This window comes from Rhodobacter sp. P2_H5 (assembly GCF_056403335.1).
In genome coordinates, this window is record NZ_JBFUFS010000003.1 from 168,668 (window position 1) to 225,750 (window position 57,083).

The 57,083-nt window shown below is 64.8% G+C and carries 48 protein-coding genes, 1 tRNA gene, 1 pseudogene and 1 riboswitch (2 of these 51 running past the window's edge); of the genes and pseudogenes, 12 read left to right on the forward strand and 38 right to left on the reverse strand.

The genetic code is table 11. The features are described 5' to 3' along the window. The 8 genes and pseudogenes from AC1DVR_RS05045 to AC1DVR_RS05080 all read right to left on the reverse strand — a co-directional run. A protein-coding gene (locus AC1DVR_RS05045) for a DUF5337 domain-containing protein (RefSeq protein WP_477999443.1) crosses the window boundary here: on the reverse strand, nucleotides 1-194 show its 5' portion. The gene continues 19 nt to the left of window position 1, outside the view; only the first 194 of its 213 coding nucleotides appear in the window; its start codon is at nucleotides 192-194; the stop codon falls past the left edge of the window. A gap of 6 nt (nucleotides 195-200) precedes the next feature. Then, complete coding sequence (locus AC1DVR_RS05050) at nucleotides 201-455, reverse strand: hypothetical protein (protein WP_477999444.1); 255 nt, start codon at nucleotides 453-455, stop codon at nucleotides 201-203. 31 nt (nucleotides 456-486) lie between these two features. Beyond that, nucleotides 487-1,188: pseudogene (gene nuoE / locus AC1DVR_RS05055) on the reverse strand (NADH-quinone oxidoreductase subunit NuoE); the annotation flags it as partial. Beyond that, complete coding sequence (locus tag AC1DVR_RS05060) at nucleotides 1,189-1,512, reverse strand: hypothetical protein (protein WP_477999445.1); 324 nt, start codon at nucleotides 1,510-1,512, stop codon at nucleotides 1,189-1,191. Nucleotides 1,513-1,574: 62 nt separating this feature from the next. Beyond that, nucleotides 1,575-2,816, reverse strand: coding sequence for an NADH-quinone oxidoreductase subunit D (locus AC1DVR_RS05065; RefSeq protein WP_477999446.1), 1,242 nt, complete (start codon nucleotides 2,814-2,816; stop codon nucleotides 1,575-1,577). Nucleotides 2,817-2,819: 3 nt separating this feature from the next. Next, nucleotides 2,820-3,413 (reverse strand): NADH-quinone oxidoreductase subunit C, encoded by a 594-nt coding sequence (locus AC1DVR_RS05070; RefSeq protein ID WP_477999447.1) that lies wholly within the window; start codon nucleotides 3,411-3,413, stop codon nucleotides 2,820-2,822. A gap of 9 nt (nucleotides 3,414-3,422) precedes the next feature. Continuing rightward, on the reverse strand, nucleotides 3,423-4,043 hold the full coding sequence (locus tag AC1DVR_RS05075; protein WP_477999448.1) for a NuoB/complex I 20 kDa subunit family protein: 621 nt from the start codon (nucleotides 4,041-4,043) through the stop codon (nucleotides 3,423-3,425). Further along, nucleotides 4,034-4,399 carry an NADH-quinone oxidoreductase subunit A gene (locus AC1DVR_RS05080; RefSeq protein WP_477999449.1) on the reverse strand — a complete coding sequence of 122 codons (366 nt, stop codon included), beginning with the start codon at nucleotides 4,397-4,399 and terminating at the stop codon, nucleotides 4,034-4,036. The genes AC1DVR_RS05075 and AC1DVR_RS05080 overlap by 10 nt, the downstream gene beginning before the upstream one ends. A gap of 255 nt (nucleotides 4,400-4,654) precedes the next feature. Here AC1DVR_RS05080 and AC1DVR_RS05085 point away from each other — a divergent pair, with 255 nt between their 5' ends. Continuing rightward, complete coding sequence (locus tag AC1DVR_RS05085; RefSeq protein WP_477999450.1) at nucleotides 4,655-5,110, forward strand: CreA family protein; 456 nt, start codon at nucleotides 4,655-4,657, stop codon at nucleotides 5,108-5,110. Nucleotides 5,111-5,217: 107 nt separating this feature from the next. Here the strand turns inward: AC1DVR_RS05085 and AC1DVR_RS05090 are convergent, their stop codons facing one another. From AC1DVR_RS05090 to argC, 10 genes are all read right to left on the reverse strand, one after another. Then, nucleotides 5,218-5,424: a hypothetical protein gene (locus AC1DVR_RS05090; protein ID WP_477999451.1), complete on the reverse strand. Its 207-nt coding sequence runs from the start codon at nucleotides 5,422-5,424 to the stop codon at nucleotides 5,218-5,220. A 3-nt stretch (nucleotides 5,425-5,427) separates the two neighbouring features. Continuing rightward, the gene (gene scpB, locus AC1DVR_RS05095; protein ID WP_477999452.1) at nucleotides 5,428-6,093 is read right to left on the reverse strand and encodes an SMC-Scp complex subunit ScpB; all 666 of its coding nucleotides are present in this window, start codon (nucleotides 6,091-6,093) and stop codon (nucleotides 5,428-5,430) included. Then, nucleotides 6,090-6,899 carry a segregation and condensation protein A gene (locus AC1DVR_RS05100; RefSeq protein WP_477999453.1) on the reverse strand — a complete coding sequence of 270 codons (810 nt, stop codon included), beginning with the start codon at nucleotides 6,897-6,899 and terminating at the stop codon, nucleotides 6,090-6,092. Before AC1DVR_RS05100 ends, scpB begins: the two co-directional genes overlap by 4 nt. Beyond that, the gene (locus tag AC1DVR_RS05105; RefSeq protein ID WP_477999454.1) at nucleotides 6,886-7,905 is read right to left on the reverse strand and encodes a glycoside hydrolase family 3 N-terminal domain-containing protein; all 1,020 of its coding nucleotides are present in this window, start codon (nucleotides 7,903-7,905) and stop codon (nucleotides 6,886-6,888) included. Before AC1DVR_RS05105 ends, AC1DVR_RS05100 begins: the two co-directional genes overlap by 14 nt. After that, nucleotides 7,902-8,804, reverse strand: coding sequence for an SPOR domain-containing protein (locus AC1DVR_RS05110; RefSeq protein ID WP_477999455.1), 903 nt, complete (start codon nucleotides 8,802-8,804; stop codon nucleotides 7,902-7,904). Before AC1DVR_RS05110 ends, AC1DVR_RS05105 begins: the two co-directional genes overlap by 4 nt. A 67-nt stretch (nucleotides 8,805-8,871) precedes the next feature. Continuing rightward, complete coding sequence (argS, locus tag AC1DVR_RS05115; protein WP_477999456.1) at nucleotides 8,872-10,617, reverse strand: arginine--tRNA ligase; 1,746 nt, start codon at nucleotides 10,615-10,617, stop codon at nucleotides 8,872-8,874. Nucleotides 10,618-10,756: 139 nt separating this feature from the next. Beyond that, nucleotides 10,757-11,101 (reverse strand): 3TM-type holin, encoded by a 345-nt coding sequence (locus AC1DVR_RS05120; RefSeq protein ID WP_477999457.1) that lies wholly within the window; start codon nucleotides 11,099-11,101, stop codon nucleotides 10,757-10,759. A gap of 13 nt (nucleotides 11,102-11,114) precedes the next feature. Then, nucleotides 11,115-11,726: a holin-associated N-acetylmuramidase gene (locus AC1DVR_RS05125; protein ID WP_477999458.1), complete on the reverse strand. Its 612-nt coding sequence runs from the start codon at nucleotides 11,724-11,726 to the stop codon at nucleotides 11,115-11,117. 72 nt (nucleotides 11,727-11,798) lie between these two features. Then, entirely contained in the window at nucleotides 11,799-12,257 is a 459-nt protein-coding gene (gene ccmE, locus AC1DVR_RS05130; protein ID WP_477999459.1) for a cytochrome c maturation protein CcmE, read from the reverse strand. Nucleotides 12,258-12,264: 7 nt separating this feature from the next. After that, a complete protein-coding gene (gene argC, locus AC1DVR_RS05135) occupies nucleotides 12,265-13,293 on the reverse strand; it encodes an N-acetyl-gamma-glutamyl-phosphate reductase (protein ID WP_477999460.1) in 1,029 nt (342 codons plus the stop codon). Between the two features lie 416 nt (nucleotides 13,294-13,709). On the opposite strand from argC, the gene AC1DVR_RS05140 reads away from it, so the two are divergent. After that, complete coding sequence (locus AC1DVR_RS05140) at nucleotides 13,710-14,681, forward strand: response regulator (protein ID WP_477999461.1); 972 nt, start codon at nucleotides 13,710-13,712, stop codon at nucleotides 14,679-14,681. A 60-nt stretch (nucleotides 14,682-14,741) separates the two neighbouring features. On the opposite strand, the gene AC1DVR_RS05145 is transcribed toward AC1DVR_RS05140, so the two are convergent. Next, the gene (locus AC1DVR_RS05145; protein WP_477999462.1) at nucleotides 14,742-16,571 is read right to left on the reverse strand and encodes a sensor histidine kinase; all 1,830 of its coding nucleotides are present in this window, start codon (nucleotides 16,569-16,571) and stop codon (nucleotides 14,742-14,744) included. A 726-nt stretch (nucleotides 16,572-17,297) separates the two neighbouring features. Between AC1DVR_RS05145 and AC1DVR_RS05150 the strand changes: the two genes are divergently transcribed. Both AC1DVR_RS05150 and AC1DVR_RS05155 read left to right on the forward strand, forming a co-directional pair. Then, nucleotides 17,298-18,233, forward strand: a complete 936-nt coding sequence (locus AC1DVR_RS05150; RefSeq protein WP_477999463.1) for a response regulator — start codon at nucleotides 17,298-17,300, stop codon at nucleotides 18,231-18,233. A gap of 262 nt (nucleotides 18,234-18,495) precedes the next feature. After that, the gene (locus AC1DVR_RS05155; protein WP_477999464.1) at nucleotides 18,496-19,506 is read left to right on the forward strand and encodes a response regulator; all 1,011 of its coding nucleotides are present in this window, start codon (nucleotides 18,496-18,498) and stop codon (nucleotides 19,504-19,506) included. A gap of 68 nt (nucleotides 19,507-19,574) precedes the next feature. On the opposite strand, the gene AC1DVR_RS05160 is transcribed toward AC1DVR_RS05155, so the two are convergent. From AC1DVR_RS05160 to AC1DVR_RS05220, 13 genes are all read right to left on the reverse strand, one after another. Next, nucleotides 19,575-19,979 (reverse strand): response regulator, encoded by a 405-nt coding sequence (locus AC1DVR_RS05160; RefSeq protein WP_477999465.1) that lies wholly within the window; start codon nucleotides 19,977-19,979, stop codon nucleotides 19,575-19,577. Between the two features lie 128 nt (nucleotides 19,980-20,107). Next, nucleotides 20,108-21,559, reverse strand: a complete 1,452-nt coding sequence (locus AC1DVR_RS05165; RefSeq protein WP_477999466.1) for an ATP-binding protein — start codon at nucleotides 21,557-21,559, stop codon at nucleotides 20,108-20,110. 456 nt (nucleotides 21,560-22,015) lie between these two features. Then, nucleotides 22,016-25,519, reverse strand: coding sequence for a CHASE domain-containing protein (locus AC1DVR_RS05170; protein ID WP_477999467.1), 3,504 nt, complete (start codon nucleotides 25,517-25,519; stop codon nucleotides 22,016-22,018). 177 nt (nucleotides 25,520-25,696) lie between these two features. After that, nucleotides 25,697-26,035, reverse strand: coding sequence for an Hpt domain-containing protein (locus AC1DVR_RS05175; RefSeq protein ID WP_477999468.1), 339 nt, complete (start codon nucleotides 26,033-26,035; stop codon nucleotides 25,697-25,699). A 22-nt stretch (nucleotides 26,036-26,057) separates the two neighbouring features. After that, nucleotides 26,058-27,062: a response regulator gene (locus tag AC1DVR_RS05180; RefSeq protein WP_477999469.1), complete on the reverse strand. Its 1,005-nt coding sequence runs from the start codon at nucleotides 27,060-27,062 to the stop codon at nucleotides 26,058-26,060. 238 nt (nucleotides 27,063-27,300) lie between these two features. Next, nucleotides 27,301-27,376: transfer RNA gene (locus tag AC1DVR_RS05185), tRNA-Val, on the reverse strand. 89 nt (nucleotides 27,377-27,465) lie between these two features. Beyond that, on the reverse strand, nucleotides 27,466-30,963 hold the full coding sequence (locus AC1DVR_RS05190; protein ID WP_477999470.1) for a 5-oxoprolinase/urea amidolyase family protein: 3,498 nt from the start codon (nucleotides 30,961-30,963) through the stop codon (nucleotides 27,466-27,468). A 4-nt stretch (nucleotides 30,964-30,967) separates the two neighbouring features. Continuing rightward, nucleotides 30,968-31,573, reverse strand: coding sequence for an urea amidolyase associated protein UAAP2 (locus AC1DVR_RS05195; RefSeq protein WP_477999471.1), 606 nt, complete (start codon nucleotides 31,571-31,573; stop codon nucleotides 30,968-30,970). Nucleotides 31,574-31,582: 9 nt separating this feature from the next. Continuing rightward, complete coding sequence (locus AC1DVR_RS05200) at nucleotides 31,583-32,362, reverse strand: urea amidolyase associated protein UAAP1 (protein ID WP_477999472.1); 780 nt, start codon at nucleotides 32,360-32,362, stop codon at nucleotides 31,583-31,585. Nucleotides 32,363-32,371: 9 nt separating this feature from the next. Further along, nucleotides 32,372-33,193: an ABC transporter ATP-binding protein gene (locus tag AC1DVR_RS05205; protein WP_477999473.1), complete on the reverse strand. Its 822-nt coding sequence runs from the start codon at nucleotides 33,191-33,193 to the stop codon at nucleotides 32,372-32,374. Further along, nucleotides 33,190-34,008, reverse strand: a complete 819-nt coding sequence (locus AC1DVR_RS05210) for an ABC transporter permease (protein ID WP_477999474.1) — start codon at nucleotides 34,006-34,008, stop codon at nucleotides 33,190-33,192. The genes AC1DVR_RS05205 and AC1DVR_RS05210 overlap by 4 nt, the downstream gene beginning before the upstream one ends. A gap of 8 nt (nucleotides 34,009-34,016) precedes the next feature. Then, nucleotides 34,017-35,087: a putative urea ABC transporter substrate-binding protein gene (locus AC1DVR_RS05215; RefSeq protein WP_477999475.1), complete on the reverse strand. Its 1,071-nt coding sequence runs from the start codon at nucleotides 35,085-35,087 to the stop codon at nucleotides 34,017-34,019. Between the two features lie 69 nt (nucleotides 35,088-35,156). Continuing rightward, nucleotides 35,157-35,267, reverse strand: a riboswitch (guanidine-I (ykkC/yxkD leader). Nucleotides 35,268-35,590: 323 nt separating this feature from the next. Beyond that, nucleotides 35,591-37,057 carry a caspase family protein gene (locus AC1DVR_RS05220; RefSeq protein ID WP_477999476.1) on the reverse strand — a complete coding sequence of 489 codons (1,467 nt, stop codon included), beginning with the start codon at nucleotides 37,055-37,057 and terminating at the stop codon, nucleotides 35,591-35,593. Between the two features lie 220 nt (nucleotides 37,058-37,277). Between AC1DVR_RS05220 and AC1DVR_RS05225 the strand changes: the two genes are divergently transcribed. The 5 genes from AC1DVR_RS05225 (at nucleotide 37,278) to AC1DVR_RS05245 (ending at nucleotide 42,861) form a co-directional block, all read left to right on the forward strand. Next, a complete protein-coding gene (locus tag AC1DVR_RS05225; protein WP_477999477.1) occupies nucleotides 37,278-38,342 on the forward strand; it encodes an OmpA family protein in 1,065 nt (354 codons plus the stop codon). Between the two features lie 68 nt (nucleotides 38,343-38,410). Then, nucleotides 38,411-39,922: a caspase family protein gene (locus AC1DVR_RS05230; protein ID WP_477999478.1), complete on the forward strand. Its 1,512-nt coding sequence runs from the start codon at nucleotides 38,411-38,413 to the stop codon at nucleotides 39,920-39,922. Nucleotides 39,923-40,089: 167 nt separating this feature from the next. After that, nucleotides 40,090-41,169: a ligand-gated ion channel gene (locus AC1DVR_RS05235; RefSeq protein WP_477999479.1), complete on the forward strand. Its 1,080-nt coding sequence runs from the start codon at nucleotides 40,090-40,092 to the stop codon at nucleotides 41,167-41,169. Between the two features lies 1 nt (nucleotide 41,170). Then, on the forward strand, nucleotides 41,171-42,067 hold the full coding sequence (locus AC1DVR_RS05240; RefSeq protein ID WP_477999480.1) for an ROK family protein: 897 nt from the start codon (nucleotides 41,171-41,173) through the stop codon (nucleotides 42,065-42,067). A 14-nt stretch (nucleotides 42,068-42,081) separates the two neighbouring features. Next, entirely contained in the window at nucleotides 42,082-42,861 is a 780-nt protein-coding gene (locus AC1DVR_RS05245; RefSeq protein WP_477999481.1) for an inositol monophosphatase family protein, read from the forward strand. Nucleotides 42,862-43,192: 331 nt separating this feature from the next. Here AC1DVR_RS05245 and AC1DVR_RS05250 read toward each other — a convergent pair whose 3' ends face one another. After that, nucleotides 43,193-44,413 carry an acyl-CoA dehydrogenase gene (locus AC1DVR_RS05250; protein ID WP_477999482.1) on the reverse strand — a complete coding sequence of 407 codons (1,221 nt, stop codon included), beginning with the start codon at nucleotides 44,411-44,413 and terminating at the stop codon, nucleotides 43,193-43,195. 90 nt (nucleotides 44,414-44,503) lie between these two features. Here AC1DVR_RS05250 and AC1DVR_RS05255 point away from each other — a divergent pair, with 90 nt between their 5' ends. Both AC1DVR_RS05255 and AC1DVR_RS05260 read left to right on the forward strand, forming a co-directional pair. After that, nucleotides 44,504-45,376 (forward strand): LysR family transcriptional regulator, encoded by an 873-nt coding sequence (locus AC1DVR_RS05255; protein ID WP_477999483.1) that lies wholly within the window; start codon nucleotides 44,504-44,506, stop codon nucleotides 45,374-45,376. Between the two features lie 145 nt (nucleotides 45,377-45,521). Further along, entirely contained in the window at nucleotides 45,522-46,898 is a 1,377-nt protein-coding gene (locus tag AC1DVR_RS05260) for an NAD(P)/FAD-dependent oxidoreductase (protein ID WP_477999484.1), read from the forward strand. A 23-nt stretch (nucleotides 46,899-46,921) separates the two neighbouring features. Here AC1DVR_RS05260 and AC1DVR_RS05265 read toward each other — a convergent pair whose 3' ends face one another. Then, nucleotides 46,922-47,374, reverse strand: a complete 453-nt coding sequence (locus AC1DVR_RS05265; protein WP_477999485.1) for an RrF2 family transcriptional regulator — start codon at nucleotides 47,372-47,374, stop codon at nucleotides 46,922-46,924. 288 nt (nucleotides 47,375-47,662) lie between these two features. Between AC1DVR_RS05265 and AC1DVR_RS05270 the strand changes: the two genes are divergently transcribed. Next, the gene (locus AC1DVR_RS05270) at nucleotides 47,663-53,899 is read left to right on the forward strand and encodes a hypothetical protein (protein ID WP_477999486.1); all 6,237 of its coding nucleotides are present in this window, start codon (nucleotides 47,663-47,665) and stop codon (nucleotides 53,897-53,899) included. Between the two features lie 87 nt (nucleotides 53,900-53,986). On the opposite strand, the gene rbsK is transcribed toward AC1DVR_RS05270, so the two are convergent. The 4 genes from rbsK to AC1DVR_RS05290 all read right to left on the reverse strand — a co-directional run. Next, on the reverse strand, nucleotides 53,987-54,904 hold the full coding sequence (gene rbsK, locus AC1DVR_RS05275) for a ribokinase (RefSeq protein ID WP_477999487.1): 918 nt from the start codon (nucleotides 54,902-54,904) through the stop codon (nucleotides 53,987-53,989). Next, nucleotides 54,904-55,371: an RbsD/FucU family protein gene (locus AC1DVR_RS05280; protein WP_477999488.1), complete on the reverse strand. Its 468-nt coding sequence runs from the start codon at nucleotides 55,369-55,371 to the stop codon at nucleotides 54,904-54,906. Before AC1DVR_RS05280 ends, rbsK begins: the two co-directional genes overlap by 1 nt. A 98-nt stretch (nucleotides 55,372-55,469) precedes the next feature. Beyond that, a complete protein-coding gene (locus AC1DVR_RS05285; RefSeq protein WP_477999489.1) occupies nucleotides 55,470-56,114 on the reverse strand; it encodes an SGNH/GDSL hydrolase family protein in 645 nt (214 codons plus the stop codon). Then, nucleotides 56,111-57,083, reverse strand: partial view of an ABC transporter ATP-binding protein gene (locus AC1DVR_RS05290; protein WP_477999490.1) — the 3' portion only. 80 nt of this gene lie beyond the right edge of the window; the window shows 973 of its 1,053 coding nt (coding positions 81-1,053); its start codon lies off the right edge, out of view — the gene reads right to left on this strand; it ends in the stop codon at nucleotides 56,111-56,113. Before AC1DVR_RS05290 ends, AC1DVR_RS05285 begins: the two co-directional genes overlap by 4 nt.

The window sequence follows — 57,083 nt, forward strand, 5'->3', positions numbered from 1 at the left end:
CAAAGCCTGTAAGTTGCAACCATCGTCCAGACGAACGCGGCCCCGGCGGACAGGTCCGCCAGCAAGATGAACTTCGGCGGCCAGCCATATTGGTCGCCCACCGACAGGACCATCAGCCAAAGCCCCATCGCAAGCACCAGCACCACGGCAATCAACTTTGCCTGCGCCGCGTCGCTGTGATCAGAGCTTGCCATGCTGCCTCAATGCCCGTGCGCGTGGTCGTGGCCATGGTCGCCGTGACCATGATCTTCCGGCCCGCGCGGCGGCTCTTCCCAGAACTGGGCCAGCAGCACCGCATAGACGACAAAGACCGCCAGCCCGCCGAGGATCGCCGCCTGCATCGGGATATCGCTGATCCAGCGCGCCACGATCGCGGTGATCACGGCCGCCACCAAAGCCCAGACCCAGTTCGAGGCCATCGGCCCTTCGGATTCCATCGCGTGATGATCGCTCATTGCCGCCCCCTTAAACCGTTGCCCGGCCCTTGAGCCAGGGCGTCAGGATCGGAACCTCGGTCCCGTCGATCCGCTTGACCGTATCGCCAAGATCCACCGCCGCCTGGGCCGAAGCGTTAAACTGCTTCTTGCCGGATTCGAAATCCTTGAGGCTGGTCAGACCCGACAACGGCTCCGCCGCATAGCGCCCGTTTTGCGGGCCCGGCACCGGAACCTCGCCGTTCGAGAAGCGGGCGATCAGCTCGCGCAGCTTCTCGGCGGTCAGATCCTCGTAGTAATCCTTGCCGATCTGGGCCATCGGCGCATTGGCGCAGGCGCCCAGACACTCGACCTCTTCCCAGGAGAACTTGCCATCGGCCGAAACCGCATGGGCATTGGGCGAGATCAGCTCCTTGCAGACCGCAACCAGCTCTTCCGCGCCACAGATCATGCAGGAGGTGGTGCCGCAGATCTGGATATGGGCAATAGAACCAACGGGTTGCAGCTGGAACATGAAATAGAAGGTCGCCACTTCAAGCGCACGGATATAGGCCATGCCCAGCATGTTCGCCACGACTTCGATGGCCGGACGCGAAAGCCAGCCCTCTTGCTCCTGCGCGCGCCACAGCAGCGGAATGATGGCCGAGGCCTGACGGCCCTCGGGGTATTTCGAGATCTGCCCCTTGGCCCATTCGAGGTTCTTCTCGGTAAAGGCGAAAGAGGCAGGCTGTTCTTTGTGAAGGCGGCGCAGCATTCAGTTTACCCTTTTCCAAGGCGATCGCGGATCAAACAGCCCGCCAAAATAGGTACAATTCGAAGGGTCGTCGGACGCAACTCTGACATCGTCTTCAGGAAAAGATTCGCCAAATGGCTTTCCTTTGCCGTCCAGATTCACCTTGCAGAAGCCGTGGACGTCCTCGCAGATGCCAAGATCATTGACCTTGGACCAAACGACGCTTTCATAGCGCCCAGGCTGCAAGTCTCTGCGCATCGCATCGGATCTGCAGCGGTCCCAGAAGTCATCTTCCGCAAGCATGCCGGGCCGCATCTTCCAGTACGCATAGTCTGCATAGCCCATTCCCACAGCCGCGGCCCCGACAACGGAGCCGATCAGGGGAACCCACAGTCTCAACGATCCACTCAACGATCCACCTCACCAAACACGATGTCCATGGTGCCGATGATGGCGGCGACGTCGGCCAGTTGGTGGCCTTTGCACATGAAATCAAGCGCTTGCAGGTGCAGGAAGCCCGGCGCGCGCAGCTTGGCGCGGTAGGGTTTGTTGGTGCCGTCGGCGACCATATAGACGCCGAACTCGCCCTTGGGCGCTTCGACGGCGGCATAGACCTCGCCGGCGGGGACGTGGAAACCCTCGGTGTACAGCTTGAAGTGGTGGATGAGCGCCTCCATCGAGGTCTTCATCTCGGCCCGCTTCGGCGGCGTCAGCTTGCCGCGCGCCAGAATGTCGGTCTGGGCGGCGGGCTCGCGCAGTTTGGCCACGCATTGCTTGATGATCTTGGTCGACTCGGCCATTTCGGCCATCCGCACCAGATAGCGGTCAAAGCAGTCGCCGTTCTTGCCGACGGCGACCTTGAAGTCGAACTCGTCATAGCATTCGTAAGGCTGGCTGCGGCGCAAATCCCAGGCCAGACCCGAACCGCGCGCCATGACGCCCGAGAAGCCCCAGTCCTGCACGTCCTTTTCGGTGATGATCCCGATATCGGCGTTACGCTGCTTGAAGATGCGGTTTTCGGTCAGAAGCCCGTGCAGATCGTCCAGCACGCGCGGGAAGCCGTCGCACCAGTCGTCGATCCCGTCCAGCGTCTGCGGCGTCAGGTCCTGGTGCACGCCACCGGGCCGGAAATAGGCAGCGTGGAAACGGGCGCCCGAGGCCTGCTCGTAAAAGCCCATCAGCTTTTCACGCTCTTCAAAGGCCCAGAGCGGCGGCGTCAGCGCGCCGACGTCCATGGCTTGCGTCGTGGTGTTCAGGATGTGGTTCAGCACCCGGCCGATCTCGCAGAACAGCACGCGGATCAGGCTGGCGCGGCGCGGAATTACCGTGCCGGTCAGCTTCTCGATGGCCAGACACCAGGCATGTTCCTGGTTCATCGGGGCGACGTAATCCAGCCGGTCCAGATAGGGCAGGTTCTGCAGGTAGGTGCGGCTTTCCATCAGCTTTTCGGTGCCGCGGTGCAGAAGGCCGATATGGGGGTCGCAGCGTTCGACAATCTCGCCGTCAAGCTCCAGCACCAGACGCAAAACGCCATGCGCTGCAGGGTGTTGCGGGCCGAAGTTGATGTTGAAGTTGCGGATGCGCTGCTCGCCCGTTTCCAGGTCGACCGAGCCGTCGTCGTAAGCGTTCTGCCGGATATCGCCGTCCATGTCTCAAGCCTTCTTTTCGTCGCCGGGAAGGATGTATTGCGCACCCTCCCACGGGCTCATGAAATCGAACTGACGGTATTCCTGGGTCAGCTTGACCGGTTCGTAGACGACGCGCTTTTGCACCTCGTCATAGCGGACCTCGGTATAGCCGGTGGTCGGGAAATCCTTGCGCAGGGGATGGCCGCGGAAACCATAGTCGGTCAGGATCCGGCGCAGGTCGGGGTGGCCGGAGAAGAGGATGCCGAACAGGTCAAACACCTCGCGCTCGAACCAGTTGGCCGCCGGATAGACCGGGATCAGCGAAGGGACCATGCCCAGTTCCGAAACCTCGGCCTTCACGCGGATCCGGCCGTTGGTGTACATCGACAGCAGGTGGTAAACCACGTCAAAGCGGTTCACCCGCTCGGGGTGGTCGACGGCGGTGATATCGACGAGCGAGGTCATCCGGGTCGCCGGATCGACCTTCAGGCTGTGCATCACGTCCAGCAGCGCATCCAGCGTCACCGTCAGGGTCAGCTCGCCAAAGGTCTCGACAGCCGAGACGACGCCCGGGCGGGCGGTCATCGCGGCACTCAGTTCGGTCAGGTTCAATGCCATGATGCCCCCTTAACGGACCAGAGTGCCGGTGCGGCGGATTTTGCGCTGCAGCTGCAGGATGCCGTACAGCAAAGCCTCGGCGGTGGGCGGGCAGCCGGGGATGTAGATGTCGACGGGCACGATCCGGTCACAGCCGCGCACCACCGAATAGCTGTAGTGGTAATAGCCGCCGCCATTGGCGCAGGAGCCCATCGAGATCACATAGCGCGGCTCGGGCATCTGGTCATAGACCTTGCGCAGGGCGGGGGCCATCTTGTTGGTCAGCGTCCCCGCCACGATCATCAGGTCGGACTGGCGCGGCGAAGCGCGGGGTGCTGTGCCGAAGCGTTCAAGGTCATAGCGCGGCATCGAGACGTGGATCATCTCGACCGCACAGCAGGCCAGACCGAAGGTCATCCACATCAGCGAGCCGTTGCGCGCCCAGTTGATCACGTCTTCGGTCGAGGTCAGCAGGAAACCCTTGTCCTGCAGCTCGGCATTCAGGGCCTGGGTTGCGACCTCGCGGTCAGCACCGGCCGTATTGACGCCGGTCTGGTAGCCGGAAGACTGGAAGCCCCCGCCGATCTGCCCGATCCGCTCGATCCCGCCAGAGGTGCCATCCAGCGGCGTTGCCTTGTCCGTCACGCCCATTCCAAGGCCCCCTTCTTCCATTCATAGGCAAAGCCCACCGTCAGCACGCCGAGGAAAATCATCATCGACCAGAAGCCCACCATCGAGATCTGCCCGAAGGCCACGGCCCAGGGGAACAGGAAAGCCACCTCAAGGTCGAAGATGATGAACAGGATCGAGACGAGGTAGAAGCGCACGTCGAACTTCATCCGGGCGTCGTCAAAGGCATTGAAGCCGCATTCGTAAGCCGAAAGCTTCTCCGGGTCGGGGTTGCGAACGGCCAGCACGGCGGCGGCCAGCATCAGAACGATTCCAAGCCCGATCGCCACCGCCAAAAGCACGAGAATGGGCAGATATTCACGCAGAAGAGTGTCCACGAAGGGCTCCTTCAACCGATGTCCGGGGGTTTGCCTGCTGCAAACACCCCTGTCTGAGGCTCCGTTTATCGCCAGCCCAAGGCGGGGTCAACCAAAGCCGGGGGAATTTCGGGGCCTTGCAAGGGATTTGCCCCATTTCGGGCGTGCGGAGCCCGGTGGGATTTCGGGCGGTACACCGCCGCCCCGGTTCTGGCCTCTCTTGTCTGGCGCCCCTCCGGCTACAATATCAACAGAGACCCAATTGAAAGTTGCCCCATGCGCCGTCTTGCCGCCCTCGCCCTCTGCCTCCTCCCGCTCTCCGCCCAGGCCGAGGAAGTCGGCCGTGTCGGCGTCGACTGGACCGGCAACGACATCGTGATCGAGGCGATCCCCGATCCCAAGGTGCAGGGTGTGACCTGCCATGTCGCCTATTTCGACCGCTCGGTTCTGGACCGGCTGTCGAACGGCAACTGGTTCGAGGACCCGTCGAATTCCTCGATCGCCTGCCGCCAGACCGGGCCGATCACGGTCGGAAACATCAACACCTCGCCCAAGGGGGAAGAGGTCTTTAGCCGCTCGACCTCGCTCATCTTCAAATCGCTGAACGTGACACGGATCTACGATCAGAAGAACCAGGTCCTGATCTACCTCACCCACGCCAACGACCTGAGCCAGGGCAGCGCCAAGATGTCGATCTCCACCGTCCCGCTCTACGGCGCCGTGAAGAACTGAGCCCCCCGCGAAAACTCCTCCCCGGGCCCCCTCTTCATTGGTCCATAAATATCCCACGGGGGTCTGGGGGTGTGAAACCCCCAGCCGGGTCCGCCGAGCGCCCCCCCCTAACGCATCATCCGCCGCGCCAGATTGGCCGCCTGACGCGCCCGTTTGGCTGTCGCCTTGGCCTCCTGCGCCTGGGCGCGTTCTTCGGGGGTCATGTCCTCGGGTCTGCGGCCCTTGCTCGCGACGTGGTTGATCCCGGCATTGATGCCCCGGTTGATCAGCTGCCCCATGAGGCGGTTGACGATCATCATGATAATGCGGTCCATCGCTCAATCCTCGAAAAGTTCGCTCTGGCCGGTCTCGGGGCCCTCATCTTCCTCATCTGGGGAGGATCCTGGCATTGGCAAGGGGCGGCTGTCCAGAAGTCCTGCCGCGCGCAGTTCTTTCAGCCCCGGCAGGTCGCGGGCGGATTCGAGGCCAAAGTGGTCGAGGAAGGTCTCAGTCACCACGAAAGTCACCGGACGACCCGGGGTCATCCGGCGGCGGCCAAAGCGGATCCAGTCCAGTTCGATCAGCTGATCCACCGTGCCCCGGCTGACAGCGACACCGCGGATCTCTTCGATCTCGGCGCGCGTCACCGGCTGGTGATAGGCCACGATGGCGAGCGTCTCGATCGCGGCGCGGGAGAGTTTGCGGCTTTCGACACTTTCCTTGCGCATGAGATACCCAAGGTCGGGGGCGGTACGGAAGGCATAGGCGTCGCCGACCTTTACGAGGTTCACCCCCCTGCCCTCGTAGCGGCGGCGCAGGTGGGCCAGGGCCTCGGCGGGGTCGCAGCCCTCGGGCAGGCGCTTGACCAGTTCGGCCAGGGTCACCGGGTCGGTCGCGGCGAAGAGGACGGCTTCGACCATCCGCTCCTGCTCGCCCATCGGCGGCGCCTCGAACAGGCTGCGCTCGATCGGTTCGGGGCGGGCGTCGGGGTGCAGCGGGCTCATGCCTCACCCTTCCGGCGCAGCAGGAGCGGGGCGAAGATCTCGCCCTGGCGGATCTCGATCTGGCCGCGCTTGGCCATTTCCAGAATGGCGGCGAAATGGGCTGCGGTGGCAGATTTGCGCCGCTCAGGGGCGGCGCCCCAGCCCTCGGGCAGGAAAGAGGTGAGGTCGGCCCAGGCCCCCATATAGCCCAGAAGCCCGCGCATCCGCTCCAGCGCCTGCTCCATCGTATAGACGTTATGGCGATCAAAGGCATAGGGGCGAAACTCGTCGCGGGTGCGGATGCGGGCATAGGCGCGCATCAGGTCCAGAAGCGTGGCCTCGTAGCGCACGGTCCTGAGGCGGTCGACCAGTTCCGGCACGCCGCGGGCAAAGAAATCGCGGCCCTTCTGGTCGCGCGCCATCAGCCGGGCCGCAGCCTCGCGCATCGCCGACAGACGCTCCAGCTGAAAGGCCAGGTGGGCGGCGAGGTCTTCGGCACTCGGCCCCGGCTCGCCGGGTTCGGGCGGCAGAAGCAGGCGGGATTTGAGATAGGCGAGCCAGGCCGCCATCACCAGATAATCCGCCGCGAGTTCGATCCTGAGCGCCGAGACGCGGGCGACGAAGCCCAGGTATTGTTCAGCCAGCTGCAGGACCGAGATTTTGCGCAGGTCGACCTTCTGGGTCCGCGACAGGGACAGCAGCAGGTCCAAAGGCCCTTCGAACCCCTCGACATCGACGATCAGCGCCTCGGCCGCGAGGCGATCCGAGGGGGCAAGACGGTCGGACAGGTCGAGCTGGTCGCTGGACCAGTCGTCAGCTTGGGCCATGGGCAACATCCGGCATCAGGCGGCCAAGTTCGGCCTCCAACGCCGCCGTGTCAACATCCGAGGGCGCATGGCGGCAGGCCAAAGCCGCAGCCACGCGCTGCAGGGTCGCCGCCGACATCTCGCCCGCCGCACCGGCCACGGATTGCATCTCGGCCAGATCGCCCTTGCAATGCAGGGCAATGTCGCAGCCCGCCGCGATCGAGGCGGCGGTGCGGCTGGCGAGGGTGCCTTGCAAGGCTTCCATGTTCAGATCGTCGGTCATCAGAAGCCCGGCAAAGCCGATCTCGTCGCGGATCACCTTGACCATCGCTTCGGACTGGGTGGCAGGACGCTCGTCATAGGCGGCAAAGACCAGATGACCGGTCATCGCCAGGGGCAGGTCGTTCAGGGCGCGGAAGGGGGCGAAGTCTTGCGCGGCCAGATCTTCGCGGCTGGCGGTCACCCGCGGCAGCGCCAGATGGGTGTCGAGGTGCGAGCGGCCATGGCCGGGCATATGCTTCATCACCGGCAGGCAGCCGCCGGCCAGAAGCCCGTCGGCCACGGCGCGGGCAATCGCGGAAACCTCTGCGGGATCAGAACCATAGCAGCGGTTCTTCAGGAAAGGATGCGTCTCGGGCGTGACCAGATCGCCGACCGGGGCGCAATCGGCATCAATCCCCACTTCGCGCAATTCGCGGGCGATGAGGTGGTAGCGCAGTTCCATCGCCCGCGGGGCATGGGTGCCGGCGGCCTGCACGAAATCCAACGGCGGGGTCCATTCGCGCCAATGCGGCGCGCGCAGGCGCTGGACGCGGCCGCCCTCCTGATCGACCAGCACCGGGGCATCGCGGCCAACCGCTTCGCGCAGGGCGGAGGTCAAGCGCAGAACCTGAGCGGGATTGTCGACGTTGCGGCCGAAGAGGATGAAACCGCAAGGGTCGAAGTCGCGGAAAAAGGCCGCTTCATCGCGGCCCAGTTCCAACCCTTCACAGCCGAAGATCGCAGCGCCGCGACCGTAAGCACTCATCTTTGAGCGACCGGGATGCAGTCGGTCTCTTCGGCCTGCAAAGCGGCGCAGAAGCGGCGGGCGTCGTCATCATTGCCGAAGCCATGCGCGCGCAGGCGGTAGAAGGTGTGACCGCCGCTTTGCGCCGACTGGATGACGATATCCTTGCCGGCCATCAGCTCGGCAAAGCTGCCCTGCAGCTCGGTGAATTTCTGGCGGGCGAGGTCGGGGGTCTCGAACGCGCCAAGCTGGGCCAGACGGGTGCCCTTGGCGATATTGGCGGGGTCGATCTCCCGGGCGGCGGGCAGGGACTTGGCCGAAACCGACTGGATCTTGACCGGCGCCGAGGTCGGGCGCGGCTGCGGCCGCAGGGAGACGCGAATCGCGTTGGGGTCGCTCGGCACGATGGCCGGGCCGGAATCGGCGGGCGTTTCGGGGTCTGCTGGAATCACGCCGATCATGTCGTCAGCCACTGGTTGGCCCGTGATGATCGAGGCTTCCTCGACGGCGTCATTGGCTGCGGCATTGGCTGCGGCGGCGCTGGCCACCGCAGCGGGTGCTGCGTCGCCGTCCTGCAGGGTCACAGCTTGCGGGGCGAGGGTGATCTGGTCCGCCGGCGCGGCCGAAGTGCCCATGGCCGCGATCGCATTGACCGTCAGCCCCTGGTTCAACGCCTGTTCGCCACCCGGATCCGCCGGAGCGATCCGCATGGCCCCCGCCACGGCGCGCATGACCGGGATCCCCGTCACATCGCGCACCGCCAGCCGGTAGCCCCAGATCGCCAGCGCCAGAACCAGCGAGACCGAACAGACCGCGCCGGAAATATTGATCCAGCGCCGCGCCTTGTCGGCCAGCCCGGAGGGAAGACCAGACGTGGAATCGAAAGCCGAGGAGTACTCGTCGTAATTGAAATCTGCCATGTCGCCCCACATGCGCCTGCGATACATCGCCGCCTGCGCTTTACCTGCTCGACCGGCCGGGACGTTTTTAACGCATTTCCTCGACCGGAGTGACGCCCAAGATAGCCAATCCCGCCGAAATCACAACGCCCGTCGCACGGGCCAGAGCGATTTTCGCCGAAGTTGTGGCAGCGTTGCCCTCCTGCACGAAACGCAGCGATGTGTCGTCGTTGCCCTTGTTCCAGAGCCCGTGGAATTCGGACGCCAGTTCATAAAGGAAAAAGGCAATCCGGTGCGGTTCGTTGCCTTTGGCTGCGATCTCGACCTCGCGCGGCCATTCGGCGATCTGCTGGGCCATGTCGATCTCGGCCGGGTGCGACAGCAGGCTCAGGTCGGCTGCGGCAAGCGCCGCATCCGACGTGTCGATTCCCGCCGCCTGCGCCTTGCGCAGGACCGAGTTGATCCGGGCATTGGCATATTGGACGTAGAAGACCGGGTTGTCTTTCGACTGTTCCAGCACCTTGGCGAAGTCGAAATCCAGCGCCACGTCGTTCTTGCGCGTCAGCATCATGAAGCGGGTGACATCGGCACCGGCCTGTTCGACCACATCGCGCAGGGTGACGAAGGTCCCGGCCCGCTTGGACATTTTGAAGGGCTCGCCGTTCTTGTAGAGCTTGACCAGCTGGATCAGCTTGATGTCCAAGGGCACGCGGCCGTTCGACAGGGCCGCAACCGCCGCCTTCATCCGCTTGACATAGCCGCCATGGTCGGCACCCAGAATGTCGATCAGCTCGTCAAAGCCGCGCTGCACCTTGTCGAAGTGATAGGCGATGTCGGGGGCGAAATAGGTCCAGGAGCCATCGGATTTCATCACCGGACGGTCAACGTCGTCGCCATGCGCGGTGGAGCGGAACAGGGTCTGGATGCGCGGCTCGTAATCCTCCGGCACCTTGCCTTTCGGCGGTTCCAGAGTGCCTTCATAGATCAGGCCCTGATCGCGCAGGGTCTGGATCGCGGCCTCGATCTTGCCGGTGCCGTAGAGCGCCTTTTCCGAGGAATAGACATCCATCCGCACGCCAAGCGCCGCCAGATCGTCGCGGATCATCTGCATCATCATCTGGGTGGCAAATTCGCGAATATCCAGCAGCCAGACGGATTCGGGCTGGTTCAGGAGGCTATCGCCGTATTTCGCCTTCAAGGCCTCGCCCACTGGAATCAGGTAGTCGCCGGGGTAAAGACCCTCGCGGATTTCCGGCTCCAGCCCGTTGGCCTCGCGGTAGCGTTCAAAGGCCGAGCGGGCGAGCACATCGACCTGCGCGCCGCCGTCATTGATGTAATATTCGCGGGTGACGGTCCAGCCGGCAAAGGCCAGAAGGTTCGACAGGGCATCGCCCACCACAGCGCCGCGGACATGGCCCACATGCATCGGCCCCGTGGGGTTGGCCGAAACGAATTCGACATTGACCTTGCGGCCCTTGCCCGCCGAGGAGCGGCCAAAATCCTTGCCATCGGTGAGGGCCGCCTTGACGACGCTCTGCCAGACCAGATTCGAGAGGCGCAGATTCAGGAACCCCGGCCCTGCCACTTCCGCGGCCGAAATGCGCGGGTCTTTCGCCAGACGGGCGGCCAGCGCATCGGCAATGGCGCGCGGCGACTGGCCGGCGGGCTTGGCCAGCACCATGGCGGCATTGGTCGCCATATCGCCATGCGCCGGGTCGCGCGGCGGTTCCACCGCGACATTGGCAAGGTCGAGCCCCTGCGGCAGGGCGCCCTCGGCGGCCATGGCGGTCAGTTCGGCCACGACAAGGGCGCGGATATCGGCAAAGAGGTTCATCTGATCAAATCCTGTCTCATCGCCTTGGGGGATGCCAGAGAGGATCGCTCAGGTCAAGGACGCCCGGGGGGCCAGCCGGTGCTGGATCGGCGCCGGCCCCCTGTATTTATACGTTTTACACCGCGGCCCGGCCCGCGCCTCAGGGTTTCGGCGGGGTCTTTTGCCGGATGTAATAGGCCTCGCGCGAGCCGAAGAACATGGTCAGCACCGCGCCGAGCAGCCACCAGAGCGGTTCGGGCACCGTGCTCAGCGCCTGCATCCGGGCCTCGAACCAGACCGGGTTGATGCCCGCCACCACGAAGACCAGAAGCGTGCCAAGCGCCAGCAAGGGGCGCGGCAGGCGGTTCAGCGCGTCGATCAGATGGTCGTAACCGGCCTTGCCTGTCTTGCTTTGCATCTGCACCGGGGGCAGCGGGCCTGCGGCGCCGCTGGTCAGCGCCTCGGCTGCGGCCTCCACTTCGGTGGCGATCTTGGTCATATCCATGTGGGGCATCCTTTTACTTCCAGGCGGCAATGCGGGCCTGATGTTGGGCATCGGTCAAACGGAGAGCGGGGGAGAGGAAGCTTTCGGCGCGGGTGATCCAGCCGCCCTTGCCGCCATCCTTGCGGCAGGCATATTTGCGGCTGGCGGGCCGGGCATCGGCGAGGCTGTAATAGAAGTCACGCCGGGCCACGCTGTAGCGGTCCACCAGCGCCTGCGCGCCCTTCGCGGCCTCGGCCTTGGCGGCGCTGAGGGTGGCGGGACCGATCACGCCATCCTCGCGCAGCATCGTGCCGCAGGATTTCAGCACGCGCTGCAAAAGCTTCACCGCCATCGAGCCCGCGTTGACATACATGTCAAAGACCACAGGCTGCACAGCCTCCGGCAGGCGCGAGAGGCCGGGGCGGTCGAAATATTGGGTCAGAAAGATCTCCACTGCGTCGTCACGGGTCAGGCTGCGTACATCCGAGATGTCGACGCGGCCGTCATGGGTCAGATCGCGGCCAAGGGCGCGCAGGGTGCCGATGGTGACGCCATGGTTGGTGGCGCCCCCCGGATCGGCGGGGTCGTTGACGAAACCGCCCTCGCGGGCGACGATTTCCAAGGCGATCTGGTGAACATCCGGCATGAGCGGCCCCCATTGGTGACCGCGCCAGACTCCGCCTCAGGGGTTAATTTCGCTTAACCACAGCGCACGCCCTCAATTGCCGGGCTTGGGTGCCACATAGACGCCCTGTTCCTTCAGCGCATCCACGACTTCCTTGGGCATGTATTTCTCGTCATGTTTGGCCAGGATTTCGGTGGCGACAAAGGTCTTGTCCTGCATCTGCCCCAAAGCGATCACGCCGGCGCCTTCGGCAAACAGGTCCGGCAGAACGCCTTTGAAAGACACGGGCACCGTGGCATTCGTATCGGTGACGCTGAAGGTGATCACATCGCCCTGCCCGCGTACCAGCGAGCCCACCTCGACTAGACCGCCCAAGCGGAACACCTCACCGGCCCGCGGCGGTTCGCTGCCGACTTGCGAGGGGGAGCGGAACAGGTTCAGCCCATCCTTCATCGCGTAGGTGATCAACCCGACTGACAGTGCCGAGGCGAGGAAGGCCACCAGAATGATCTGGATGCGCCGCTTCTTCTTCAGCCCTTTGAGCCCGGCCATCAGAACCTCACGGGAAGATCGGGGCCAGCATCAGCCCCATGGTTTCCGGCAGGCCCAGCATCAGGTTGGCGTTCTGCAGGGCCTGACCCGACGAGCCCTTGTTGAGGTTGTCCAAGACTGCCACCACCACGGCACGCCCCGGCATCCGGTCGCCGATCACGCCGACATGGCAGAAGTTCGACCCGGCGATGTCACGGGTCGAGGGCAGCTGGCCAAAGGGCAGCACGCGCAGGAAGGGCTCCTCGGCATAGGCCGCGCGCAGGGTCTCGTGCACCGTGGCGGGGTCGCCCTTGACGTAAACGGTGGCGAGGATGCCCCGGTTCATCGGCAGCAGATGCGGGGTGAACTGGACCATGACAGGGCGACCGGCGATCTTCGAGAACTCCTGATCGAACTCACCCAGGTGCCGATGCTTGCCGCCAGCAGAATAAGTATGGGTGCCGCCCGACAGCTCGGCATGCAGCAGGTTTTCCTTGGCCGAGCGCCCTGCCCCGGACACCCCAGCTTTCAGGTCGATCACGATCTGGTCAAGGTCGATCACCCCCGCCGCGATCAGCGGGCGCAGGGCGAACTGGCCGGTGGCGGCATTGCAACCGGTGCCGGCCACCAGACGCGCCTTGGCGATGTCGTCGCGGTAGAACTCGGTCAGGCCATAAACGGCCTCGGCCTGCAGCTCGGGGTGGATATGCGGGGCGCCATACCATTTCTCGTAAGACGCCGCGTCGCGCAGCCGGAAGCCTGCAGACAGGTCAACGATCTTGAGGCTGCGCGGCAGCTTGTCGATCACCTCCTGGCTCGTGCCATGCGGCAGGGCGCAGAAGCAGAGGTCGATCTTCGAAAAGTCGATCTCCTCGATCTTGACCAGCTTGGGCAGGTCCAGGTGGCGCAGGAAGGGGAAGACCTCGGCCATCTCCATCCCGGCCTTGCGGTCGGCGGCGAGGGCTGCGACCTCCATCTGCGGATGGGTGGCGATCAGGCGGACAAGTTCTGCCCCCGTATAGCCCGAGGCGCCGAGAATTGCGATTTGAAAGGTCATGGCATGCCGTCCCGCTGCAGGTTCGGCCCTCTATCTGGCGTCTCGGCCCGAGGATGCAAGTGAAATCATGCCGCAGGGGCTGCCTTGGGCGCAACCCGGGCCGATCCCGGCGCGAATCCGCAAACGGCGGGCCCTGCCGCCAGCCCCCGCCTGACCGCCCGGGCGACGGGGTGCCGATGATCCCACGGCCGCTCTCTTCGCCTTCGGCCCGCAAAACGGGCGACGGGGAAACCAGCGCGAACGGATTGACCCCAGAAGGTGCATGTCATAACCACCCTACATTGGATGAACTAAATTTGCCCCGACGCGCTTGCCCTTTTGGTCTGTTGCGCTAATCTGGAACGGTCTTTGGTGGGGCACAGGATTAAGGTCGGTTATTTTCGAATCTCCCGAGGAACTGCTTTATCGAGGCCCTAATGAAGTTACTTGCTGTCGACGATGACTATTTCATCCGCGAACTGCTGCCCTTGATTCTCACCAAGGCCGGGTTCCCGGATGTCTTTGCTGCAGCATCCGGGGCGGAGGCCCTGGACCTTCTGAACCAGAGCGATCGCAGCTTCGATTGCCTGCTTCTGGACATCAACATGCCCGGCATGGACGGGATTGAGCTGTGCGGCCACATCCGGCGTCTGCCCGCCTACCGGACCACCCCGATCATCATGCTGACCGCGATGACCGAGAAGAAGTACATCGAGGATGCCTTCAAGGCCGGGGCCACCGACTACCTGACCAAGCCCTTCGAGGTGGCCGAGGTCGGCGCGCGGCTGCGCGTCATCGAGGCGCTGGTGCTGGCCCGCAAGAACGGCTTTGCCGGCCTCGAGACGGTTCCGACCGAGGATGCCAATGTGCTCCGCCACGGTTTCACCCTGGCCGAGGACATCAAGATCACCGCCGGCGCGGACTGCGTGGATTATGCGGCCTTGCGCAACTATCTGTTGCAGCTGTCGCGGTCGGGCCTCGACAGCGTGCAGGTGATGGCGGTCAAGATCGACCAGATCGCAACCCTATATGAGACCACCACGACCAGCGAATATGTCGAGATGCTGGGCGAAGTGGCGGAATCGGTGAACCGGGCCTTGGCCAAACACGGCTGCCTGCTGGCCTATGCCGGCAACGGGGCCTTCGTGGTGATCTCCAGCAAGGCGACGCTGGAGGCTTCGCACGGGCTGGAGGCCGAGGTGCAGGGCCTGCTGGACGACAAGGATCTGGAGTTCGAAAACGGTCGCCCGATGGATATCACCATCTCGATCGGCAACCCGATCCGGCCAAGCGCCAACCCCGGGCAGCGCGCCCGCAAGGCCTGCGAACGCGCGATCGAGCGGGCCGAAACCCGCCTGCGCAACAAGCTGAGCCGCCGCCGCCCGCCCAACATCCACATGATGCGCTGATTGCCGCCTTACCGGGGGGGCCGGGGCGGTGCCCCTCCCCCGCCTGCGGACTTTCGCCGCTCAGCGGTTCTTGGGGTCGCGAGTCGGGATGGTGAACCAGAAGGTGGTGAGGCCCGGCGACTCGCTGTCGAATCCCACCTTGCCGCCGGTCTGCTCTACGATCTGCTTGGTGATGCTGAGCCCCAGCCCCGTGCCACCATGGGTGCGGGTCGAGGAGAGGTCGGCCTGCGAAAAGGGCTCGAAGATCTGGCTGCGGAAGGCTTCGGGCACGCCGCGGCCCGTGTTGCGGACCGAGATGCGCAGCTCCTCGCCCAGATCCTCGCCCAGAATCTCGACCGTCGTGCCGCGGTCGGCGAATTTCGCCGCATTCGACAAGAGGTTCGCCATCACCTGACCCAGCCGCCGCGCATCGACAAAGCCGAGGATCGGCTGTTTGGGATAGACGATTTCCATCCGCACCCCGTATTTGTCGGCAAAGGCGAGACTGGCCATCACCGCCTCCTCGACCAGGGGCATGATGTTCTGCTGCGTCAGGGCGAAGCGCATCTGCTTTGACGAAAAGCGTTCAAAATCAAGGATATCATTGACGAGCGTCAAGAGACGCTTGCCGTTTTGCTGGGCTATGTACAGCAGGCGCTGCGCCGGGTCGGACAGGGATTCGGTGTCCATCGAGCTTAGAAGCGACAGGGCGCCCAGCACGCTGGTCAGGGGCGTGCGCAGCTCGTGGCTGACGGTGGCCACGAACTCGCTCTTGATCTCGTTCAGGCGGCGCTGTTCGGTGGCATCGACGATCTGCGCGATGAACTGCTCGGGCCGGCCGTGGACATCGCGGACCAGCGACACACTCAGCAGACCCCAGACAATCGCGCCATTCGCCCGATAGAACCGCTTCTGCAGTTGGTAGGACGAGATCTTGCCCTCGACCAGCTGCCCCAGCAACTCGAGGTCTTCGGCCAGATCGTCCGGATGGGTCAGCGTCTGGAAATTGGTCTTCAGCAATTCTTCCGTGGTGAAGCCCATCAGCTCGCACAGGGCCGAATTCACGCGCAGGAAGCGGCCATCCAGCCCGACGATCGCCTTGCCGATCGTTGCGCTGTCAAAGGCCGAGCGAAACTGTTCGACGCTGCGCAACAGGGCCAGTTCGGTGGCCTTCTGCTCGGTGATGTCCGTCATCGCCCCGCTGAGCCGCGTGGCAACCCCGGAGGCATTGCGGGTGGCGACCGAAATGTCGGTCTTGATCCATTGCCAGCGCGAGCCGTCGCGCCGCAAAAGCCGGTATTCGCATCCCGCCCGGTCGGCCAGACCCTCCTGACACAGCCGGATCGGCTCCAGTGCTGCGGCCAGGTCATCGGGATGCACGCGCGACCGCCATTCGACCTGCACGTCGGTCGTCTCTCCCGGCGCAAGCTCCAACAGGTCGCGCCACATGTCCGAGACGATCACCTCGTCCGTCAGCGGGCGATATTCGAAAACGCCGATGCAGGCCCCGCGCAAGGCGTTCTTCGACAGCGACAATTCCTCTTCCAGCCGCAGGGCCAGTGACCGTTCGGCCGCGGCATTGTGCAGGATCAGAGTGTGGCAGGTCTGGCCCGCCGGGTCCTTCCAGGCGGTCACCTCCACCTGCAGATCCAGCGCCTTCCCCGCAACATCACGCGCCCTGACGCCGTGCAGACGGGTCTGGCCCTCGGGCACATCGTCGCCGCGGCCAAGCTTGGCCAGGGCGCTGAAGCAGAGGATGTCCTCGACCTCACGTCCCTCAAGCGCGCGTGGTGCATAGCCCAGAAGCCGGTCGGCCATCAGGCTGGAGAAGAGAATCTTTCCCGCGCCGTCGAGGATCATCGTCGCGACTCCCGCATTTCTGAGGGCCTCGACGAGCAGAAGGTCGTTCATCTTGTCCCGGTCTCCAGGAAGGGCCCGCCGAACTGTGGCGACGGAAGTGTTGATACATATTGCGGTATGAGCGCGAAGCCTCTCCATTCAAGGACTTCTGACCCACGACGGACGGGCGGCATTGCCAAAACCAATGGCACACACAAGAAAAAGTACTGCAGCCTGTCCAGGCTAACCGCACCCAGGCCCAAGAATGCCACATTTAAAACATAAGAACTGAATACAGAAACTAACGTCTAAGCGACTGTTCAGAAAGCGTTCCATGTCCCGCCAGATCTTCGTCTCACCCACCCTCGAAGGCTATCCTCGGGAAAGTCGCGCCATCTCGGTCGAGAAAACGGCGCCAGTCTGGATCATCACGGGGGCCCTGCAATGCTTGGTCTGATACTTGTCGGTTGCGCGTCGGGATTGGTCGCCACGGCAGTCGCGCTCTTGGCCGGGGCCTCTTTCAAGGTCGCTTTACTGATTTGCTGCCTGGCCACTCTCGCGGGCGCGATCCTGGCTTCTGCAGCAAAAAAACCTTTGGCAGAAATGCGCGCGCGCCGCAACCCGGTTCACAATTCCGGCAAAGCGGTCGGCAGTTTAACGGCCGAACCGCCTGCGGAATTACCGCCCCCGGACCAGAGCGGCGCGATTTCCGGCGAAGCTGCAAATTCCCTGGCGACGGTCGGGCAAAACCCGGCGGGCCTGCGCAGGACGCTGGTCCCGGCGATGCGGATCCTGGCGGTGGACGATGACCCTTTCATCCGCGAACTGGTGCCGATGATCTCTGCCGAGGTGGGGTTCCGCAAGGTCACCACGGCGGCGTCGGGCTGGGAAGCGCTCGCCCTGCTCGGAACCGGAGAGCGGCTTTACGACTGCCTCCTTCTTGACATCGACATGCCCGACATGGACGGAATCGAGCTCTGCCGCCAGCTGCGCGAAGTGCCGGCCTACCGCGACGTGCCGGTCATCATGCTGACCGCGATGCGCGACATGCGGCATATGGACAGCGCCTTTCGCGCCGGCGCCACCGATTACACGACCAAACCCTTCGACGTGATCGAATTCGGCGCGCGCCTGCATCTGGCGCAGGACCGGATCGAGGCGCTTGCTGATCTTGCGCCCGAAGCCACTTCTGAAGCGGGGCAGATCGGCGCTGGCCGCCAAAGCACGCTTGAACTGCAGGTCGCGGGCATGCCCAACCTGATCGAGCAGCGCTCGCTGGCCAATTATATCGGACAGTTGAACCGCGGGGAGGCCAACAAGATCGCGGTTCTGGCGGTGCAGATGGACCAGATCGACTCCATCGGCCCGGATGTGACGACCAAGACCAGGATCGCCGCCCTGCGCGATGTGGCAACCGCGGTCTGCGCGGTGATCGGGGTGGAGAATTGCCAGATCGCCTATGGCGGCCATGGCATCTTTCTTCTGGCCGTCCAGACCTCGGCCCTGTCCAGCCGCGACATCGAGGCCGAAATCAACCAGCACCTTTCCGCCCCTCAGGGTGAGACCTCCCCCGCAGCCGCACCCCACCTGACCATCTCGGCCGGAGAGCCGGTTCTGCTGCAGGGCAGGAAGCAGCAGCGTGCGGAGATGGCTTTCAAGCGCGCCGTGCTGGCGGTCAACCACCGCAAACTCTTTGACCGCAGCGAGTTGAATTCGCTCGACGGACTCAAATAAGCCCCAGACCTGCTTGCGGGTGTGGGGGCCGTTAATTTCTCCCGGGCGAATTTTCGGTCACCGCAATTTCCTGTTACCGAAATTCATAACTCGGACACCAACTTGTCCGGGACCGCCCCGCCTCTATCATAATTCGGCCCCAAAGCGGCGGCATCGTGAATAAGACCGAAGTCGCAAAACGTCCCACCCAAGCGGCCTGCAAAGGCTGCGACAAAAAACCGCGCAACGACCAACGCAGACATTCGGCGGATCGAGAAGAACCATGAAGATACTTGCCGTAGACGATGACGAGATGATTCTTGAAATCCTGACGATTGCGCTGGCGCAATCGGGATTCGATAACGTCGAAACCGCCACGTCTGCCCGCATGGCCATGGCAATGGTCGAAGCCGCCCCCCAGCCCTATGACTGCCTGATGCTCGACATCCAGATGCCGGAGATCGACGGCATCACCTTCTGCTCCTGGGTCAAGCGCAAGAGCGGCTATGGCGCGACCCCGGTGATCATGGTCACCGCGATGTCGGACCGCAGCTTTGTCCAGCGCGCCTTTGCCGCCGGGGCCACCGATTACGTGACCAAGCCTTTCGACGCGCTGGAACTGGGCACAAGGGTTGCCCTGGCGCGGCGCTTGGTCGAGGAAGGCTCGCGGACCCGCGAGAAGGCGATGGAGGTGAGGCTCCTGCGCGACGAGATGGAGCGTGAGGCGCGTGTGACCTTTGGCCAGCCGGTCACGGTGACCGAAGTGCCGGGGGTGATCGGGATCGTCAACCTGGAGAACTACCTGCTGCAGATGTCACGCGGCGATCTGGGGACCACGACGCTGCTTGGCGTCAAGGTGCGCGGTCTTGCCGAATATCACAGAACACTGTCGGCAACCGATTATCACTTCCTGCTGGCCGATGTGGCCGAGGCCCTGTCGCAGGCCCTGCGCGGGCACGAGTTCTTCGTGGCCTATGCCGGCAGCGGCACCTTTGCCGTGGTCGTCCATGGCGCGGGCCCCGGTCCGGTCGAAGAACTGGCACTTGTGGCCGAGGATCTGTTGCAGCGCATGGGCGCCACCGAGGGCATGGATACCGAAGCCGAGTTGCGCTTTGAATGCGGTACGCCGGTCCGGGTCGGCATGCTGCGCAGCGGCGCCTCGGCGGTGCAGCTTTTGTACATGACCCTGGCCCAGCTGGATCAGGACATCGCCGACCATCATGCCATCAAGCCCGATCGGCCGCAGGCCCCCGCGTCTGCTCTGGCCGGATTGCTTAACAAACTCTGGGCCTGACCGCGCCTGCCGCCCCTGAAGCATGCCAGGCGCCGGGGTGAAGGCGCGGGACGTGCCCTGCCCCGGCCTCAGTCTGCCTGATCGACCGACGTCCGGTTCAGGTGCCATTTGTTCCAGATCGCCAGGATCTGATTCCCAAGCTGCATCGGATCGAAGGGTTTGACGATCACGTCGAGGGCCCCCGCCTCCAGGAATTTCCGCACATCCGATTGCTGCGCCTTGGCGGTCATGAAAATCGCCGGAGTCTCGGCAAATTCGGCCTTCTCGCGCAACGCGCTCAAGGTCTCCTCGCCGTTCATCCCGGGCATCATCACATCCAGAAGAAACAGGTCCGGCCGCGCGGCAGCCGCCCCCTCCAGCGCCTCGCGCCCCGAAGCGAATTGCACGACCTGCAGTCCGCCGACCATTTCCAGCGCGATCAACGCGATCTCGCGGATATCAGGGTCGTCTTCGACATGCACTATTCGGGGCATTTTGGGCATCGTGTTTCCTTGGGGGTCTGGGCAAATCTGGCCAGGGTTGTTTTACGAACTACCAGTTCACCAAATGCACGAGCAAGGTACAAGCCACAGAATACCCATCACCATGCCCATCGCCCCAATCAGGCAACGGCCCGCATGCTGCCGGCCTTCGGCAAGTCGATGATGAAAGTCGTCCCTGCACCCATCTCACTGGTAAAGGTAATCTTTCCCTCATGCTTGTCCATGATCGATTTCGCAATGCTCAATCCCAATCCTGTGCCACCCCGGCGTTGATCGACCTGGGTATGGGCCTGGACAAACCGGGTGAACAGGGCGCCCTGCGCCTCGGGCGGGATGCCGTCGCCACGGTCGGTCACGGTCAGGCGCACGCCCTCGGGGTGTTCTTCGACCCCCAGATCGACCGCCTGCCCCTCGGGTGAGAATTTCACCGCGTTGGAGATCAGGTTGGTCAGGACCTGCATCATGCCATCGCGGCTGACCCGGGCATAGATCGGCTCACGCGGACCGATCCGTCGCAGGCTCACGCCATATTCAAGGCCATAACCCGCATTGGCCGCCACCGCATCATCGGCGAAGGCCACGAGGTCGATGGTTTCAAAGCTGAAATCCATCATGTTGGCATCGAGCTTTTCCAGATCCAGAAGATCGTTGATCAGCCGGACCAGCCGGTCGACATTGCTCAGCGCCACCTGGATCAGCCTTGCGGAACGTTCCGGGATCGCCCCGAGCGCGCCCGAGGAAATCAGGTTGAGCGAGCCCTTGATCGAGGTCAGCGGCGAGCGCAGCTCATGGCTGACGGTCGAGACGAATTCGGTCTTGTCACGCTCGGCGCGCTTGCGCTCGGAGATGTCGCGCACCATGGCCACAAAGCGCGGCGCACCCTCCAGGCTGTGATCCAGTTGCAGGCTGACCTCGATCGGCCCGGTGCTGATCGCATCCTCGTACAGCACGGAATCGATGGTGCCAGCCAGAAGCGCCGCGGCGCGTTCGCGGAACAGCGCCTCGTCGAAGCGTTCGCTGACATCGGCCAGACGCTTGCCGGCAAGCTCGGTCGCCTTCCAGTTCATCGCGGCGAGAGAGCGTTTGTTGAGATAGAGGAGTTCCAGCGAATCTGTCGTCATCACATAGACTTCGTCCTGCAACAGGTCGATCATCGCGCGGTTGTGCATGTCGGCCTGCGAGAGCCGGGTTTCGCGGATGTCGGTGCGCAACCAGATCGCACGCGCCAGCTTGCCCGCTTCGTCCACCACCGGAACGATGGTCGCCTTCGTCCACAGGATGCTGCCGTCCTTGCAGCGGATCCGGGTTTCGCCGGCCCACATCTGGCCGGTTTTCACCTTGGTCCAGAGCGTGGCGAAAGAGCCGACCGAGTCGGCCAGCAGCACGTCGTTGAACGCCTGCCCCAAAAGTTCGTCGCCGCGATGGCCGGTCGCCAGCGCCAGCGTGCCGTTGACATAGCTGATGATACCGTCGGCATCGACGATGCTGACCATGGCATGCGCCTCCATGGCGCGGCGGCACAGGGTCAGCTCCTCCTCCCGGAGCCGCAGTTGTGTCGTCTTGACCCGCAACGTGCGGAAACCTCCAAAAATCACCAACAAAAGCACAGCGACCAAAACGAGCAAAAACGCCCGGTCGTCGAATCCCCTGGTGACGGTGCTAAGCTGGGCGAAAAAAGATGCGCCGGCGTCCGCCATTCCGATACCCTTTACCTTAATTGCGCCCGGCAAAACTGCGCTGCGGCCTGTGCAAAACCAGACCACGACAGCGCCGGACGCGCGTCCTATGGGGGAGGAGTATCCCCAACACTGTGACCTTTTTGAGTTCACTTCCTGAATAGTCGCAGCCCGGTTCGCCACAATGTTTCCCCGGCACCCGAAGGCCGCAGCGCCAGCCCGTCGCACCCTTGCCAGCCCTGACGGCGGGCCGCCGCGCGGGCCGGCTCGACATGGTTGGCGGGCTCGGGAGACAGGCCTTTTTTCGCCCCTTCGGGCCCAAAACCGAAGCTTTCCCCAGCTTGCAAGGGTTCAGGCGGCGGGGCTGTCGGCGGTCGCCTTGATCAGGGACAGGCTGCGTTCGGCCACATCTTCCAGATGGATGCGCGATTTGATCAGGGTCATCTCGACATCGGCCGCGTTGGCGTGGTGTTCAAAGCCGGTCAGGGCGATGATCGGAACCCCGGGCTGGCGCAGGCGGATCTCCTCCAGAAGTTCCGCCCCGCTGATCCGCCCCAGATCCCAGTCCAGAATCACAAGGTCGAAGGCCGCGCTCTTCATGAAAGCATGGGCGGCGATCTCGTCGGTCGCGTTGACGATCTCGGCGGCGCCACGATAGGCCGCCACCAGAACCGCAGCGAAATCCTTGTCGGCCTCGATATGGAGGATGCGCGGAATGGCGCTGGTGGGCGCTTTGCCGGGGCGATCTGGCGTCTCTTCCTCGCGCGGGGGGCGGATGCCAACGGCGGTCATCACGGTAACCCAGAAGGTGGTGACCACCCCCGGTTCCGAGACAAAGCCGATCTGGCCATCCATCTGTTCGATGGTCTTCTTGGCGATGTGCAGACCCAGCCCCGTCCCCTCGCTCTGCCGGTTGGAGGAGCCGTCAACCTGCGAGAAGGCCTTGAAGATCCGGTCGTGGAACTCGGCCGGGATGCCGCGGCCGTGGTCGGTTACGGACACCTTGGCGTAAGCGTCAAAGGTCTCGACCGAGACGGTGACGACGCCGCCGCGTGGCGAGAACTTGGCCGCATTCGACAGAAGGTTGGTCATGATCTGCTGGAAGCGGTTTTCCTCGATCATCACGGTGACGCCGGGCACGGTGGTCGCGGTCTCGTAGGTCACGTTGAACCGTGAGGCGAAGGGCTGGTTGACCTGGATCGCGCGCAGCACCTGCACCGAAAGATCGGCGGCGGCGAGCAAGGGCTTGGGCGGCCCCGCCTCCAGCTTCTCAAGATCCAGGATGTCGTTGACCAGCAGGATCAGCCGGTCGCAATTCTTCTGGGCGATCGACAGCATGCGCCGGGCCGCTTCGGGGATGCCCTCGGACATGGCGTTCAGCAAGAGCGAGACCGAGCCGTTGATCGAGGTCAGCGGCGTGCGCAATTCATGGCTGACGGTCGAGACGAACTGTGTCTTCAGCTCTTCGACCTGGCGTTGGTCGGTCACGTCGGTCTGCAGGCCGATCAGCCGCCAGGCGCGGCCATCGGCATCGCGGTCCTCGCCCACGGCGTCCGACCGCATCCAGCGCCAGCTGCCATCCTGCATCTGCACGCGGTATTCGGTGACCGAGCGCAGAACGCGCCCCTCGATGCAGGCCTCGTCGGCCGCGTTGACCTTGGGCAGGTCATCGGGGTGGACGCGCTTGCGCCAGCTTTGCTGGCTGTCGACCTCTTCGTCGTCGCGGTAGCCCAGAAGATCGCGCCAGGTGCGCGAGACGATGGATTTGCCGGTCCGCAGGTCGATGTCGAACACGCCGATCTTGGCACCGGTCAGGGCAAGGTCGAGCCGGTGCTGGGTCGAGCGCAGCTGGTCCTGGATGCGGCGCTGTTCGGTGATGTTGCGCATGACGGCGGTATAACGCCACTCCCCGGCACCGGTGACCCAGGGGATGATCTGCACATCCAGCGTGATCGCCTGTCCGAAGCCCGAAGTGGTGCGCAACACGCCACGGTAGCTCGGGTGGTCGCTGGCGCCCTCCGGCCGGTCGAAATAGCTGTCGAGCTGGCCATCGACCAGCAGCGAGAAAGGCTTTCCGATCAACTGGTTGCGCTCGCGGCCCAAGACCCGGATCAGCGCGTCGTTGACCCGCATGACATTGCCCTGGCCATCAAGCAGGGCAATCTTCGCCACCGCCGATTCGATGATCGAGCGGTTCTCCTCGACCTGGGCGGCCAATTCCCCGGTGCGCAGGGCCACGATGTCGCGGATCAGCTCTTCGCGCCGCGTGAGGTTGAGCAGGAAAATTCCGAAGAGGAAGGAGAACAGAAGCCCGACGACCAGAATGGCCAGAGCCTGGATGTTGGACAGGCGGCTTTCGAACACCGGGCTGCTTTGCCATTCGAAGGTCCAGGTTTGCCCGAAGATCTCCATGCGGTCGACGATGCGGAAACGCGGCAGGCGCGCGACGCTGGCGACATCGACGTCGGTGTAAAGCAGCTTCTCCTTGTCGATATCGGGGCCGCTGTAGATCGAGACGGTCAGGTCATTGGTCTGACTGCGGGTCAGATCGTCCAGCATCCGGGTGGCGAAGACCGGCGCATAGACCCAGCCAAGGAAGGCGTCGCGGCGCCCCTGCACCGTCGTCGGCGCATCGGGTGTCGAATAGACAGGCGCCAGAAGCAGAAAGCCGGTGCGACGCTCGGTCTCCGGCCAGATCACGATCGGCCGCGTAATCGTGACATTGCCGGTATCGCGCGCGGTGATGGCCGCCATGGCGCGGTTTTCCTCGTAGGCGATGTTGAGGCCAAGGACCTGGTTCGCCAGCACGGCCGGGGCGAAGTACTTGACCACGAACATCGGATCCGCAGTCATCGCGGGCTTGATCGTGACATCGCCGACGCCCTCGTCGCGCATCTCCTGCTGGAATTTCGCCAGATCCTGCGGCGCGACGATCTCGGCAAAGCCGATGCCATTCAGCCCTTTGAGGTTCTGCCCCAGGTTCAGCGCGCGCACATAATTGGTCCACTCCTCCTCGCTGACATGGGTGGAGCTGCGGTAAAAGCCGGCACCGCCGCGCAGGCCAAGGTCATAGGCGTCGAAGCGGTGCTGCAGGGCGCGGGCATTGTCGCCGACCAGGGTGCGGAACTGCGCCTCGTCCGAAAGGTCACCCATCCGCGAGATCGCGTACCACGACAGAAAGGTCACGGCGACCGAGAAGGCAATATAGACCACGGCGGAGGGGCTGAACCGCGGCAAGGCGATGTCGCGCCAGTAAAGCGCGGGCTTGCTGTTCCATGGCCCGAGCACCGCCATCGGTAGCGTCAGCGCCACGCCGATCAGATCACCGACCCACCAGATGATCCAGTTGTGCACCAGATTGGAGGATCCGGCCGGATGGCCGATGACGAAAATCGCCATGCCGATGGTGGGCACGTAAAGGCAGCTCACCGGCAATATGACGCCGCCGATCAGCGCCAGCTGGCGAAAGCCCGTCAGGCGCAGCGGAAATCCGCAGATCTGGCGGATGATCCCGGCGGTCGCCACGCACTGCGCCGTGGTGGCCAGGACCAGAAGCCCGCCTTGCACCATCGCCGGGCCCGGCGCCATCGTCTGAATCCCGAGATAGGCGATCAGAATCCGGCTGGCCAGCGCGCCCAGAAACACGCCAGGCCAGAGGCCGCGGCCAAAGAACACAAGCGCCGCGAGCCCGAAGCCCGTGCCACGCAGAATCACGACATCCTGACCACCGGCCGGCACAAGGTAGAGCCCGGTGAGGCTCACAACCAGAAACGCCGCAGCGAGCGCGAGGATTTGAACCAGCCTCACAGGCGCAGCAAGGCCGTGCACGAGGTCGGAATCGTGTTCAATGGCCATTTCGCCGTATTTTCCCGTAGACGTGAAGGAAGGCTATACAGGTTGGCACAGATCAACAACAGTTCAGTCAGGGCAGAAGGCCGATTATTGCGGCTCCGCAGCGGGCCATCTGCCTGATTTTACATCGGTTTGGATCTTCCTCCCGGCGCCCCCCGGCCCCGCGACGGCAATCCCCGGTCAATCTTCCAGCAAGAGCGCCATTTCCCCCATCATCACATCCAGACAGGTCAGAAGCTCGGCATCGGGCCAGCGCTTGTCCTTGGCAGTGGCGCGCGCCAGGATGGCAAGCTCGGCCCTTTGCGACAGCGTGCCCAGATCCACAAAACCCAGCGTCGCGGCCAGTCCCACCATGCGGTGCGCCCCGAAGCGGATCTCGTCCAGCAGCGCGGTCGGGTCCTGCACGCCTTCCAGCTGGTCCCGGATCTCTTCGAACCGGTCCAGCCGCTCGGACATCAGCGCAAGGAACCTCGGGCGAAGTTCCTGTATCTTCAGGGCGATGCTGTCCAGGTTCTGCATGCGGCCTCCGGCCTCGGGGGGATCAATACACCCGGCTGTAGGGTTTGAGCACCAGAGGCGCCGTCAGGTCCGGCTCCGGCGCAGAGGCCGCAGGGCGGCCCGCGTTCCAGACGATATCCTCGATCGCGCGCCTCAGCAGCGCGACCGCAACCCGCCCGGTCTTCATCATGCCGACCGGACGCGCCGGCCCGACCACGATCCGCACTGTCAACGGCTGGCCATGATCATCCGTCAGATCGAGCTTCTCGATCATCAGGTTGATCTTGAATTCCACCGCATCCAGATCGTCGGCCGCAACCGCCCCGACCACCCCGGCGAAGATCCCGTTGCCCGCATAGGACAGCACGCAATCATAGCTTTTCAGCGAGCGGACCGCACAGGCCGCCACGTCGGACAGGATGTCACGGAAGGCGATGCTGGAACATTGCGAGTAAAGATCGCCGACATCGACGATCCGCAGGGCCATCACGCTGGTGCCGTAAAAGGCGCCGCGCGCCAGTTGCAGCAGGTAGTTTTCCAGCGCGCCATATTCGATCAGCCCGGCCACATCCTTCAGGGCGCCCGGCTCGGCCAGCGCCACATGGGCCAGCGCCTCGACATGCGCCTGCACCGGCGAGGCCGCCTGCCCGACATCGGGGGTCGAGCGTTCGATCTGGATCTGATGCTCGGCCAGACGCAACCGGGTCGTCAGGTCAACCGGGTCGAAGGGCTTGGTGACGTAATCCGAGGCGCCGGCCAGAAAAGCGCGGTCGATGAAGGGCTTGTCCGACAGCGCCGTGGTCATCAGCACCGGCGTGAAGCGGTGCCGGGGGGCGCGGCGGATCCAGCGGCACAGTTCGATTCCATCGACCTCGGGCATCGAGATGTCGAGGAGGAAGCACTGATAGGGCACGGTCGCCGAGCCGATCATCTCGGCCGCCTCTGCCGCACTGTTGGCGGTGGAGATGTTGTTGTAGCCATGCAGCCGCAGAACCTCGACCAGAAGTTCCAGGGTAAGGGCGTCGTCATCGACAGCAAGTATCTTCATTTCGTTCCAGCCCCGATCAACCTCTGTGTCCGCGATCTTGCCCGCCCCGGGGCCAAAGACTCGCTTAAGGTCTCATTAACTCACTAAAAGATTGTTCGTAAGTGCGGCGATTATATGGCGATTTGTGGTTGATTCCACTGGGGCGCGCAATCCCTGCGTGCAAGGGCGCCCGCATTGCGGCAAAGGGGAAACACAGGGCGGGAAAACCCGGTCCTGCATCTTCGGAACGGCCGGAAAATGGTGGGTGGTGAGGGACTCGAACCCCCGACATTCTCGGTGTAAACGAGACGCTCTACCAACTGAGCTAACCACCCGATCGCGGCGGTTTAGCCGAGGCTTTTGCAGGATGCAAGCCGCGGCGGACCCGCCCCCTGTCGAGGGGCCGCCGCGGTCATGCCGGCGCTTACGCCTCCATCACCGCGATGACATCGCCGGCCCGGACCGGACGGCCGGGCACCGCGCGACACTCGCGCAGGGTGCCAGAGGCCGGGGCCGGCACCGTGATCTCCATCTTCATCGATTCGATGATGGCCACGGTCTGGCCCGCAGTCACCGTCTCGCCCGGTGCGACGAGGAATTTCCACAGGTTGCCGGGGATCGGGCTTTCGACCCCGGTCAGGCCCGCAGGCACCGCCTCCGCCGGGGCGGGCGGGCCGTCGTCTACCACGAAGCGGTCCAGCCCCGCCGCCTTCCAGCGCGCGCGCTCGGCCTCGAAGGCGGTCTGCTGGCTGGTCTTGAAGGCGCTGATGCTGTCCGCCTCCGCCGCAAAACGGCGCTTATGGTCGGCCCAGCGGAAAGTCGTCTCCTCGATCTTCACCGGATAGCCGCCGTGCGGGAAAGCCGCGCGCGCCTCGGTCAGTTCCGCGGCGCTGACCGGGAAGAAGCGGATCTGGTCGAAGAAGTTCAGAAGCCAGGGCTGGCTGTGGAAAGCCTCGGTCCGGCGCCAGGCGTTCCACATCTGGATGGTGCGGCCCACGAGCTGATAACCGCCCGGCCCCTCCATCCCGTAGATGCACATATAGGCGCCGCCGATGCCCACCGCGTTCTCCGGCGTCCAGGTCCGCGCCGGGTTGTACTTTGTGGTGACCAGCCGATGCCGCGGATCGACCGGCGTCGCCACCGGCGCGCCAAGATAGACATCGCCCAGCCCCAGCACCAGATAGCTGGCGTCATGGACGATCTTCTTCACCGCAGCTTCGTCGTCCAAGCCGTTGATGCGCCTGATGAACTCGATATTGTCAGGACACCAGGGCGCATCGGCGCGCACGAGGTCTTGATACTTCGTCGCAGCCAAGGCCGCCTGCGGGTCGTTCCACGACAAGGGCAGATGCACGATGCGCGAGGGCACGGTGACCGCTTCCGCCGGGGGCAGCTGCGCCTCGATCTCGGCCAAGGCGCTCAGCAGGGTCGCGCGTTTGGTGCGCGTGCTGTCGTAGTGGATCTGCAAGGAGCGGATGCCCGGCGTGACATCAATCAGCGGCAGGCCCGCGTCCTTGACCGCCTGCATCAGAAGATGCACCCGCAGTCGCAGTTCGATGTCCAAGGTCATGGCACCATATTCGACGAGCAGGTTGTCATCGCCCTGCCGGCGGTAGACGACCGGCACCTCGCCCTCCGCCTGACCGATGATCGGAGACCCCGCCCCCTGCACCGCCGGCCCCGCCACCGGGTCATCGTTCAGCACCGGGCGAAAGCGGATGCGGTCGCCGGGACGGAACTGGCCCATCTTCCAGCGGTCCTCTGCCGCGATCACCGCCGGGCAGACAAAGCCGCCAAGGCTTGGCCCGTCGGGACCAAGGATGATCGGCATGTCGCCGGTGAAGTCGATGGCCCCGATCGCATAGGCATTGTCGTGCAGGTTCGAGGGATGCAGCCCGGCCTCGCCACCATCATGCCGCGCCCATTTCGGCGCGGGACCAATCAGGCGCACCCCCGTCCGGTCCGAGTTGAAGTGCACCTCGTAAGGCGTTGAAAACAGGTCGGCAATGTCGCCCTCCTGAAAGAAGTCCGGCGCGCCGTGCGGGCCGTACAGCACGGCCACCTCCCACTCCCGCGTCAGATCCGTCGGTGCCACAACCTCGGGAGCCGCACACGCGGTCCCGGCCAGATGCAACATGTCGCCGGTCTTCAGGACCCCGGTCGCATGGCCACCGAACTGCCCAAGCGCAAAGCAGGCGCGTGAGCCCAGAACCTCTGGCGCCGCAAAGCCGCCCGCCACGGCGAGATAGGTGCGCTGGCCCGCGCCTTCGATGGCGCCGATCGACAGGACTGCGCCCGCAGGCACCTCCACCACCGGACCCGCCACGCGTTGCCCATCCAGCACCAGCTTCATCCGCGCCCCGGCGAGCGCCACCTTGGTCGCCGCCAGAAAGCGCAGGGTCGGGCCGGTCATCGTCAGCTCCAAAGCCGCCGTGTCGGGCGGATTGCCGAGCATCCGGTTCGCCGCCCGGAAACTTTGCGCATCCATCGGGCCGGAGGGCGGCACGCCGACATGCCAAAGGCCAAGCCGCCCCGGCAGTTCCTGCAGGCTCGACTGCGCGCCGGGGGCCAGCACCTCCACCCCCTCGGGTTGATAGGCAAAGCTGCGGAGCGCGGTGGTCGCAACCAACCCCGAAGCCAGCAGGTCAGATCCTGCAATCGCGCGCAGGTAACCGAGGTTGGTCTCGATCCCTTGAACCGAAGTTTCGGCAAGCGCCTTCTGCAGCGCCGTAATCGCCGCGGGGCGATCTGCGCCACGAACGATGATCTTGGCCAGCATCGGATCGTAGTAGGGCGTGACCTCGCAGCCCGTCTCGATCCAGCCATCGACGCGGGCATCATCGGGGAAACGCACCTCGGTCAGCCGCCCGGCGGAGGGGCGGAAATCGGCATGCGGCATTTCGGCGTAAAGCCGGGCCTCGATGGCGGCGCCCTTCGGCTTGGGCAGGGTCGCCGGGATCGTGGCTTCGCCTGCGGCCTGACGGATCATCCATTCCACAAGGTCGATGCCGAAGACCGCTTCGGTCACCGGATGTTCGACCTGAAGCCGGGTGTTGACCTCCAGAAAGTAGAATTCCTCGCGCTTCGGGTCATAGATGAACTCCACCGTCCCCGCCGAAGCATAGGCGACCGAGGCGCAGAGGTCGGTCGCGGCCTTGTGCAGCCGGGCGCGCACCGCGTCCGAAAGCCCGGGAGCCGGGGTTTCCTCGATGACCTTCTGATTGCGCCGCTGCAGGGAGCAGTCGCGTTCGCCGAGGGCCACCACCCGGCCCGCGCCATCGCCGAAGACCTGCACCTCGACATGGCGGGCGTCGGAGACGAAGCGTTCCAGAAACACCCGCGCATCGCCAAAACTGGCGGAGGCGGTGCGCTGGACGCTGGCGAAAGCCGCCCGCAAGGCCGCCTCACCGTCGCAAAGCTGCATCCCGATGCCGCCACCGCCCGCCGTGCTTTTCAGCATGACCGGGTAACCGATCTCGCCCGCCCTTTCGCAGGCCTCTTCGATATCGGCCAGCAGGCCGGTGCCGGGCAGCAAGGGTACGCCCGCCGCCAGGGCCAGATCGCGCGCCGTGTGCTTCATGCCAAAGGCGCGCAGGTGTTCCGGATGCGGGCCGATGAAGATGATCCCCTCGGCTGCCAGCCTTTCGGCGAAACCGATGTTTTCCGACAGGAAGCCGTAACCGGGATGCACCGCCTGCGCCCCCGTCGCCTTGCAGGCGGCCACCACGGCATCGACATCCAGATAGCTTTGCGCGGCAGGCGCCGGGCCAAGACGGACCGCCTCATCCGCCAGCCGGACCGCGGGGGAGAAGCGGTCGGCATCAGAATAGACCGCGACCGAGGCGATCCCCAGTTTTCGGAGTGTGCGGATCACGCGCACCGCGATTTCACCCCGGTTCGCCACAAGAACTTTGCTGAACATGCGCTTAATCCCGGATGATGACGCAGATCGGCGTCGGGTCAAAGCCATTGCAGGGATTGTTGATCTGCGGGCAGTTGGAGATGACGCAAAGCACGTCCATCTCGGCCACCAGCTCCACATGATCACCGGGGGCGGAGATGCCATCGTCGATCGTCATCGACCCGTTCGGACTGATCGGCACGTTCATGAAGAAGTTGATGTTGGGCACGATGTCGCGCTTGGTCATGCCGTGTTTGGCAAGCTCGATGATGAAATTCTCGCGGCAGGCATGCAGATAGCGCGTGCCATGGCCAAAGCGCACGGTGTTGCTTTCACACGAACAGCAGCCGGCCGAGGTGTCGTGCCGCCCGGAGGTATCGGCGGTCACCGTCAGCATCACGCGGCCCTCCGAAGAGACAACCTTGGACCCTTTGCCGATATAGGCCGAGCCTTGGGCGCGCAGGGTCTCCTGGCTGGAGTAACGCTCGCCAAAGTCTTGTGCGGCGTAAAAGATCGTGTCGATGGCCTGTTGGCCGAAGCTGTCCTCGATGCGGATGGTCTGACCCTTTTTGACCAGACCGGACCACGGCTTTTCGGCGGGGATATCATAGGTTTGCACAGGGGTGTTCATCTTGATCCCTCACACACGGGCGTTGTTTTCAAAGCCGCGGATGGCTTCGGCGGTGGCGGTGCGGCAGAGGTCATCTGCGGGCACCGGGCGGGCGGCCAGCTTTTGCAGCGTGACGGGGCCTGCCTCTTGCACAGGGTCAAGCGGGTGCGGGCAGTTCGACAGCGCCAGAAGCACATCCATTTCCGCCCGCAACTCCACCCAGTCGCCGGGCGTCAGCATCGCCCCGCGCCAGTCGAAGGCGCCTGCCGCGTTGACCCTGACGGGCGCGAAAAGGTTGAAAAGTGACGGCAGATCGCGGCGGTCCAGCCCCAGCTTGGCTGCAGCCAGCACCATGTTCTCCCGCGTGTTGCGCCCCGTGGTCGTGGCGGGAGAGGAGCCGCCGGTCAGGGCATCATGGGCGCCCGAACTGTCCTCGGTGATCGACAACAGCACGCGGCCCATGTCGGAGAAGATCACCCGACCCTTCGAAAGCTCGGTCGTCCATTGCACCTTGACCGTGTCGGGCAGGTTCATCCGCTCGGACGTGTCCTTGGCCGACCAGACGGCCAGCGAAACGGTGGAGGCGCGGGCGCCGGTGACGACACGCAGGGTCTCGCCGGCCTTCAGGGCAAGGCTCGTGTACCAGAAGCCGGGGACGACCTCCTCGGCCAGCACACCCTCGGCCAAGGGCGCGGGGCGCGGGCTTGGCTCCGGCAGGGCCTTGGGCGAAAACTCAAGGCCAAGCCGTTGATGTTCCTCATATCTCTTGCGATCGGCGGCGATCTGGTCAGTGGTTCTGTGGATATGCATTATGGATCCTCAACTCTGCGGGGCCGTCCCGGCGAGGGCCGTCTCAAAGGTCGGGTCGTCCCGACGGGCCGTTTGATCTTCGTCGTAAGGGGTCCTGACCCCCGCCACGCGCGGCGGCCAGAGGGTGATGTCCTTGGCGATGCTGGCGCCGTAGCGCAGCTTCTCCTCCGGGCGGTTGCGGGCGCGTTCGAGGGCCACGACGCGGGTGCCAAGGGTGAAGGCCTCGCGCAGGTCATGGGTGACCATGACCACGGTCATCGGCACCTCGTTCCACAGGCGCTTCATCAGCAGGTGGATCTCGGCCCGGATCCCCGGATCCAGCGCGCCGAAGGGTTCATCCAGCAGCAAGACGCGGGGTTTCATCATCAGGGCCTGCGCCAGCGCCAAGCGTTGCTGCATGCCGCCCGAGAGCTGAGAGGGGTATTTCCCTTCAGACCCCGCAAGGCCGACCTCGGCGATCATCTGGCGCGCCTCGTCCGCCAGACGCCTCCGGGCGGCGCCAAAGGCCCGGCCTGCAAAGCGCGAGCCCTGCAGTTCCGGCCCCAGCATCACATTCCCCAACACCGTCAGATGCGGGAAGACCGAGTAGCGCTGATAGACCACGCCCCGATCCGGCCCGGGTTCCGAGGGCAAGGGCGTGCCGTCCATCAGGATGCGACCGCGGGTCGGGACCTCCTGCCCCAGCAGCATCCGCAACAGCGTGGTCTTGCCGCAGCCCGAAGGGCCAACGAGCGCCACGAAGGAGCGGGCGGCGATCTCCAGCGAGATATTCTCCAGGACGATCTGGTCGCCATATTCCTTCCAGACCTTTTCGATCGAGAGGGCTGTCATTGGCCGCCCTCCAGTTCCGACCAGGGGAAGACCTTGCGGCGGAGCGCGTTCAGGCCAAGGTCGGCCAGCGCCGACAGAAGGGTGATCCAGGCGACATAGGGAAAGATCACATCCATCGCGAGGTAACGGCGGACGAGGAAGATGCGGAAGCCAAGGCCCGAGTCCGCCGAAATCGCCTCGGCCGCGATCAGGAACAGGAAGGCGGGGCCAAGCTGCAACCGCAGGCTGGTGATCAGCCGTGGCAGGGCCTGCGGCAGGACCACGCGCAAAGCCACCAGCCAGGTTCCCGCCGAAAGGGTCTGCGCCTTGACGATCTGCTCGCGCGGCAGGGCCTGCACATGGGCAGCCAGATCGCGGATCATGATCGGCGCCACGCCGATCACGATAAGCGCGATCTTCGCCGTCTCGCCCAGACCCAGGAGGATGAACAGCACCGGCAACAGCGCCAGGGGCGGCACCATCGAGACGAAGCCCACAAAGGGCGCCGCCAGGGCGCGGACCATCGACAGCATCCCGATCGCCATCCCGGCCATGAGCGCCACGAGGGTCGAAATCCCCATCCCCCAGCCGAGACGGCTGAGGCTGGCGAAAGTATCGGCCCAGAGGAGGTAATCCCCGCTCCTCTTGTCAGGCGTGAAGGCCATGGTGTTGATCGTCTCCACCATGGTCGCAAGGCTGGGCAACAGCTTGTCGCCGGGGTTGGTGGACAGGCGCAGGGCCGAGCCCAGAAGATAGACCAGCACCAGAAGGCCAAAGGGCGCCAGCCGGACCAGTGCCGCCGTCCCCGGGGCAAGCTGTTGATTGATCAGCCGCATCTGGCGCCTTACAGCCCGCCGCCTGCGGTCAGCTTCATGTAAGTGTCGCCAAAGCGCAGCTTCACATTGGCCTTGTCGCCCAAGATCGAACCGTCGGGCAGCTCGATCCCCACCGCATCGGCCGAGGTCGCCCCGCTGCCCAGAAGCCCCTTCTCGAACAGGAAGCCGCGCACCCGGTCCATCGTCTTGCCCAGATCGGGCGAGTCGGTGAAGGCCACCGCCTCCTCCGCCTTGGCGAAAAGCTTGGTCGCGGCCATCTGATCCTCGAAGCCTGCCTGATCGGTGCCCGAAGCCTTGCCCATCGCAGCCCGCGCAGCCGCCCCTTCGGGCGTGTCGGCGGTCATCAGGGCGGTGGTCTCGTACCAGATGCCCGCCAAAGCTTTACCGAAATCGGGATTGTCCTTCAGCACATCGGTGTTGGCCACCATCAGGTCGATGATCTCGCCCGGGATCTGCGCGCTGTCGAAGACCTTGGTCGCATCGGGCAGCTTGGCAATCTCGGAAACCATCGGGTTCCAGGTCACCATCGCCTGCACATCCGCCGTCTGGAAGGCGCCCACCATATCCGGATCGGCGGTGTTGACCACGGTCACATCCTTTTCGGACATGCCCACCGTCTCCAGCGCCCGAGCCAGAAGATAATCCGAGACCGAGAATTGCACGAGGTTGACCGGGCGGCCCTTGATATCCTCCAGCTTGCCCGGGCCTTTCAGGAACACCGCGTCATTGCCGGCCGAGAAGTCGCCGACGATGACGGCGGTGGTATCGACCCCGCCCGCCGCCGGGATCGACAGCCCGTCCATATTGGTCAGCGTCACAGCATCATAGGCCCCGGCGGTATATTGGTTCATCGATTCCACATAATCGTTGAACTGGGTGACCTCGATCTTGATCCCGTATTTGTCGGCCCATTTCTTGACGATCCCGGTGTCGGCGGCATAGCCCCAGGGCATCCAGCCGACATAGATCGACCAGGCCACCTTGAAATCACTCTTCTTCTCGGCCCAGGCGGGCGGGGTGAAGGCAAGTGCGCCAAGGACGGCGAGACTGGTCAGTGCGGCTCTGCGCGTGGTCTTCATGATATCCCTTCCTGTTCACAAAAAGGGATCTGACACACGACTTCGCGGCCAATCCCTTGGCTTCACGAGGTCTCCCGGGCTTTTCTCCCGCCGTGCATCTGCCGGATCTGTCTCTCCCGGCAGCTGCGGCTCTCGGACCAGACGCATCTGATGGATGCCGGAACCCTAGCCGCTATACTCATCTATGAGCCTAAGGGGGCGCCGAACCGGGCTCCAAGCCGCAAGGGCGCCGCAGGCCGCGCGTTGCGCCGATGCTCAAGACTGCGGCAGGTTTTCACGGCGATGCTGCCCTTTTGCGCGGCCTCCGCCCCCATCCGTGCAAAAAAACCGACGAATCACCCGTAGGGCGCCAAGGGGAGGTCCGGAGGGGCGCAAAGCCCCTCAGGCGGGGGGTGCGGGGGTGATGAGCGCCCGGAAAACCTTCCAGTGGAAGGTTTTCAGCGAAGAACGCCGCGCAAAGCCTTGCGCGGCCAGGGCCCCCCGCTGCTACCAGAAGAATGCGGTCACTTGCAGCCTTCTTGCGCCCAGGCCTTCAGCGAGAGTTTGAACGCCCCACCCAAGGGATGCTGCTCCAACCGGGCGGAGGGGGCGGCTTCTTTCACATAGAACTTCGCCTGATCGCAAAGCGCGGGCTTGGTCCATTTGTGGCAGGTCGTGCAGGCCTGGCCGGCCCAGGCCTCTTTCGGCAGGCCCTCGATCGGGGCGAAGAGGGGTTGCGAGCCGATCAGGTCCTCGATCGAGCGGCCCTTGATCGCGTCGTCGCCCAGCGTCAGGGGGCCGGCGAAGGTGATCGCCTCGGCGGCGATGGCGGCGGCCATGTCGGCGGGCACCTCGCCCGGGGCAGAGGCCGGGGGAACGGCAGTGGCGGTGATCGGCTTGTCGAGTGCTGACAGCTCGGCCTGGACGGCGGCGGCAAAGCTCGACTGCGGGTATTGCGCAAGGAAACCCGCGAAAGCCTCGCGGGTGGCTTGTTTCTGCACCGCTTCAAAGGCTGCGACCTCGGCCGGGTCGGCCCCGGCGGCGGGACTGCCGGTGACCGGGGCGGGCGTGGGCTTGCCCTGGCCCTTCACCTCGGCCTGCATCACATCGGCCAGCAAGGCCCGCGCCTCTTTCTCATGCGCCGATTTCGGATAGGCGCGCAGGAAGAGCATGATCTGCACCGGGTCGCGCGACTGACTGACATTGGCCCAGAGCGCCGCCTCATCGCCCGAGACCGCATCGGCGGTGAAGACGAAATCGCCGGTCAGGCTTGAGGTGTCCCAGGGGGTCTGCTTGCCGGCCGTCTTGGCCAGAACCTCGACCCGGACATCCTTGAAGGCCTGTTCGATGGCCAGACCCGGGGTCACGATCCTCGCCGCCAGCGCCTTGGTGAAGGGGCTGTTGCCATCGGCGCCGTCCAGGGCCACGTTGCCGGGTGCCGTGGCATAGGCGAGGAAGGTGCCGGTCGGCGCCGACATCTCGGCCAGGCCATTGTCGCTGAGGTCGCGGACCTGCGAGAAGGGGTTGTTGCGGCAAGCGTCGAGGATGACGATGTTGGTCCGGTTATGGGCCGAGAACATCTGGCGCAGCACGGCTTGCGCATCCAGCGCCACCAGCGACAGATCCGCCGCATTGGTCAGCCGCGCATCGACCGGCACCAGGTAATTCTGGCCGAAGCTCTGCACCCCATGACCCGCATAATAGAAAAGGCCGGTCGCATCGGCACCCGCCTCGCGCAGGGCCTTGCCGAAGTCGGTGACGGCGGCGCCCATCGCGGCCATGTCGCCGTCGGTGATCAGCGTCACGGCGAAACCGGCCTTCTTCAAGGCCTCGGCCATCAGCTCGGCGTCATGCGGCGGGTTGGGCAGGGCGTTGACCACCTTGTAGCCGCCATTGCCGATGACCAGCGCGATGCGCGGCTCGGCCAGGGCAAGACTGGCGCAACTGGCCCAAAGCAAGGCAACCCAAAGCCATAGTCGCACCACAATCATCCTCCTGCATGCTCACGGGCCGACCCTTACCCATTCCGCCCGCCCTGACAATGGCCGCCATGCGTTCGACCCGGTGCCGGGGGCAGCACTTCAAGCCCCGGCCGATCACAATCGCCTGACACTGTTGCTTTCCTCGCAAAACAAAGCGCATATTCGGCGGGACCCGGCCGGCCGCGCGACCCTCGGCCTGCGGATCCGCCCGCCTGATGGAGTGTTCTTGATGCTGATGCTTTTGCGACGTCTTGGCCTCTCGACGGGTGTCCTCATCGCCGGCCTGCTTTTCGCCCTCACCGCGCCGGCCAGCGCGCAGGACGCCTTCGCCAAGGGCTGGGTGCTGGAGCCGGAGGGCTCGGCCCTGGGCTTCCTTTCGGTCAAGAACGAGATCAAGGCCGAGATGAACAATATCGCGACCTTCACCGGCACGATCTCGGACAAGGGCGATGCCGAGGTGCATGTGGCGCTCGATTCCATCGACACCCATATCGACCTGCGCAATGTGCGGATGCGGTTCCTGTTCTTTGAAACCTTCAAATTCCCCGAAGCCGTGGTGACCGCCCATATCGACCCGGCGGCGCTGGCCGATCTGGCCACCAAGCGGCGGATCATCATGCCTTTGCCCTTCACCCTGTCGCTGCATGGCGTCACGCAGGCGATGACGACGGATGTCGTCGTCACCCTGATCTCGGATGACCGGGTTTCGGTTGCAAGCCTCGGGGTCATTCCGGTCAATGCCGCCGATTTCAACATGCTGGACAATGTGGCCAAGCTGAACGACGCGGCCAAGGTCAAGGTGGTGCCGGTGGGCTCGGTCACCTTCAACTGGGTCTTCGCCCGGCAGGGCAGCGCGGATGCCGCCGCCGCCCCGGTGGCGCCGCTGGTCGGCGCCGTCACCGCCAAGGAGACGCAGGGCGACTTTGACCCCGCCATGTGCAAGGACCGCTTCGACACGCTCAGCCATGCCGGCAACATCACCTTTGGTTCGGCCTCGGCCCGGCTGGATGTGGCGGACTCGGCCGTCCTGGACACGCTTCTGGACGTGGTGCAGCGCTGCCCCGCCCTGAAGATCGAGATCGGCGGCCATACCGATGAGGTAGGCCCCGATGCCGCCAACCTGACGCTCTCTGAACGGCGCGCGGCCTCGGTTCTGGCCTATCTGACCAGCAAGGGCGTCGCCGCCGACCGGCTGCAGGCCAAGGGCTATGGCGAGACCATGCCCCTTGCCGCCAATGACAGCGAAGAGAACCGCAGCCGGAACCGCCGGATCGAATTCAGGATCGTCGAATAGGGGCCAGTCGCAGCTGCCCCTGTTCTCCTGCCCGTGACGCAGAGCTTTTGGACTTTGAGGATGTGATCTTGCGGAAAGCCTTTCTTGCCCCCTTTGCCCTCTTGTTCCTGCTGCTGGCACCTTTGCCCGCCATGGCGGCCAAGGTGGCGCTGGTCATCGGCATGGGGGCTTACGAACATGTCATCCAGCTGAAGAACACGATCAACGACGCCCGCAACGTCGGCGCCAGTCTGGAGAAGGTCGGCTTCAAGGTCACCTATGCGATCGACGCCTCGCAGAACGAGCTGCTCGACACGATGCAGACCTTTTCCTTCGAGGCCGAGACCGCCGATATCGCGCTGATCTACTATGCCGGCCACGGGGTCGAGGCGAGCGGCGAGAATTACCTGATCCCGGTCGATGCCGATGTGAAATCGAACAAGGATGTGCAGCGGGTTGGCGTCTCGCTGGCGCAGATGCTCAAGGTGGTGGAATCGGCGCGCAAGATGCGCGTGGTCATTCTGGACGCTTGCCGGAACAACCCCTTCGGCGACCTGATCGACACCACGGCCAAACCCGACCCCGCCAAGGCCGGCACCAATGACAGCCGCTCCACCGGCGTGGCGGGACTGGCCCCGGTCAACCCCGACCTCGGCACCCTGGTGGCCTTTGCCGCCAAGGAGGGTCAGGTCGCCCTCGACGGCACCGGCGCCGACAGCCCCTATGCCACGGCGCTGATGAGCCATCTGGGCAAACCCAACCTCGAAATCTCGCTGATGTTCCGGCAGGTCCGCGACGATGTGCTGAAGCAGACCCAGAACCTGCAGGAGCCCTATACCTATGGCTCGCTGTCGGGCACGCCCTTCTATCTGGCCGGGGCGAGCGACGGGGCGACCGATGTGGCCGAGGTGGCCGATACCAAGGTCGCCTGGTCCGAGGCTTACAGCCGCCCCGATCAGGAGGAACAGCTGCGCGCCTTGGCCGATCACGGCGATACCCGTTCGATGATGGGTCTGGCCTATATCCGCCAGAACCCGCAGGACAAACGCTTCAACCCGAAAGAGGCCGCGGATTACTTCAGCCGCGCTGCCGCCGCGGGCGCCCCGGATGCGCAATACGAACTGGCCAAGCTTTACGAGCAGGGCCTCGGCGTCGACCCCGACCCGGTCAAGGCGCTGGCACTCTACCAGCAATCGGCCGCTCAGGGCTTTGCCGATGCGATCAACGATCTGGGGTTTCTGTACTTCCAGGGCGGGCTCGGCCTCGCCCCCGATCAGGCCAAGGGCATCGCCCTGTTCGGTCAGGCCGCCGACCTGCGCCACCCCGAGGCGATGTTCAACTATGCCGGCATGATCGACGAGGGTCTGGTCCCCGGCAAGACCCCGCAGGACGCCGCCAAGTACCTCTATCAGGCGCTGCGCTCGGGCAATGAACAGGTGCTGAACCAGCTGACCACCAATGCCAATTCCTTCAAGCCCAAGACCCTGATCGCCCTGCAGAAGATCCTGAAAGAGCATCAGTTCTTCACCGGCAAGACCGATGGCAAGTTCGGCGCAAGTTCGGTCGCTGCGATCAAGGTGGCCTATGGGCTGAAGGGCTGATCCCTTCCGCGCGACGGCGGGCCTTGCGCGGCGCAATTGCTGCAGCGCAAATTGCTGCGGCGCCTTGATTAACGGTTGAAATCGCGGCCCGGCGCCCGCAAGACTGGGCGCAGGATCCCCCCGCGCCGCCCTGCACCCGAAGCCGAGCCTCAAGCCGAAAGCACGCCATGCAAAATCCGTTCCGGACCCTTCTGACCGTCTGTTTCGCGGCGCTTCTCTGCCTTGGCGCTGCCGGTGCGACGGCGCAGACCAATGACGCGACACAAGCCCAAACAACAGCCCCCGCAACACCCACCGCGCCCGCCRCCGGGGCCGATACAGGCATCGTGGCTGCGGCGACCGAGGCGATCACCACCCATACCGTCGTTCAGGTCGGCGGCTATGTGATGCGCCTGTCGAATGTCTCGCCGCAGAACGGCTCTTTCGATGTGGACATGTGGCTGTGGTTCCGCTGGAAAGGCGCCGACGTGCGCCCCGACCAGACGTTTGAATTCGTCAACGGCGTCATCTCCAGCCGCTCCGAAGCGCAGGTCGAGGTGGACGAGGGGATGAACTACGCCACCGTGCGCGTGCAAGCGACGATGTTCCACGACTTCGACGTCCGCCGCTTCCCGCTCGACAACCATGTGATCACGCTGGAACTGGAAGACGCCGAGCTGAACAATGCCCAGCTGACCTACGAACCCGACACCGGCATAGCACTGGACCCGGCGGTCAAGGTCTCGGGCTGGAAAGTCGCCCTGCAACCGACCAAGGTGGCCACCCATGTCTACGACACCGATTACGGGCTGCGCAGTGCCGGGGCCGACGCCAGCGACTATTCGCGTCTGACCTTTGCAGTCTCGCTCGACCGGACAAGCTATGGCCCCCTGTTCAAAAGCTTCTGGATCTCGGCCCTCGCCGTGCTGCTCGGGCTTCTGGCCTTCCTGATCAAGGCCGATGACCTTGATGCGCGCTTCGGCATGGGGGTCGGTTCGATCTTCGCGGCCTCCGCCAACGCCTTCGTCATCACCGGAGAATTGCCGCCCACCACCGCCGTCACCTTGGCCGAGCAGATCAACCTGATCGCGGTGGGCATCATCTTCGTCTCGGTCTTCGTGTCAATCTGGTCGCTGCGCCTGCGCTATCAGGACCGCGAGGAGGACAGCCTGCGTCTGGACAAGACCGCGATGTGGACGCTGGGCGCGATCTACATCCTGCTCAACATCCTGGCGCTGACCTTCGACCTTTCGGGCGGAAACGGCTGACATGCTCATCGGCATCGATTGGGGCGGCACCAAGATCGAAGGGGTCGCGATGGAGAAGGACGGGCGCGAGCTGCTCCGCCTGCGCCAGGACACCCCGCGCCACGATTATCCCGGCTGCATCGCCGCGGTGAAGGCGATGATCGACCGGCTCGAGGCCGAAACCGGCCGGACCGGCTCGATCGGCATCGGCATCCCCGGCTCGCTGGAGCCGGTCAGCCGTCTGGGCAAAGGCGCCTCCTCGACCTGGCTTCTGGGCCAGCCGGTGGAGGCCGACCTGCAAGCCGCGATCGGGCGGCCCATCAAGGTGGAAAACGACGCCGATTGCCTGGCCGCCTCGGAAGCCACCGATGGCGCCGGCGCAGGCTATAACGTGGTCTTCGCGGTGATCCTCGGCTCCGGCGCCGGGGCCGGCATCGCCGTGGGCGGTCGCGCCCACCATGGCCCGAACAATTCCGGCGGCGAATGGGGCCACAACCCCCTGCCCTTCCCCGATATCACCGAAATCCCCGGCCCGGTCTGCTACTGCGGCCGCCATGGCTGCATGGAGACCTGGGTCTCCGGCCGCGCCTTCGAGGCGCAATACGCGGCCCATACTGGCCAAAGCCTGAAAGCGCGCGAGATCATCGACCTCAAACGCAAGGGCGACCGCCTGGCCGGGATGCTCTGGGAACGCTACATCAACCGCGTGGCGCGCGGCCTCGCCACCGTGGTCAATGCGCTTGACCCGGATGTCTTCGTGATGGGCGGCGGCATGTCCAATGTCGACGAGCTTTACGAGGATCTGCCGCGCGAACTGGCCAAGCGCACCTTCTCGACCGTGTTTCACACCCCGATCCTGCGCAACATTCACGGCGACGCTTCGGGGGTGCGCGGCGCCGCCTGGTTATGGAAAGATTGATTGGGGAAAGACTGATGGACCTTCAACCGCGTTACGACTTTTGCCTGACCCTGATCCGCGATGCCGGGGCGCTGGCGCATGGCTATTTCCAGAACCTCTCCGCCCTGACGATCAAGTCGAAGGGCTTGCAGGACATGGCATCGGAGGCCGATGTCAACACCGAACTGCTGATCAAGAAACGCCTGGCCGAGGCCTTCCCGCAGGACGCGTTCCTCGGTGAGGAAACCGGCGTGACAGATTTTGCGCCGGGCCAGGGCATCTGGGTGGTCGATCCGATCGACGGGACGCAGCCTTTCGTGTCGGGCATGGGCAACTGGTGCGTCTCGATCGCCTTCGTCTGCGAAGGGGTGCTGCAGTTCGGCATGGTCTATGCGCCGGTCAGGGACGAACTTTTCGCCGGCGGCAAGGGCATCCCCGCCACGCTGAACGGCAAACCCGTGCCGCGCCACCCTGGCAAGAGCCTGCGCGAAGGCATCACCGGCATGGGCTATTCGACGCGGATCAAGGTCGAAGACTTCCTGCGCCCCTTCGAAGCCTTCCTGCGCGAAGGCGGCATGTTCTTCCGCGATGGCTCCGGCGCCCTGAACCTGTCCTATGTCGCCGCGGGCCGGCTCTTGGGCTATTACGAACCCCACATCAATTCCTGGGACTGCCTCGGCGCCATCGCCGTGATCGAGGCGGCCGGTCTGAAGGTCAATGACTTCCTCGCCAATGACGGGTTGACCAAGGGCAACAAGATCATCGCTGGCGTGCCGGAGGTCTATGACGACCTGGTCCGCCTCTCCCAACTCTGACGGCAATGGCCACCCGGCCCCGGCCGCAAAAGCGTCCGAGGCCGGGTGGCGGAGGCCGCCGCGATAAATCGCGGCGGCAGCGGCGCGTCCCGTCAAGGGTGGGCCTGAAACAGAAAGGGGGGCTGTCTGCCCCCCTCGCGCTGACGCGCTCACCCCCCGAGAGTATTTGGACAGAGGGCAAGGGCACGAGCTCTCGGCCCAAGAGTCCCGCCCCCTTTGCGCTTTGCGCAAATACTCCCGCCGGAGGCCCTTGACCTGAAGCCGGTTGGCCGCAGGCCAGAGGCGAGGATAAGTCTTGCGCCGCAGGCGCGCCTTTGGACCCGGCGGGCGCTCAGAAGAAGGCCTGCAACCCGGTCACTGCCCGGCCAAGGATCAGCGCATGAACGTCATGCGTGCCCTCATAGGTGTTCACCGTCTCGAGGTTCACCATGTGGCGCATGATCTGGTAATCTTCCTGGATTCCGTTGCCGCCATGCATGTCGCGCGACAGCCGCGCCGCCTCCAGCGCCTTGCCGCAATTGTTGCGCTTGATGATCGAGATCATCTCGGGCGCGGCATTGGCCTCGTCCAGCAGGCGGCCGACACGCAGGCAGGCCTGCAACCCCAGCGAAATCTCGGTCATCATATTGGCGAGCTTCAGCTGGTAAAGTTGGGTCTGCGCCAGGGGCTTGCCGAACTGCTTGCGGTCCAGGCCATATTGCCGCGCCGCCCCCATGCAGAACTCCGCCGCCCCCATCACCCCCCAGGCGATGCCATAGCGCGCCCGGTTCAGACAGCCGAAGGGGCCTTTCAGACCCTCGACATAGGGCAGCAATGCCTCTTCACCGACCTCGACATTGTCCATCACGATCTCGCCGGTGATCGAGGCCCGCAAGGACAACTTGCCGCCGATCTTCGGCGCGCTCAGCCCCTTGGTGCCCTTGTCGAGCACAAAGCCGCGGATCTTGCCGCCATGCGCCTCGGACTTGGCCCAGACCACAAACACATCCGCGATGGGCGCGTTCGAGATCCACATCTTGGCCCCGTTCAGCACATAGCCGCCCGCCGTCTTCTTCGCCACGGTCTTCATCCCCGCCGGATCGGAGCCCGCATCCGGCTCGGTCAGGCCAAAGCAGCCGATCCATTCGCCCGAGGACAGCTTCGGCAAGTACTTCTGGCGCTGCGCCTCGGTGCCATAGGCATAGATCGGGTACATGACGAGCGAGGATTGCACCGACATCATCGAGCGGTAGCCCGAATCCACCCGCTCGACTTCTCGCGCGATCAAACCATAGGCGACGTAGGAGGCGCCGAGTCCGCCATATTCCTCGGGGATCGTGGCGCCCAAGAGGCCCATCGCCCCCATCTCGCGGAAGATCTCCGGGTCGGTGGATTCCTCGCGGAAGGCCGCGATGACGCGCGGCTGCAGCTTTTCCTGGGCATAGGCGCGGGCAGCCTCGGAGAGCATCCGCTCTTCCTCGGTCAGCTGGTCGGCGAGGCGAAAGGGGTCCTGCCAGTCGAAGCGCCCCAGATCCGGCGCATCCTTGGCTTTGAGTTTCGGGCGATCGGTCATGTCTGCCTCCATCATTCTTTCCTGACATCTGCCACAAAACCCGTCACAATGCCATCGAAACGACCTCACCAAACCATGAGGAAACCTCATATGCTGGCCCGGCGCTATCTGCCTTCGATCCCATCGCTCCTGGCCCTGGAGGCGGTGGAGCGGCTCGGCTCAGCCTCGGCCGCCGCCGCCGAACTGAACCTCACCCAAGGTGCCATCAGCCGCCAGCTGCAGGCGCTGGAGGGGCAGCTTGGCGTCACCCTGATCCTGCGCGAGAAGAACCGGCTGCGCCTGACCCCCGCCGCGCTGGATTTCGTGACCGAGGCGCGCCGCGCCCTGCAGCGCCTGTCGCAGGCCTCGCTCACCTTGCGCGCCAATCCGACCGGCGGCTCGCTGAACCTCGCCATCCTGCCCGCCTTCGGCATGCATTGGCTGGCGCCCCGGCTGGCGCGGTTCGCAAGCCTCCACCCCGAGGTCACGGTGAACCTCTCGACCCGGCTCAAACCCTTCGACTTCACCGACAGCGCCTTTGACGCCGCCATCCATTACGGGCGGCAGGACTGGCCCGGCACCGAGGCGCTGAAACTGACCGAAGAGGAAATCCTCGCCGTCGCCAGCCCCGCCACGCCGCCGCTCAGCACTGCGGCGGAGGTGCTGAGCCTGCCCCTCCTGCAACTCGAAAGCCGCCCCGGCGACTGGGGCCGCTGGCTCGCCCATCACGGGCAAGCCAACCTGCGCCCGCCGGCCATGTTGTTCGACCAATTCGCCACCATGCAGCAAGCGGCGATCCACGGCATGGGCGCCGCCCTCCTCCCCCTGTTCCTCATCGAGCGCGACCTGGCCGAGCGCCGCCTGATCCCGCTTTTCGGCCCCCCGATCCGCGCGCTTGGCGCCTATTACCTCGTCTGGCCGAAAGACCGCCCGCCGCGCGCCCCTCTGACCTCCTTCCGCGCCTGGCTCGCCCAGAACCTCTAAGCACCCCCGCTCCCCCCTTCATTCAGACCCAAATATCCCGGGGGTGAGGCCAGAGGCCGAGGGGGCAGAGCCCCCTTTCTTGCCCTTGCATTTGATCAAACCCGCGGTCAGATTGCCCCCGGGATCCCCACCGCAGGAGAGTGCCATGAAAATCGGAGACGTGTCGTTCTGGTATGCCGACATCGGCCTGCCCGCCACGCGCCGCCCGGCCCTGCAAGGCGACGTGACGGCGGATGTGGCGATCATCGGGGCGGGTTTCACCGGGCTCTGGACCGCCTGGTATCTGATGCAGGCGCAACCCGACCTGCGCGTGGTGGTCTTGGAGCGTGAATTTGCAGGCTTCGGCGCCTCGGGGCGCAATGGCGGCTGGTGCATGGGCACGCTGTCCTGGGATCACGAGCGCTATGCCAAGACCCATGGCCGCCCTGCCGTGCTGGAGATGGCCCGCCACCTGGAAGGCACCGTCGAAGAGATCATCCGGGTCTGCGAGGATCAGGGCATCGACGCCGATATCCTGCGCACCGATATCCTGATGTTTGCCCAGAACAAGGCCCAGATGTCCCGCATGACCGCCGAGATTGCGCATCAGCAGCATTGGGGCCAGGCGCACCGGGTCCGGGCTTTGTCGCCCGAACAGATCGCACAGCGGATCGCCTTGCCAAAGGCCAGAGGCGGCATGGCGCTCTCCGGCGTGGCGCGCATCCAGCCCGCCAAACTGGTCCGCGGCCTCGCCGAAGCGGTCGAGCGGGCCGGGGCGGTGATTTATGAGGACACCGCCGTCACCTCCTATGACAAGGGCGAGGTCGTGACCCCCAAGGGCCGCATCAAGGCCCCGATCATCCTGCGCTGCACCGAAGGCTTCACGCCCGGCTTTCCCGGCCATGAGCGCGACTGGATCCCGCTCAACTCGGCCCAGATCGCCACGCCCGTCCTGCCGCCCGAGGTCTGGGCCAGGATCGGCTGGGACAACCATGAGCTGATCGAGGATGCCGCCAATTCCTATTGCTACTGCCAGCGCACCCGCGAGGGGCGCATCACGGTGGGCGCGCGGGGGGTGCCCTACAAGTTCGGCTCCAAGATGGACAAGAACGGCGAACCCGATGCCGAAACCATCCGCCGCCTGACCGAGACCCTGCACCGCCACTTCCCTGCGGCCGCGCCCTACGGCGTCGAACATGCCTGGTGCGGCGTCATCGGGGTGCCGCGCGACTGGTGCGCCACGGTGGGGCTGGACCGCGACACCGGGCTTGGCTGGGCGGGGGGCTATGTCGGCGTGGGGGTTTCGACCTCCAACCTCGCCGGGCGGACGCTGGCCGATCTGGCGCTGGGGCGGCAGACCGAAATCACCGCCCTGCCCTGGGTCAACCGCAAGGTCCGCAAATGGGAGCCCGAACCCTTCCGCTGGCTCGGCGTGCATCTGATGTACACGCTCTTGCGCATCGCCGACACGCGCGAGGCGAAGCTGGGGATCGGCCCGTCGAAATTCGCGGCCTTTGGCAACTGGCTGACTGGGCGGCACTGAATGGGCGGCACTGGCCGCCCGCTTTAGGCGCCCAGAACCGCCAGCTGGGTGTCGGCGGATTTCTGGATGTCGGCCAAGGTCAGGCTTTCGATCAGCACGAGGTAGGACCAGAAGACCTCGGCAAATACCTTGCGGATCCGGCAGGTCTCCTCATCCGAGCAATCCTCGCAGCGCTGGTAGGCGCGGCGCGACAGGCACGGCAAGGGGGCGATCGGTCCGTCGATCATCCGCAACAGCTCGGAAATCGAGACGGCTTCCGGCGCCTTGATCAGCTGATAGCCACCCGAGCGGCCCCGGGTCGAGGCGATGATCCCGGCATTGCGGATTTCCAGAAGGATATGTTCCAGAAAGCGTTTGGGCGCGCCGGAACGCTTGGCGATCTCTTCGATCGTCAGGGCCTCGGGCGCGGGCTTGGCAGCCTCGTCCGACAGGGTCAGAAGCGCCTTGAGCGCGTATTTCATCTTCTGCGTGATCATCGTTCAGACCTAGACGTTAGGCGGCGCAGAATCAACGCGCGGCAGGTCAAAAACGCCAAAGTTTATCGCGGAAAGTCGCTTTGCCCCCGGATCAGGGGGCCATTCCCGCCGCGCGAAGGCGCCCTCGCCCCATGCATTGCGGCGCGACAGGCTGATCTGCCTTAATCTTGTCTGAATTTTTCCACTTTGCGCAAAATACCCGTCCAACTTCCGCCCCACCGCACCCGTAGTCACGGGACAAGTTTATGCGCCATTAGCCTTCGGGCAGGTCGGTATTGGAGAACCACGATGACGAACTATGCAGGGACTTCCGGAAACGACACCCTGACCGGCTCCACCGGAAACGATTCTCTGACCGGCGTCGATGGCAATGACATTCTTTACGGCGCCGCGGGCAACGACAGCCTTTACGGCGGCAACGGCGATGACACCCTGTCGGGCGGCGCGGGCAGCGACCTGATCGACGGAGGCCTGGGTTTTGACTGGCTCGATTACTCGGCCTCGACCGCAGCGGTCACGGTCAGCCTGGCCACCGGTCTGGGCACCGGCGGTGATGCGGGCAACGACACGATCACGGTGGGCACGGTCGAGGCGATCCTCGGCTCGGCCTATAACGATTCCCTGACCGGCGACGGCTTTGCCAACTGGCTGAAGGGTGGCGCGGGCAACGACAGCCTTTATGGGGCTGCGGGCGACGACACGCTGACCGGCGGCACCGGCAACGATGTCATCGACGGCGGCGCGGGCAATGACACGGTGGACTATTCGACCTCCACCGCCGGGGTCAACGCCACGGTCAACGGCTCGGCCAACACCGGCGGCGATGCGGCGGGCGACATCCTGACCACGGTCGAGAATCTGATCGGTTCCAACTTTGCCGATACGCTGATCGGCGACGCCGGCAACAACGCGCTTTACGGCGGCTCCCTGGCCGACACCTTGAGCGGCGCTGCCGGCAACGACAGCCTTTATGGCGGCTCCGAGAATGACACGCTGCAGGGCGGCGCGGGCAATGACCTGCTGGATGGCGGCACCGGCACCGACACCGCCGATTACACCGCCTCGACGGCAGCGGTTTCGGTGAGCCTCGTCACCGGGCTCGGTTCGGGCGGCGATGCGGGCAACGACACCCTGACCGCGATCGAGAACCTGACCGGCTCGGGCTTCAACGACACGCTGATCGGCGATGGCAATGCCAACGTGATCTCGGCTGCGGCGGGCAACGACAGCATCATCGGCGGCCTTGGCGCCGATACGATCGACGGCGGCGCGGGCAATGACACGCTGGATTATTCGGCCTCGACCGTCGGCGTCAACCTGACCGTGGGCGGCGCAGCTGGCACCGGCGGCGAGGCTGCGGGCGATGTCGTCACCAACATCGAGACGGTGATCGGCACCGGCTTCAACGACACGCTGGGTGGCGACGCCTCCAACAACGCGCTTTATGGCGGGGTCGGCAATGACAGCCTGTCGGGGGCTGCGGGCAACGACAGCCTTTATGGCGGCACGGGCGATGACAGCTTGACCGGCGGCGCCGGCAACGACGTCATCGACGGCGGCACGGGCAATGACACGGTGGATTATTCCGCCTCGGCCGCGGGCGTCAGCATCACGATCGGGGGGGCGGCGGGCAGCGGCGGCGATGCGGCGGGCGATCTGATCACCAATGTCGAGACGCTGATCGGTTCGGCTTTCAATGACACACTGGCCGGCGATGCCGGCAACAACGCGCTCTACGGCGGCGCCCTGAACGACAGCCTGACGGGTGGCGTCGGGGCCGACACGCTGGATGGCGGCGCGGGCACCGACATCGCCGACTACTCGACCTCTTCGGCGGCGGTCAATGTGACGCTCGGCGGCACGGGCACCGGCGGCGATGCGACGGGCGACGTGCTTCTCAACATCGAGGGCCTGACCGGTTCGGCCTTTGCCGACACGCTGACCGGCGATGCCAACAACAACCTGATTTATGGCGGCGCGGGCAATGACGTGCTGAACGGCGGTGCCGGGGCCGACACGATCGACGGTGGCAGCGGGATTGACACCATCGACTATTCGACCTCGAGCGTGGCGATCAGCATCACGGTGGGTGCCGGCTCGGGCACCGGTGGCGATGCCACCGGTGACGTCTTGAGCAATATCGAGGCGGTCACCGGCTCGGCCTATAACGACACGCTGGGCGGCGACAGTTCGGACAACACCCTGAGCGGCCTTGCGGGCAATGATTATCTGAGCGGCGCGGCCGGCAACGACTCGCTCTATGGCGGCGCCTCGAACGACACGCTGATCGGCGGCGCGGGCAATGACAGCCTGGATGGCGGCACCGGGTCGGATACGGCGGATTACTCGGCCTCGAGTGCTGCGGTCACCATCAACCTGACCACCGGCACCGCCTCGGGCGGCGATGCGGCGGGCGATACGCTGGTCAGCATCGAGAACATCATCGGCACGGTCAACGCCGACAACATCACCGGAAATGCCTCTGACAACATGCTGAGCGGTGCGGCCGGCAACGACAGCCTTTATGGCGGCGACGGCAACGACTATTTCATCGGTGGCACCGGCAACGACCTGATCGTCGGCGGCAACGGCTCGGACACGCTGGATTACAGCGCCTCGACCGCGGCGCTGACCGTCAACCTGGGCGCCAGCACCATGTCGGGCGGCAGCGAGGGCACCGACACCTTCAGCGGCATCGAGAATGTCGTGGGCGGGGCCGGCAATGACACGCTGATCGGCGATCTGAACGACAACACGATCCGCGGTGGCGCGGGGGCCGACAGCCTGACCGGCGGTGGCGGCAGCGACACGCTGGATTACAGCGGCTCCTCCGCCGCGGTGACGGTGGACCTTTCGGCCGGCACCTCCAGCGGCGGCGATGCCGATGGCGATGCCTACACCGGTTTCGAGAATGTCACCGGGTCGGACAACAACGACTCGCTGACCGGCGATGCCAATGACAACGTCCTGAGCGGCGGCCTCGGCGATGACCTGATCATCGGCGGCGACGGCATCGACACGGTGTCTTACGCCAGCTCGCAGGACGGGGTGTCGCTCAACCTCACCAACGGGTTCGGTGCTTTCGGTCAGGCGGCGGGCGATTACGTCACCGGCGTCGAGAACATCACCGGCTCGGCGATGAACGACACGCTGACCGGCGACGCCAATGACAACGTCCTGAACGGCGGCGCGGGCGATGACCTTCTGTCGGGCGGCGATGGCAATGACACGCTGATCGGCGGCGCGGGCAACGACACCTTCACCGTGAGCAGCCTGAACGATCAAATCGTCGAGAATGCCAGCGAAGGCGTCGACACGGTGCAGACCTCGGTCAACTGGACCCTCGCCGACAATTTCGAGAACATCCTCCTTCTGGGCACGACTGACCTCAAGGGCACCGGCAACGCCGGCGACAACGTGATCACCGGCAACTCGGGCTTTGGCGGGATCATCGGCAGCCGGGGCTATAACCTGCTTTCCGGGATGGCGGGCAATGACACGCTGATCGGCAACGGCGGGGATGACACGCTGGACGGCGGCACCGGCAACGACTCGATGGTCGGCGGCCTGGACAATGACCTTTACGTGGTCGACAGCGCCGGTGACGTGGTGGTCGAGGGCTCGGGTCAGGGTCTGGATACCGTGATGACCTCGATCAACTACACGCTGGGCACCTATGTCGAGAACCTGATCCTGACCGGCACCGCCGATCTGACCGGCACCGGCACCTCCTACACCAACGTCCTGACCGGCAACGAGGGCAACAACCTGCTGCAGGGCATGGCAGGTGATGACACGATCAACGGCAATGACGGCAATGACACGCTGGACGGGGGCACCGGCAACGACGTTCTGAACGGCGGGGCGGGCGATGACTATTACATCATCGAGGCCAGCGGCGACAAGGTGAACGAATACACCGGTGGCGGCACCGACACGGTCCAGAGCTCGATCAACACCACATTGAGCCTGTACATCGAGAACCTGATCCTGACCGGCGCGGCCACCAGCGGCACCGGCAACGGCGGCGCCAATGTGATCACCGGCAGCGGGATCGCCAATACGCTGTCCGGTCTGGTCGGCGATGACACGCTTTACGGCGGGGCCGGGGACGACACGCTCAACGGCGGCACCGGCAACGACATGATGTATGGCGGCCTGGGCAACGACAGCTACATCGTCGATTCCGCCGACGATCAGGTTTTCGAGGACGCAAGCGCCGGCACCGATGTCGTCAACAGCGCGATCACCTGGACGCTCGGCGCCAATTTCGAGAATCTGGTCCTGACCAGCAACGCCAATGTCCTTGGCACCGGCAACACGCTGGCCAATACGATGACCGGCAATTCCGGCGCCAACCTGCTGTCGGGGCTGGATGGCAACGACACGATCTACGGCGGCGGCGGCAACGACACCCTCGACGGCGGCACCGGAGACGACAGCCTGGTCGGCGGCGCGGGCAATGACACCTATGTCATCGACAGCCTGAACGACGTGATCGTCGAGGTCACGAATGGCGGCACCGATACGATCGTCTCGGATTTCGCGGTCAGCCTTGCGGCCAATGTCGAAAACCTGACCTACACCGGCACCGCCGACCTGACGGCGAACGGCACGGCGGTCGCCAATGCCCTGACCGGCAACAGCGGCAACAACCTGCTCAACGGTTATGCCGGCAACGACTCGCTTTATGGCGGGGCGGGGAATGACACGCTCAACGGCGGCGCCGGCAACGACGTGCTTTATGGCGGTCTGGGCGACGACATCTACTATGTCGACTCCGCCACCGACCTGATCATCGAATATTCCAACGCCGGCACCGACACGGTTTTCGCCTCGATCAGCTATTCGCTGGTGGGCCGCAACGCCAGTATCGAGAACCTGACCCTTCTGGCCGGTGCGGCGAATGCGACCGGGGACGAAGGCGTCAACCTGATCAACGGCAACGGGGCTGCGAACCTTCTGCAGGGCATGGGCGGCAACGACACGATCTATGGCGGCGACGGTTATGACACGCTGGATGGCGGTACCGGCAACGACAGCCTGATCGGCGGCAATGGCAATGACACCTATGTGGTGGATTCGCTTGATGACGTGGTGGTCGAGGTGTCGGGCGGCGGCAAGGATACGGTCATCTCCTCGGTCACCTATGTCCTTGACGTCAACCTCGAGAACCTGACCCTCTCGGGCAACAAGGCCGTCAACGGCACCGGCACGATCAATGCCAACGTGATGAACGGCAACACCGCGGCCAACCTGCTGAGCGGTCTTGACGGCAACGACACGATCTTCGGCGATGCCGGCAACGACACGCTGGACGGCGGCACCGGCAATGACAGCATGTCCGGCGGCCTCGGCTCGGATACGTTCATCGTCGACAGCGCGACCGATATCCTGGTCGAGAACGTGGGAGAGGGCACTGACACCGTGGTCTCTTCGGTGGCCTGGACCCTGGCCGACAACTTCGAGAACCTGACCCTCAGCGGTCTTGCCAATATCAACGGCACCGGCAATGCGGTGGCCAACGTGATGCTGGGCAATGCGGGCAACAACCTGCTGATGGGCCTCGATGGCAATGACTCGATCACCGGCGGCGCGGGCAATGACACGCTGGACGGCGGGATCGGCAACGACAGCCTGATCGGCGGCACGGGCGACGATCTTTATTATGTCGACGCCGCCAACGACAAGATCACCGAACTGGCCAGTGGCGGCTTCGACAGCGTGATCTCCACCGCGACCTATACCCTGTCGGTCGAGATCGAGAACCTGACCCTCACCGGCACCGCGGCGATCAATGGCACGGGCAACATCTCCAACAACCTGATCACCGGCAACAGTGCGACCAACCTTCTGTCCGGCGGTGCCGGCGCCGATACGCTTGTGGGTGGCACCGGCAACGACACGCTGGACGGTGGCAGCGGCAACGACAGCCTGGTGGGCGGCACCGGCAACAACACCTATGTCGTGGACTCGGTCCTTGACGTGATCGTCGAACAGGCCGATCAGGGCACCGATCTGGTGATGAGCTACACCAACTGGACCCTGGGCGACAACCTCGAGAACCTGACCCTGGTCGGCACCCTGAACGCCAGTGCCACGGGCAACGCCGGGGCCAATGTGATCACCGGCAACAACTATGCCAACCGGATCATGGGGATGGACGGCGACGACACGCTGACCGGCGGCAATGGCAACGACACCGTGGCCGGCGGCGAGGGGGCGGACCATTTCGTCTTCAACTCGATCTCGGCCAGCGGCACCGACACGATCAGCGATTTCAACACGCTGGACGGCGGCCCGGCCGAGGGCGATGTGCTGGAGTTCCACGGCCTTCTTGTCGGCGCCTTCGCCTATCTGGGCAGCGGCGGCTTCTCGGGCGGGTCGGACAATTCGGAAGCCCGCGTTCAGGGCTCGCAACTGCAGATCGACATCAATGGCGATGGCAAGGCGGATATCCTGATCAACATGACCGGCCTGACCAATGCCAACCAGCTGCACGATACCGACTTCCTCTGGACCTGAGGCGGTCTGACGGAAAAGCGAAAGGGCGCCGGAGTTTCCTCCGGCGCCCTTCTGATTTGGCGGCCCACGGGCGCTGCCGGACCGCGATCAGGCCTTAAGCAGAGCCTCGATCTCGGCCCTGGCGGGCATCGAGGGCGCAGTGCCGGCGCGGGTGACCGAGATGCCGGCGGTGGCCGAGCCGAAGCGGACGGCATCGACCGGGTCCATCCCCTCGGCCAGAGCCGCGGCAAAGCCGCCGTTGAAAGCATCGCCCGCCCCGGTGGTTTCGACCACCGGCCCGGCCTTGAAGGGCGGGACATGGACGGTGCGGCTGCCGTCGTGGAACAGGGCACCCTTGTCACCCAGCGTGATGATGACAGCCCCTGCCCCCATCGCGCGCAAGGCGCGGGCCGCAGCCTCGGCCTCGGCGACGGTGGTGACGGGCAGGCCGGTCAAAGCCTCGGCCTCCGATTCGTTGGGGGTTACGTAATCGCAAAGCGCCACCGTGCCCTCGGGCAGGCTGGCCGCCGGCGCCGGGTTCAGGATCGTCGTCACCCCCGCCGCGCGCGCCATCTGCAGCGCATGGACCGCCACCGGAATCGGCTGTTCCAACTGGGTGATGAAGACCTTGGCCCCGCGGATCAGGTCGGCATTGGCGTCGATATCGGCATTGGTGATCTCTGCCGCGGCCCCGGGCGAGATGATGATGGCATTGTTGCCGGTGCCATCCTCGACAAAGATATAGGCCGCCCCGGTGTAGCTTTTGGGGTCCTGCGTGATCGCGGGCTTCACCCCGGCCTTGGCCCAGGTGGCAAGGGCCATGTCGGCAAAGGGGTCCTGACCCAGACGCGAGATGAAATGCGTCTCGGCCCCGGCCATGGCCGCGGCCACCGCCTGGTTGGAGCCCTTGCCGCCCGGCCCGAGGACAAAGCTCTTGCCGAGGATCGTCTCGCCCATCTTGGGCTGGCGCGGGGCCCGGTAGGCGGTGTCGGCGACAAAGACGCCGAGGATGACAACGCGGCCCATCAGTTCGCCCTCACCACCGCCTCGGGCGGGATCACGCCCTTGCGGAAGATGAAGCAGCCATAGAAGCGCCGCTCGCCGGTCTGGATCACGGCATAGGCTTCCTTGGCGCGCTCGTAGAAATCAAAACGCTCGATCGACAGCATGGTGCGGGGCTGGCCTTCGGCGGCGTTGATCACGGCCTGAACCTCGGCCTGCACCGGTTCGATCTGGTCGGGGTGACCCACAACTTCCATCCGGGCGGCGAAATCCTCGACAAAGGTGTCCAGCGGCAGCAGCGACAGAACCGCCTCGGCGGCCTCGGCGCAGGTGAGGTTGTCCATCCTGAGAAGCTCGCCCAGCACGGTCTGGCGCGCGATGGCATCCGAAGGGAAGTTGGTGTCGGCGATCACCAGCGTATCGCCATGGCCCATGGCACGCAGGGCGTAAAGCACCTCGGCATTCAGCCGGTTGTCGATCTTCTTGAGCATATGTCCTCCGCAGGGCTTCCTTGGCGGGCCGCCGGGGGTTTTGCACCCCCGGACCCCGCAGGATATTTATAGACCGATGAATGGGGTATTGGCGAGGCTCAGGCCAGAACCTCGCGCAGGGTTTCGGCGAGGGCAAGGCCGAGGGCGACCTGGGCTTCGGCCTCGTAGTGGATGCCGTCCACCGGGCTGACCGCGATGTGCTGGCCAGCGTCGAAGAAATCGGCCTGCAGCCGGGTCGCCATGCTGGCGATGGCCGCGGCGAGGTGCTGCGACTTGGCGGCACCGCCGGCGAACATCTGCGCCAGACAGCCGGTTTCCAGAATCGGCGGCGGGGCGATGATCAAGACCTTGGGCGCGGCCCCGCCGGGCCCGGCGCCCGAGGCGCGGATCAGGCGGATCAGGCGATCAAGGCAGAAGGCGATGTCGGCGGCGCTGACGTGGAAACAGTTCTTCAGGTCATTGGTGCCAAGCTTGACGATCACCAGATCCAAGGGCTTGTGGCTTTCCAGCAGCGAGGGCAGCACCCGGATGCCGCTTCGGTGCGGGCCCTCCATCGGGTCGTCATGCACCGTGGTGCGGCCGGGGTGGCCTTCGGCGATGACCTCGAAGCCCGTGCCGAGGGCCTGCGCCATGACCGAGGGCCAGCGCGCCTCATGCCCAAAGCGGCCGGCGCCGTCGAGGTCGGGCATCGGCTTTGTGCCATGGGTGTTGCTGTCTCCGAAGCAGAGGATCGTGCGGGTCATCCGATGCGCGCGCCGCTCTCGCCATCGAAGAGGTGGATGAGGCCGGGCATCGGCGCGAGGTGCAGGGTCTGGCCGGGGGTGAAGGTCTGGCGTTCGCGCACCACCACGGTCAGTTCCTGTTCACCGGCACGCAGGACGAGGTGGATCTCCGCCCCGGTCGGTTCGACCACGACGACGCTGGCCGGCATGCCCTGATCCGAAAGCGTCAGATGTTCGGGGCGGATGCCATAGGTGATCTTGCGGCCTTCGACCACACCCGAAGCCGCGGGCAGCGGCAGGTCGATGCCCGGTGCCACGAAGCGCCCGCCCCTGACCACGCCGGCGATCAGGTTCATCGCGGGCGAGCCGATAAAGCCCGCAACGAAGGTGTTGGCCGGGGTGTCGTACAGCTCCAGCGGCGCGCCGATCTGGCTGATCCGGCCATCGCGCATCACCACGATGCGGTCGGCCATGGTCATCGCCTCGATCTGGTCGTGGGTCACATAGACGGTTGTCGTGCCAAGCCGCTGATGAAGCTCGCGAATCTCGGAGCGCATCTGGACGCGCAGCTTGGCGTCAAGGTTTGACAGGGGCTCGTCGAAGAGGAAGACCTGCGGGTCGCGCACAATGGCGCGGCCCATGGCGACACGCTGGCGCTGGCCGCCCGACATGGCGCGGGGATAGCGGCCGAGGTAGGGCGTCAGGCCGAGGATCTCGGCGGCGCGGTTCACCCGGCGGTCGATCTCGGCCTTGTCCATCCGCGCCATCTTCAAGGGGAAGCCCATGTTGGCCCCCACCGTCTTGTGCGGGTAAAGCGCGTAGTTCTGGAACACCATCGCGATGTCGCGCTGCGCCGGTGGCAGGTTGTTGACCACCCGGTCGCCGATCGAAATCGTGCCGCCGGAGATGCCTTCAAGCCCCGCGATCATCCGCAGCAGGGTGGATTTGCCACAGCCCGAGGGCCCCACCAACACGACGAACTGGCCGTCC

What these genes read in the sequence shown, in the direction of transcription:
- AC1DVR_RS05050 (WP_477999444.1), bottom strand. Translation starts at nt 455, where the DNA reads ATGAGCGATCATCACGCGATGGAATCCGAAGGGCCGATGGCCTCGAAC.
- AC1DVR_RS05060 (WP_477999445.1), bottom strand. Translation starts at nt 1,512, where the DNA reads ATGGGCTATGCAGACTATGCGTACTGGAAGATGCGGCCCGGCATGCTT.
- AC1DVR_RS05065 (WP_477999446.1), bottom strand. Translation starts at nt 2,816, where the DNA reads ATGGACGGCGATATCCGGCAGAACGCTTACGACGACGGCTCGGTCGAC.
- AC1DVR_RS05070 (WP_477999447.1), bottom strand. Translation starts at nt 3,413, where the DNA reads ATGGCATTGAACCTGACCGAACTGAGTGCCGCGATGACCGCCCGCCCG.
- AC1DVR_RS05075 (WP_477999448.1), bottom strand. Translation starts at nt 4,043, where the DNA reads ATGGGCGTGACGGACAAGGCAACGCCGCTGGATGGCACCTCTGGCGGG.
- AC1DVR_RS05085 (WP_477999450.1), top strand. Translation starts at nt 4,655, where the DNA reads ATGCGCCGTCTTGCCGCCCTCGCCCTCTGCCTCCTCCCGCTCTCCGCC.
- AC1DVR_RS05090 (WP_477999451.1), bottom strand. Translation starts at nt 5,424, where the DNA reads ATGGACCGCATTATCATGATGATCGTCAACCGCCTCATGGGGCAGCTG.
- scpB (WP_477999452.1), bottom strand. Translation starts at nt 6,093, where the DNA reads ATGAGCCCGCTGCACCCCGACGCCCGCCCCGAACCGATCGAGCGCAGC.
- AC1DVR_RS05100 (WP_477999453.1), bottom strand. Translation starts at nt 6,899, where the DNA reads ATGGCCCAAGCTGACGACTGGTCCAGCGACCAGCTCGACCTGTCCGAC.
- AC1DVR_RS05105 (WP_477999454.1), bottom strand. Translation starts at nt 7,905, where the DNA reads ATGAGTGCTTACGGTCGCGGCGCTGCGATCTTCGGCTGTGAAGGGTTG.
- AC1DVR_RS05110 (WP_477999455.1), bottom strand. Translation starts at nt 8,804, where the DNA reads ATGGCAGATTTCAATTACGACGAGTACTCCTCGGCTTTCGATTCCACG.
- argS (WP_477999456.1), bottom strand. Translation starts at nt 10,617, where the DNA reads ATGAACCTCTTTGCCGATATCCGCGCCCTTGTCGTGGCCGAACTGACC.
- AC1DVR_RS05120 (WP_477999457.1), bottom strand. Translation starts at nt 11,101, where the DNA reads ATGGATATGACCAAGATCGCCACCGAAGTGGAGGCCGCAGCCGAGGCG.
- AC1DVR_RS05125 (WP_477999458.1), bottom strand. Translation starts at nt 11,726, where the DNA reads ATGCCGGATGTTCACCAGATCGCCTTGGAAATCGTCGCCCGCGAGGGC.
- ccmE (WP_477999459.1), bottom strand. Translation starts at nt 12,257, where the DNA reads ATGGCCGGGCTCAAAGGGCTGAAGAAGAAGCGGCGCATCCAGATCATT.
- argC (WP_477999460.1), bottom strand. Translation starts at nt 13,293, where the DNA reads ATGACCTTTCAAATCGCAATTCTCGGCGCCTCGGGCTATACGGGGGCA.
- AC1DVR_RS05140 (WP_477999461.1), top strand. Translation starts at nt 13,710, where the DNA reads ATGAAGTTACTTGCTGTCGACGATGACTATTTCATCCGCGAACTGCTG.
- AC1DVR_RS05145 (WP_477999462.1), bottom strand. Translation starts at nt 16,571, where the DNA reads ATGAACGACCTTCTGCTCGTCGAGGCCCTCAGAAATGCGGGAGTCGCG.
- AC1DVR_RS05155 (WP_477999464.1), top strand. Translation starts at nt 18,496, where the DNA reads ATGAAGATACTTGCCGTAGACGATGACGAGATGATTCTTGAAATCCTG.
- AC1DVR_RS05160 (WP_477999465.1), bottom strand. Translation starts at nt 19,979, where the DNA reads ATGCCCCGAATAGTGCATGTCGAAGACGACCCTGATATCCGCGAGATC.
- AC1DVR_RS05170 (WP_477999467.1), bottom strand. Translation starts at nt 25,519, where the DNA reads ATGGCCATTGAACACGATTCCGACCTCGTGCACGGCCTTGCTGCGCCT.
- AC1DVR_RS05175 (WP_477999468.1), bottom strand. Translation starts at nt 26,035, where the DNA reads ATGCAGAACCTGGACAGCATCGCCCTGAAGATACAGGAACTTCGCCCG.
- AC1DVR_RS05180 (WP_477999469.1), bottom strand. Translation starts at nt 27,062, where the DNA reads ATGAAGATACTTGCTGTCGATGACGACGCCCTTACCCTGGAACTTCTG.
- AC1DVR_RS05190 (WP_477999470.1), bottom strand. Translation starts at nt 30,963, where the DNA reads ATGTTCAGCAAAGTTCTTGTGGCGAACCGGGGTGAAATCGCGGTGCGC.
- AC1DVR_RS05195 (WP_477999471.1), bottom strand. Translation starts at nt 31,573, where the DNA reads ATGAACACCCCTGTGCAAACCTATGATATCCCCGCCGAAAAGCCGTGG.
- AC1DVR_RS05200 (WP_477999472.1), bottom strand. Translation starts at nt 32,362, where the DNA reads ATGCATATCCACAGAACCACTGACCAGATCGCCGCCGATCGCAAGAGA.
- AC1DVR_RS05205 (WP_477999473.1), bottom strand. Translation starts at nt 33,193, where the DNA reads ATGACAGCCCTCTCGATCGAAAAGGTCTGGAAGGAATATGGCGACCAG.
- AC1DVR_RS05210 (WP_477999474.1), bottom strand. Translation starts at nt 34,008, where the DNA reads ATGCGGCTGATCAATCAACAGCTTGCCCCGGGGACGGCGGCACTGGTC.
- AC1DVR_RS05215 (WP_477999475.1), bottom strand. Translation starts at nt 35,087, where the DNA reads ATGAAGACCACGCGCAGAGCCGCACTGACCAGTCTCGCCGTCCTTGGC.
- AC1DVR_RS05220 (WP_477999476.1), bottom strand. Translation starts at nt 37,057, where the DNA reads ATGATTGTGGTGCGACTATGGCTTTGGGTTGCCTTGCTTTGGGCCAGT.
- AC1DVR_RS05225 (WP_477999477.1), top strand. Translation starts at nt 37,278, where the DNA reads ATGCTGATGCTTTTGCGACGTCTTGGCCTCTCGACGGGTGTCCTCATC.
- AC1DVR_RS05240 (WP_477999480.1), top strand. Translation starts at nt 41,171, where the DNA reads ATGCTCATCGGCATCGATTGGGGCGGCACCAAGATCGAAGGGGTCGCG.
- AC1DVR_RS05245 (WP_477999481.1), top strand. Translation starts at nt 42,082, where the DNA reads ATGGACCTTCAACCGCGTTACGACTTTTGCCTGACCCTGATCCGCGAT.
- AC1DVR_RS05250 (WP_477999482.1), bottom strand. Translation starts at nt 44,413, where the DNA reads ATGACCGATCGCCCGAAACTCAAAGCCAAGGATGCGCCGGATCTGGGG.
- AC1DVR_RS05255 (WP_477999483.1), top strand. Translation starts at nt 44,504, where the DNA reads ATGCTGGCCCGGCGCTATCTGCCTTCGATCCCATCGCTCCTGGCCCTG.
- AC1DVR_RS05260 (WP_477999484.1), top strand. Translation starts at nt 45,522, where the DNA reads ATGAAAATCGGAGACGTGTCGTTCTGGTATGCCGACATCGGCCTGCCC.
- AC1DVR_RS05265 (WP_477999485.1), bottom strand. Translation starts at nt 47,374, where the DNA reads ATGATCACGCAGAAGATGAAATACGCGCTCAAGGCGCTTCTGACCCTG.
- AC1DVR_RS05270 (WP_477999486.1), top strand. Translation starts at nt 47,663, where the DNA reads ATGACGAACTATGCAGGGACTTCCGGAAACGACACCCTGACCGGCTCC.
- rbsK (WP_477999487.1), bottom strand. Translation starts at nt 54,904, where the DNA reads ATGGGCCGCGTTGTCATCCTCGGCGTCTTTGTCGCCGACACCGCCTAC.
- AC1DVR_RS05280 (WP_477999488.1), bottom strand. Translation starts at nt 55,371, where the DNA reads ATGCTCAAGAAGATCGACAACCGGCTGAATGCCGAGGTGCTTTACGCC.
- AC1DVR_RS05285 (WP_477999489.1), bottom strand. Translation starts at nt 56,114, where the DNA reads ATGACCCGCACGATCCTCTGCTTCGGAGACAGCAACACCCATGGCACA.